The following is a 57,671-nucleotide window of genomic DNA, read 5'->3' as shown; positions in this document are numbered from 1 at the left end:
CCGGGTACAAGGTCTACTTCTGCGGACGCGGCGGCACCGGGTTCGTCTCCGCCAACGGCAGCACCGGCAACTACATTGAGGCCCTCCGCGACGGTGACTGGCTGCTTCCTTCCGGGACACCTGCCCTGATCGTCATCCAAGGTGGCGGCAATGACGCCGCCAGCGGCGCCACCGACCGGCAGATCACCACCAATGCGGAAAGCCTGATCGGGGAACTGCAGGCCCGCTATCCCGGCACCCGGATGGCAATGATCGGTACGCTGGCGCGCAGCAAGGACGACGGCGGAGGGCGCCGCACGGACGTGGACACCCTGCTGGGGTCGGTGGCGGCAGAGCGCGGGCTGCCGTTTGTGTCGGTGGGCGACTGGCTGACCCGGTACGGCCTGGCCAAGGACCTCGCGGACGCCGTCCACATGAACCCGTCCGGGCGCAGGGCGCTGGGCTCCCTGCTGGAGCAGCGGCTGCGCGACCTGGGGCTCGAAAGGACGCAGGCCCCGGATACGGGCGCAGTACTGGCCGCCGGAGCCCCAGGCGAATCACAGGACTGACAGCTCAAGGCATGCAAAACGGCTGGAGCCGGCGCCTGGAAGGCACCGGCTCCAACCGTTGTAGGTGATGCCGCGGCTACGCCGCTTCAGGCGGCAGCATCAGCTTCGCGCCCGGGATGGCATTGAGGAGGGCCTTGGTGTAGTCCTCCCGCGGCGATTCGAAGACCTCATCTGTGGAGCCGGTTTCCACCAGGCGTCCCTTTTCCATGACGCACACGTGGTCCGCGATCTGGCGGACCACGGCGAGGTCATGGGTGATGAACAGGTAGGTCAGCCCCAGGTTCGACTGCAGGTCCGCCAGCAGGTTCAGGACCTGCGCCTGGACCAGCACGTCCAGGGCGGACACCGCTTCGTCACAGATGATGACTTCGGGGTCCAGCGCCAGGGCACGGGCAATGGCAACACGCTGCCGCTGCCCGCCAGAGAGCTCGTTCGGGTACCGCTGCATGGCGGACTGTGGCAGTGCCACCTGGTCCAGCAGCTCCCGGACCTTCTTCTCCCGGCTCGCACTGTTGCCAATCTTGTGGACCCGCAACGGCTCCTCGATGGTGCGGAAGATGTTGTACATCGGGTCCAGGGAGCCATAGGGGTCCTGGAAGATCGGCTGAACCCGGCGACGGAACTTGAACAGCTCTGCTGCCTTAAGCTTCGAGGTGTCCACGCCGTCGAACAGGATCCGGCCGTCCGTGGGCTTTTCCAGCTGCAACACCATCTTCGCCACCGTGGACTTCCCCGACCCGGACTCCCCCACGATCGCCGTCGTGGTTCCGCGCTGGACGTTGAAGCTGACGCCGTCAACGGCCGCGAAGTCCGTTGACTTCCCCAGCCCCTGCCGGAGCTTATAGACCTTCCGCAGGTCCTGGATCTCCAGAACGTTGTCCGCAGCCGCCGGTTCTGCAGCCGGAGCCAGCAGGTCCGCCGTCTCCACGCCCTGTTCCTTGGCCGCCTGGATGCGGCGGCTGGCCAGCGACGGAGCGGACTCCACCAGCCTCTTGGTGTAGGGGTGCCGCGGGTTGCGCAGCAGCTCCAGCGACGGACCTGCCTCCACCACCCGGCCCTGGTACATCACCACGACCTTGTCGGCCCGTTCGGCTGCCAACCCCAGGTCATGGGTGATGAGCAGCACCGAGGTGCCCAGTTCGCTGGTCATGGTTTCAAGGTGGTCCAGGATCTGGCGCTGCACGGTGACGTCCAGGGCGGACGTCGGCTCGTCGGCGATCAGCAGGCGCGGCTGGCACGAGAGTCCGATGGCAATCAGGGCGCGCTGCCGCATGCCGCCGGAGAACTCGTGCGGGTACTGGTTCGCACGCCGCTTGGCGTCCGGCAGGCCGGCCTCGGCCAGCACCTTGGCGATGTCATCAGGTCCGCTGGGCCGTCCGTTCGCACGGAGCGTCTCGCGGACCTGGTAGCCGATCTTCCATACGGGGTTCAGGTTGGACATGGGGTCCTGCGGAACCATGCCGATGGTGTTGCCGCGCAACTCGATCATGCGCTGCTCGCTGGCATGGGCAATGTCCTCGCCGTCGAGCAGGATCTGGCCGCCGGAGACCCGCCCGTTGTTGGGCAGCAGTCCAATCGCCGCCAGCGCGGTGGTCGACTTGCCGGAGCCGGACTCCCCCACGATTGCCACCGTCTCGCCCGGCATGATGGTCAGGTGCGCGTCGCGGACAGCCTGGACTTCACCGCCGCTGGTCTTGAACGTGATGGCGAGGTCGCGGATTTCCAGCAGCGGCCTGGTGCCCGTGGTCCCGGCTTCTTCGATGCGGACGTCTGGAGTTGTCATCTCTTTATCTCTCATCGCTGGCGGCTCTTGGGATCGAGGGCGTCACGGACGGCGTCACCGAGCATGATGAAGCTGAGTACCGTGATGGACAGGGCCGCAGCCGGATACAGCATGATCTCCGGGCTGGTCCGGATGGACGCCTGCGCCCCGGCGATGTCATTACCCCAGGACATGATGCTCTGCGGCAGGCCGATGCCCAGGAAGGACAGGGTTGCCTCGGCCACGATAAAGACACCCAGCTCAAGCGTTGCCAGCACGATGATGGGAGCGAGTGCGTTGGGCAGCACGTGCCGCACCAGCGCCCCGAACTTGGAGACCCCCAAGGCCTGGGCGGCCGTGACGAAGTCGGCGTTGCGCACCTCGATGACGGCGCCCCGGGTGATGCGGGCCATCTGCGGCCACGCCAGGAGGGAGATGACGAACACCACCGTCCAGACGCTCTTGTTCTCGCGGAAGAAGGGCAGCTGGGTGATCACCAGCGCGCCCAGAATCAGGGGCAACGCAAAGAAGATGTCACCCAGGCGGGCAAGGACAGAATCCAGCCAGCCGCCGTAGTAGCCGGCCAGCGCACCGATGGTGACCCCGATGACCAGCACGCACAGCACCGAGAGGATGCCAACGGACAGCGATGCCTGGGTTCCGTGGATGACGCGCGAGTAGACGTCGCAGCCCTGGAAGGTAAATCCGAACGGGTGCCCGGCAGTGGGACCGCCTTCCGAGTTGGCCAGCTCGCAGCCCTCGTTTGGCGGCACTGAAGTGAACAGGCCGGGGAACAGGGCCACCACGGTCAGTGCCAAAATGAGCAGCGCCGAAATGATGAAGAGCGGACGACGGCGGAGCTTGCGCCACGCATCCGACCATAGGCTGAGCGGTGCCTGGTCAGTCTTGACGGCGTCCGTTGCCAGCAGCGGCGTTTCATCGATGGGAGCCACGAAGTGGCTGTTGTTACTGGTCATAGCGGATCCTCGGGTCAAGCCAGGCGTACAGGAGGTCGACGAGCAGGTTGGCCACCACGAACACCAGCACCAGCACGCTGACAATGGAGACGATGGTGGGCCCTTCACTGCGCAGGACTGCCTGGTACAGCTTGTTGCCGACGCCCGGAACGTTGAAGATGCCTTCGGTGACAATGGCGCCGCCCATCAGGCCGCCGAGGTTGGCGCCGAGGTAGGTGACGACAGGGATCAGCGAGTTGCGCAGGATGTGGGCCATGACCACCCGCGGCCGGGAAAGGCCTTTGGCGGTCGCGGTCCGGACATAGTCCGCGTTCATGTTTTCGCTGACGGAGGCGCGGGTCAGGCGGAGGACGTACGCAAAGGACACGAGGCCCAGGACGACGGCGGGCAGCAGCAGGCTGCCCCAGTCCGCATTCGCCCCGACTGTTGGTTTGGCCCAGCCCAACTGGACGCCGAATACCAACTGGAAGACGAAGCCCAGCACGAAGGTGGGAACTGCAATGACCACCAGGGACGCCACAAGGACCGTGGAATCAAACCAGCCGCCGCGGCGCAGGCCTGCGAAAACGCCAAAGGCTACGCCGAAGATCGCCTGGATCGCCAGGGCCTCGATGGCGAGCATCGCCGTCACAGGGAAGACCCTGGCGAGACTTGCCGCGATGGGCTGGCCGGTGAAGTCGTTGCCCAGGTTGAACGTGAAGAGGTTCTTCAGGAAGAGGCCGTACTGGACCCAGAACGGTTCGTCCAGGTGGTACTGGCTGCGCAGGGTATCAATGACTGCCTGCGGCGGCTGGCGGTCGCCGAAGAGCGCCGCGATGGGGTCGCCGGGCAGTGCGAACACCATGTAGTAAACGAGAAGCGTGGTGCCGAGGAAGACCGGGATCACCTGGAGCAGTCGGCGCAGGATAAAGCGGACCACTGGATCACCAGCCTTCCGGCAGGGAAGTAAACAGGTTCATGGGTGCCTTCCTGCCGTGCAAGCCAATGGGGGCCCGGCTGTGACCGGACCCCCATCTGCCTGGCGGCAAGTGAGTTCTGGAACTACTTAGCCGTGATATCGAAGTAGCGGATGCCGCCGTTCCAGCCTGTCTCGGCCTTCACAACGTTGTTACTCCATACGATCGGCCGTGCCTGGTCCCAGAGCGGCAGGCCCGGAAGATCTTCAAAGAGGATCTCCTGTGCCTGTTGAACTTGGCGTTTGCCTCTTCCGTGGTCTTGGCGGCGAGGCCCTCCTTGAGCAGCTTGTCGAACTCGGGGGTTCGTGTACTTCTCGTAGTTGGAGGAGGCGTTCGTTGCCCAGACGGGTCCCAGGAAGTTGTAGAGCGAGGGGTAGTCGCCCTGCCAGCCGGCGCGGGTCAGGCCCGGAAGCTGCTGGGACTTGCGCAGGTTCAGCACCTCTGCGAACTTCGCGAAGGGCTGGATTTCAGCCTGGATGCCCAGGTTGTTCTTGAAGCCGTTGGCTACAGCGTCGATCCATTCCTTGTTGCCGCCATCGGTGTTGGAGGCAATCTGGAGCGGCTTGGAATCGTCGTACGGCTGGATCTTCTCCGCCTGTGCCCACAGGTCCTTGGCCTTGGCGGCGTCGAACTTCAGAACTTCGCTGCCCTTGATTCCTTCTTCAAAACCTTCGATCACCGGCGGAACAAAGGCCTTGGCCGGGGTACGGGTGCCGTTGAAGATGACCTTGGCAATTTCCTCGCGGTTGATGGCGTAGGACAGTGCCTGGCGGCGGAGCTTGCCGGCTTCACCCTGGAAGTTCGGGTTGTACGGCGGGATGTTCAGCGTGGAGTTGGTTGCCACCGGCTTGGTGGCGTTGCGGTCCGGGAAGTCGGTGACGTAGGTCTTCAGCGCGTTGGACGGAAGCACGTCGGTGACATCCAGGTTGTCGGACTGCAGGTCCGTGTAAGCCGGGCCCGGATCCGTGTAGAACTTGAAGGTGACGCCGCCGTTCTTGGCTTCGCGGGGACCGCTGTAGTCAGGGTTCTTCACGAGCGAGATGGACTGGTCGTGAACCCAGGCGCCTTCCTTTTCCATCTTGTACGGACCGTTGCCCACCGGGTTTTCACCGAAGGCCTTCGGGTCGGCCAGGGCGGCAGAGGGAAGCGGGAAGAATGCCGAGTAACCAAGCCGCAACGACCAGTCAGCCTCCGGCTGGGCCAGCTTCACAGTGATGGTGGAGTCGTCCTTGGCCACCAGCCCGGACATGGTCTCCGCGGTGGGAGCCGGGGTGGTTTTGGTCTTGCCGTCCGCGCTGGTTTCCTGGGTGACGGCGGAAACTTCCTCGTAGCCCTCGATGGACTCGAAGAAGAAGCCGTTGTTCTGCAGGTTCTTCGAGTTGGCGGCGTAGTTCCAGGAGTCCACGAACGTCTTGGCGGTGATTTCCTCGCCGTTGGTGAACTTCGTGCCCTGCTTGACCTTGATGGTCCAGTTCTGGGCGTCATCGGATTCAATGGATTCCGCGAGGGCATTGACCGGCTTGCCGTCGGCGTCGTAGGTCCGCAGGCCTTCGAAGAGCAGCTCGACAACGCGGCCGCCATACACTTCGTTGGTGTTTGCCGGCAGCAACGGGTTCTGTGGTTCGTTGCTGTAGGCGCTGATGACCTTGTTGGGGTCGCCGGTTGATTCGCCGCCCCCTTCAGTGGTGCCGCCTCCAGCGCCGCACCCGGTCAGGGCAAGCGCGGCGATTGCCACGATGCCCAGTGCTTTGGAAGTGCGCGTGAAACGCATTCCGCCTCCTATGAGTTGTGGGAGATATCGAGGGAATTCTTGTGCTTCCCCGCAGGCCGGACGCAGCTTTCACACTGTGACGCAGCCTACATATGACGATTAGCCTAACCGCACGGAGTCCAAATACTGGTACTCCGTTGCCAAACCGTGACCGAGATGCTCCAGTGCGATACCCGGTGAACGGAAGTTGTGCAAGTCACATGCTACTCGCGAGTAGCCCGCGCCGCTAATCGGATGCGTGAGCGCTCACAAGGATGCGCCGCTGGAAGGAGGTCCCGCTGGAAGCGAAGGGTTAGGCCAGGCGCCAGTCCCACACATTCCACCAGACGCCCAGGGGCCCGGAGCTTGATTTCACGCCGGTGATCCGCGGGCCGAAGGCGGTGGTGCCGATGGTCTGGTAGAGCGGGAGCCCGTAGGCGTTTTCCCAGATCTGTTTGTCGATTTCCGCGAGCAGCTCGTCCTGTTTGCCCAGGTCCGTGGTCCGTGCGAGCTCTTCCATGGCTTTATCCGCGTCGGTGTCCGAGAAGCCGTTGAAGTTGCTGCCAGCGCCCGTCCGGAAAATCTGCGGCACGCGGCTCACCCCGGCGCTGCTGCCAATCCAGCCCAGCAGCGCAGCGTCGTGGCCTTCCTCGCCTAGTGACCTGGCCCAGTCGGCGCTGCTTTGCCCGCCGTCCTCCACCCGGAATCCCGCAAGTGCCGCCGAGTCCCGGATCAGGGCGAAGGCCTCTGCACGGTTGGGGTTGTCCCGGTTGTAGAGGATCCTGACCGTGGGTGTCTCCCCGTCAAGGAGCTCTTTTGCAGCTTCGATATCCACCTCGGCGAATTCTGTTGAGCCGTTGTTCCTGGCGGTGTCCGCATACTTGGGCTGTGCCGGCAGGAAGACGTGGGAGTCCAGCGGTTTTGCGTCCGGTTGCAAGTCCCCTACCACGGCGTCGACGATGGCCTGGCGCGGGACGGTCTTGAGGAATGCCTCTCGGACATCCCGGCTGGCGAACGGGCCGGAGAAGTTGAGGTCCAGGTGGTCATAGCCGGACTGGTTGTACCGTTCGAGGGTATTGCCCTGCTCCGCCAGGCCCGCGAACACGTCTTCGGTTCCGGCCGAGGGCTGGGGGGCGATGATGTCCGCCTGCCCGTTCCGCAGGGCGTCGACGGCCCCCGAAAGGGCCCCCGTGAACCGGACGTTGATTTCATCCAGCCACGGTTCGGACCCCCAGACGTAATCCCGGTTCCGGACAAGCCTCATCGAGACTTCGGGAACGATGTCCACCACGATGTACGGGCCGCTGGAAAGGTACAGGGCGGGGTCGTCCGGGAGGGCCTTCGTATCGAAGCCCGAGTTCCAGAAATCGCTGACCGCCTTCAGCTCCGTGTTGACCGCGGGCTTCTCTGGGTCGCCCCGCGGTGAGTCGCGAAGCAGTTCAACCAGGTCCTCTTCATCGTTCAGCCCGCTCTTGGCCGCGACGACGTGCGCCGGGAGGCCGACGTCGAAGGCTACTTCCCAGTCAGCGTACGGAGTGGCGTATTCGAGGGTGATCGAACGCCCGTCTCCCCCCACTTCGGGAAAGACCGTGCCGGCCAGCCCGCTGGTGTCCGATGCCGTGGAAAAGTATCTGGTGCCGGTTCCCGCCATGGGGTCGGCGTCGTCGAAGTAGCCTGACCCTGCCGCCCAGCTGAGGAGGAGGTCGCCGGCGTCGATGGCCTCGCCGTCGGACCATTTGACGCCTTCGTTGACGGTGTACTTCACCTTGAGGGGCTCGTCGGACACCTTCTCGAACCGGCCGAACTTGTCATTGCGGACCACCGCCGCCTTGTCGTCCAGGTAGTAGAACCCGGAGTGGGTGATGTAACCGATCTTGGAATTGATGTCCGTGTTGCCGTCGGCGCTGTACGGATTGAAGGATGAGAACGCGTTGACTTCGGCGACCGTGGCAGTCCCGCCCCGCTTCGCCTCCCCTACGATCACAGGCGCGGTGCCGCCGCCGGAGCAGCCCGAAAGCACCACCACAGCCGCAAGGGCCGCGGTGACATAACGCATCAGACGCCCGACCGGCATGCCGCCTCCTTGTGTTTTCCCTTCGGGGAAAGGGGACCTGGAGCTGCCAGGATCACGCCCTACATAGTCAGGATAAGGTGTCCGCGCAGGCAGACGCTGGACCGGCTCAGACGTTGAAGCGGAACTCCACCACATCGCCGTCGGCCATGACATATTCCTTGCCTTCGATCCGCACCTTGCCGCGGGACTTGGCTTCCGCCATGGAGCCCGCATCGACGAGGTCGTCGAAGGAGACCACTTCGGCCTTGATGAACCCGCGCTGGAAGTCCGAATGGATGACGCCCGCCGCCTGTGGCGCGGTGTCCCCCTGCTTGATGGTCCAGGCGCGTGCTTCCTTGGGGCCTGCCGTGAGGTAGGTCTGCAGGCCCAGGGTGTGGAAGCCGACCCGCGCCAGCTGGTCGAGGCCGGACTCGTCCTGTCCGTTCATTTCCAGCATTTCGCGGGCTTCTTCCTCGTCCAGTTCCACGAGGTCGGCCTCAAGCTTGGCATCCAGGAAGATGCAGTCTGCGGGGGCAACCAGGGCGCGGAGCTCCTCCTGCTTTTCCGGGCTGCCCAGGATTGCCTCGTCCGCGTTGAAGACGTAGATGAAGGGCTTGGCCGTCAGCAGGCCGAGCTCCTTGAGGTGTTCCATCTCCAGCTTGTCGCTCTTGATCGAGGAGTAGATGGTGTCGCCGCGTTCAAGGACCGCCTGCGCTGCCTTGATGGCTGCCAGCTCTGCGGCCTCGCGCTTCTTGATCTTGACCTCTTTTTCGATCCGGGGGATGGCCTTCTCGATGGTCTGCAGGTCGGCGAGGATGAGCTCGGTGTTGATGGTTTCCATGTCCGAGCGCGGATCCACCTTGCCGTCGACGTGGACGACGTCGGGATCGTCGAAGACGCGGACCACTTCGGCGATGGCTTCGGCTTCACGGATGTTGGCAAGGAACTGGTTGCCGAGCCCTTCGCCTTCGGATGCGCCCTTGACGATGCCGGCGATGTCCACGAAGGAGACCGCTGCGGCAGGATGCGCTGCGAACCGAAGATCCCGGCCAGCTTGTCGAGGCGGGGGTCGGGCAGGTTCACGACGCCGACGTTCGGTTCGATGGTGGCGAACGGATAGTTCGCGGCCAGGACCTGGTTGCGGGTAAGCGCGTTGAAGAGGGTTGATTTGCCGACGTTGGGCAGTCCGACGATGCCAATAGTAAGAGCCACGAGCATTGATTCTACCCGCAGGGCGTCCCCCGCCTGTACCCGTGGATGTCACTGCCCCCGATTGTCCGCCCCCCATGCAACAGTGAGGGCATGGATGTTTTTGCGTTGATTCTGGCCTTGTTCATGCTGCTGCTCGGCGCCCTTGCCGGTGCAGCTGCCACCTACTTTGTGCTGCGGAAGAACTCGCATGCCCTGGAGGCGGACTTCGACGCTGTCTCGTCCCGGCTTTCAGAGGTCAGCGCACAGTTCGCAGCGGCCGACGCCGAGCGGCGGCTTTTGGCGGCACAGAACCGGGAACTTGGCGAGGCACGGACGCAGGACGGCAGCGTGCTGCGCGCGCTTGCCCCGGTGGCGGAGAAGCTCTCGGCGGTGCAGCAGCAGGTGGCCCTGCTGGAGCGCGACCGGGTGGAGCAGTATGGCCAGCTCGCGCAGCAGCTGCAGGAGGCCCGGCACTCGGATGAGCAGCTGATCCGGTCCACCCACGCACTGGAATCGGCATTGCGCTCAAACAGCGCCCGCGGACAGTGGGGCGAGGTGCAGCTGCGGCGGGTGGTGGAGGCCTCGGGGATGCTCCGCCATGTGGACTTCGTGGAGCAGCTTCACAGCGCCGGCAGTGATTCGTCTGTCCGCCCTGACCTTGTGGTCCAGCTTCCGGGCGAAAAGCAGCTGGTGGTGGACGCCAAGGTTCCGTTGTCGTCCTACCTGGAGGCCCAGCAGCTTGGCGCAGCGGACTCCCGGCCCGGGCAGCAGGGGCGGACTGTCCAGGCGGACGGCCGGTCGCAGCAGGCGCTGCTGGCCGCCCACGCGAAGGCCCTCCGTGCGCACGTGGATGCCCTCAGCAACAAGAAGTACTGGGACATCCCGGGCAACTCACCCGAACTGGTGATCTGCTTTATCCCGGCGGAATCCATCCTGGCAGCTGCCCTCTCGGCGGACGCGGAACTCCTGGACCATGCCTTGTCCCGCAACGTGGTCCTGGCCTCCCCCAGCACCCTGCTGGCTGTCCTGAAGTCAGTGGCCTTCACGTGGCGGCAGGATGTGCTCACGGACAGCGCCCGGGAACTGTTCGACCTTGCCCGGCAGCTCTACGACCGGATGGGAACACTCGGCGAGAACGTCAGCAAGCTGGGCTCATCGCTGAAGTCGTCCGTGGACCGCTACAACGCGATGGTGGGCACACTCGAGGCGCGGGTGCTGCCTACGGCACGGAAGCTGAACTCCCTGGAGGAATCGGGCCTGGCGGCGCCACCGGCAGTGGAGGCCACACCCCGCGCCCTTTCGGCTCCTGAGCTCCAGCACGATGAGGCTGCGGCCTAGGAAGGGCAAAGCAGCCCGGGCCAGGGCAAAAGAAACGGGGCGGGCCCTGCAGCTGCTAACTGCGGGCCCGCCCCGTTTGTTGAAGCGTTGTTTCAGCTGCGCGGCCTGCGCCCGCCCAGTGCACGGCTGACGTCGCCAGCCTGCTTGAGTGTTGCGCGGAGTTCCTTGGGCAGCGAGAACAGGAGGTCCTCTTCAGCGGTGACTACTTCCTCCACGGTGCCGTAGCCGTACTCGGCTAGCAGCCGCAGCACATCCTGCACCAGGACTTCGGGAACGGAAGCACCGGACGTCACGCCCACGGTGGCCACACCCTCGAACAGGCTCGTCCACCTCGTTGGCGAAATCCACCCGGTAGGAAGCCTTGGCACCGTATTCGAGGGCCACCTCCACGAGGCGGACAGAGTTGGAGGAGTTGGCCGAGCCGACCACGATCACCAAGTCCGCCTGCGGCGAGATCTTCTTGATGGCCACCTGCCGGTTGGTGGTGGCGTAGCAGATGTCGTCGCTGGGCGGGTCCTGGAGCGTGGGGAAGCGTTCCTTCAGCAGCCGGACCGTTTCCATGGTCTCGTCGACACTGAGGGTGGTCTGCGAGAGCCAGATGACTTTTTCCGGGTCCCGCACGGTGACCTTGTCCACCTCGTGCGGGCCATTGATGATCTGGATGTGCTCGGGCGCTTCGCCCGCCGTGCCTTCGACTTCCTCGTGGCCGTCGTGGCCGATCAGGAGGATGTCGAAATCATCCTTGGCGAACCGGACGGCTTCCTTATGCACCTTGGTCACCAAGGGGCAGGTTGCATCGATGGTGCGCAGCCCGCGTTCCTCGGCTGATTCGACCACCGCGGGAGAGACACCGTGCGCAGAGAAGATGACCAGGGCGCCCTCGGGCACCTCATCGGTTTCATCCACGAAGATGGCGCCCTTTTCCTCCAGGGAGCTGACCACGTGGACGTTGTGCACAATCTGCTTACGCACGTAGACCGGCGGGCCGTAGTGTTCCAGGGCCTTTTCGACGGCGATGACCGCGCGGTCCACGCCGGCACAGTAACCGCGGGGCGCGGCCAGCAGCACCTTCTTCGTTCCCAGGACGGGGGCTGCAGCTGCTACTTCCTCCGGGGAGCGGCGCCGACGCGGGATGGTGGGCATCGAAAGGGAAACAGAGGAGGTCATTTCTCCATGCTACCGGGTTGCCCCGGCCGCCTCCGCGATGCGATCCCGGCCACAGTGCCCAACACCACCAGCACGCCACCGGCGATGGCTGCAGCAACGGTCCAGCGCGTGAAGTCGGCGGTGGCCGCGGCCACGAATTCGTTCCGGAACAAGTTGGCCACCTCGTTGCCGGTGTCCGTGGCCAGCGCCCGCGCCGAACCTATCTGCGCACCGAGGGCCCACAGCCCGGCGAGGGCCAACCCGCCCAGCCCGGCGGCCATCAGTACCGTCCAGCGCCGGCGGGCCGCAACAAGGGCCAGGAGGAAGGCGATGCCGGACCCTGCAGCAAGCATGTAGCCCATGGGGGCGTAGGTCGCCAGCCGCTCCGTCCACTCCCGCTGTTCGGGCTGGCCGACGTTGATCAGAGTCTCCCCCGGCGGATCCAGCGGAAGCCTGGTGGCCCGCGAGATCTCCTCAACACCCATTGCCACCAGCGGCGCCACGTCCAGGGTGAGGGAGGACACGGATCCGGTGGCGCCCGGATCTGCTGGGGCCTGCGGGAAACTCAGCCGGTGGCTCTTGCGGAGGGTCTCTTCCCAGGCCGCCGGATACCCCGGCAGGCCGGCCAGTGACGTGGCGGCGTCCTCCAGCACCGGTTGGACAAGGTCCTCGAGGAAGCCGGGGACTGCGCTGGTGTCAATGGTTCCTACAGCCGCCGTGGCGAGCTGCTGCTGGAACTCCGGGTTCTTTCCCAGCGGGGCCGCCAGTTCCACGAACCCGTCCTCCTGGACGAGGTTGCGGTCGAGCCAGATGGCCGGGACGGCCACGGCTGCCAGCAGGACACCCAGCACGGTGGCCACGGCGGAAACAAAAGTGCGCACAGCAGGTCCTTCGTCGTTGTTGGCGGTAGACCCATCCTAGGCAAAGGATCCTGGCGGGATTCTGTCAGTCCCGCATGCTACAGCTTATGGATAAGGTTGAATGGCCGCCGTACAACAGACGAAGGACCCCATGCCCGCAGCTCCAGTCCCGCAAGGGCGTTTGCATGTCTGACCAGGCTTCCCTTCCCGGCACCGCACCCTCCACGCTGCCTGCGACGGCCGCTGAAACCACCCCGGACAACCCCTGGCCGCTGCAGTTGCTCTCGCAGAAGCTCAAGGCCCACATCGACAGGACGCCCTCCGCGTGGGTTGAAGGCCAGGTCATCGAGCTGAACCGGCGCGGAAGCAACGCCTACCTGACGCTGCGGGATGTTGATGCCGAAGTTTCCCTGCCCGCCTCGGTCTGGACCAAGGTACTGGAGCGGCAGAACCTGCCCCTTGAACGCGGATCGCGCGTGGTGGCCCTGCTGAAACCCGAATTCTGGATGAAGACAGGCCGGCTCAATATGCTGGTCCGCGACATCCGGCCGGTGGGCCTGGGTGATTTGCTGGCGCGGATTGAACGGCTCCGGCAGGCCCTCTCCGCTGAAGGGCTCTTCGCCGATTCACGCAAGAAACCGCTCCCCCTGCTGCCGCACCGGATCGGCCTGATCACCGGCCGGGACTCGGACGCCAAGAAGGACGTCCTGCGGAACGCCGCGCTGCGGTGGCCAGCGGTGGAGTTTGAAATCAGGGAAGTGGCCGTCCAGGGCAACGCTGCGGTGTCGCAGGTAGTCCGGGCCCTCCGCGAGCTGGATGCCCACCCCGTGGTGGACGTCATTGTGATCGCCCGCGGCGGCGGCGCACTCGAGGACCTGCTCCCGTTCAACAGCGAGGAACTGATCCGGGCCGTGGCGGCGGCGGCCACCCCGGTGGTAAGTGCCATCGGGCACGAGGCGGACCGGCCGCTGCTGGACGACGTCGCCGACCTGCGGGCGTCCACGCCCACGGATGCAGCCAAACGGATTGTCCCGGAGGTGTCCGAGGAACTGGCCGGCGTCCGGCAGGCGCGGGAACAGCTACGCCGCTGCATAGACCGCCTGGTGGACCGGGAAGCGGACAGGCTTGCCTCGTTGCGCTCCCGCCCCGTCCTGGCGTCTCCGGAAGGGCTGGTCACTGTCAGGGCGGAGGAGATCGAGCGGCTGCTGAGGCGGTCGTCGGCGGCCGTGAACTCCACCGTGGTCCGGGCTGCGGACCAGCTGGAACACCTCAAGGCGCAGGTGCGGGCATTGTCGCCGCAGAAGACACTCGACCGCGGGTACGCCGTCGTCGAACTCTCAGGTGGACAGGCGGCGCCCACTGCGGTTGCCGGCCACGCTGTGGTCCGCCGCCCGGCGGATGCACCGGCAGGCTCACCGCTTTCCATCCGGGTGGCGGAAGGGCGCTTCGGCGCCACCTCCACCGGAACGGGCAGCCCTGCTGCGGACACGGACGAACTTCAGGAAGGAGACGCTCATGAGTGAGCAGACAACAGACGCCGGGATCGCGGGCCTGAGCTACGAGGAGGCACGCGAGCAGCTCATCGCCGTCGTGGGCCGGCTCGAGGCCGGAGGCGCCAGCCTCGAAGAGTCGCTGGCGCTGTGGGAGCGGGGCGAAGCCCTGGCCACCCGATGCGAGGAATGGCTGGAAGGGGCAAGGAAGCGGCTGGCCGCTGCCCGCGACCAGCCGCTCTAACAGGCACGCTCAGGAGCGGAGGATCAGTTCCCGCTCGGTGGGAACGTCGAACTCGGCTTTGGGCCACTCAAGGTGCAGGTCTTCCAGGGCGCCCAGGAGCAGTTGTTGCACGGCGATCCGGGCGTACCACTTCTTGTTGGCCGGAACCACGTGCCAGGGAGCGTCCGGAGTGCTTGTCTCCTCGATGGCCGACTGGTACGCGTTCATGTAGTCCTCCCAGAACGCGCGTTCGTCGAGGTCCCCCCGGTTGTATTTCCAGTGCTTTTCCGGGTTGTCCAGCCGGGCCAGCAGCCTCTCTTTCTGCTCCTTGCCGCTGATGTGGAGCATCACCTTCACCACCTTGGTACCGGAGTCGGTCAGCCGGTCCTCGAATTCCCTGATCGCCGCGTAGCGGCGTTTGATCTCGTCGGGGCTGGCCCAGCCGTGCACCCGGTGGATCAGGACGTCCTCGTAGTGGGACCGGTCGAAGACGCCCACCATGCCGGCGGCCGGCACTTCCTTCTCGATCCGCCAGAGGAAATCGTAGGACTTCTCCTCGTCAGTGGGTGCCTTGAAGGCCTTGAACTGGACACCCTGGGGATCCATGGCCGCCATGACGTGCTTGACGATCCCGCCCTTGCCGGCGGTGTCCATGGCCTGGAGGATCAGCAGGATCCGCTTCCGGCCGCCGAAACGGGACTCGGCGAACAGCTTTTCCTGCAACTCGGTGAGCTCGTCGTCCATGTCTGCCAGCAGGAGCCGGCCGTCCTCCTTGGTGCCGCTGTAGCCGGGAGTGGAGTCCGGATCGACGTCGGAGAGGGAAAACCCGTCCCCTACCCGAAGGGTTTCAGAAGGATGCTGATCGAAGCGAATGACGCCGGCCATGGGGGGATCCTTTCCGCGAGGTGCCACGGGACTCAAAGCCCGTGTGCACAGGCTAGTTCCCCTGGTACCTGCTCAGGAAGTCCCCCATCCGGCCAACAGCTTCCTCGATGTCCTTGACGTTGGGGAGCGTGACCATGCGGAAATGGTCCGGACGCACCCAGTTGAACGCGCGGCCGTGGGACACCAGGATCTTCTGCTCCTTGAGGAGGTCCAGGACAAACTTCTCGTCGTCCCGGATGTGGTAGACCTCGGGGTCAAGCTTCGGGAAGAGGTACAGGGCGCCGCGGGCCTGCTGCGTGCTCACGCCGGGGATGGCGTTCAGCATGTCGTAGGCCTTGTTGCGCTGCTCCAGCAGGCGGCCGCCGGGCAGGATCAGGTCGTTGATGCTCTGGTATCCGCCCAGCGCCGTCTGGATGGCGTGCTGCGCCGGGACGTTGGCGCACAGCCGCATGTTGGCCAGCAGGCTGATGCCTTCAAGGTAGTCGGCGGCGTCCTTCTTGGGGCCGGAGATGGCCATCCAGCCCGCGCGGTAGCCGCACACCCGGTACGCCTTGGACAGCCCGCTGAAGGTCAGGCACAGGACGTGGTCGCCGGTGAGGCCGGCGAGGTTGATGTGGACGGCGTCCTCGTACAGGATCTTTTCGTAGATCTCGTCGGCGAAGATCACCAACCCGTGCTTCTCAGCCAGGGCAACGATGCGCTTGAGCGTCTCCTCCGGGTACACGGCGCCGGTGGGGTTGTTCGGGTTGATCACCACGATGCCCTTGGTCCGGGGCGTGATCTTGGCTTCCAGGTCCTCCAGGTCGGGCTGCCAGCCGGATTCCTCGTCGCAGAGGTAGTGCACGGGTTTTCCGCTGGCCAGCGCGACGGAGGCGGTCCAGAGCGGGTAGTCCGGGGTGGGGATGAGGACTTCGTCGCCGTCGTCCAGCAGCGCCATCAGGGACATGGTGATGAGTTCGCTGACGCCGTTGCCCAGGTAGATGTCGTCCACGTGGATGTTCTGGATGCCGCGGGTCTGGTAGTACTGCGAGACGGCCGTCCGTGCGGAGAAGATGCCGCGGGAGTCGCTGTAGCCCTGGGCGTGGGGCAGGTGGCGGATCATGTCCACCAGGATGGCGTCGGGGGCCTCGAAGCCGAACGGTGCGGGGTTGCCGATGTTCAGCTTGAGGATCCGGTGGCCCTCCGCTTCCATCTGCTGGGCGGCTTGCAGGATCGGTCCACGGATGTCGTAAAGGACGTTGTTGAGCTTCGTGGACTGCCTGAATTCTGCCATCCCTCAAATATGCCACAGGAAGGATGCACGGCTGTTGAGACCTCGCCCACACGCACGACGGCGGCTGCCGGACTTCGGAAAGTCCGGCAGCCGCCGTCGTTATGACCGTGCGGAAGGCCCGGCGGGCGCGTGAAAGGCCCCTACTTGAGGATGCCCTTATCCTTCAGCCAGGCTTCGGCTGCTTCCTTGGCACCCTGCTTCTGGCTGCCGCTGACAGCACGGTTGAGGTTGATCAGGTCCTCGGTGGTCAGCTGGCTGGACACGTTGTTCAGCGCTTCCTTGGCCTTGTCCGTCATCTTGGCCTCGTTGTACAGCGGGATGACCTGCTGGGCGATGAAGTTGTTCTTCGGGTCCTCCAGGACCACCAGGTCGTTGTCGGCGATGGACGGGGTGGTGGTGTAGATGTCGGCCACCTGGACCTGGTCCTCCAGCAGCGCCTTCAGGGTCAGCGGCCCGCCGCCGTCGCTGAAGGGCTCCAGCTTCTTCGGCTCGCAGTTGTAGTTCTCCTTCAGGCCGGGCAGCCCGTAGGCACGCTCGGCGAAAGTGGCCGGGGCCCCGACAGTGATCTCGCTGCAGACCTTTGCGAGGTCCTCGATGGACTTCAGCTGGTACTTCTCGGCCGTTGCCTTGGTGACCACCATGGCGTCCTTGTTTTCCGCCTTGGACGCGTCCAGCACGGCCAGGCCGTCCGGCAGCTTGTCCGGAAGGGCCTTGGCGATGTCCTCGGCCGACTCCTCCGTGGCTGCCTTGTCGACGTGCAGCAGCAGGTTGCCGGTGTAGTCCGGGACAACGTCAACGGAACCGTCCTGGACGGCCTTGAAGTAGACCTCACGGGAGCCGATGTTCGGCTTGGTGGTGGCGGTGACGCCGGCGGCGTTCAGTGCCCCCGCGTACAGTTCGGCGATGATCTGGCTCTCCGGGAAGTCAGCGGAGCCGACCACCAGGGAGGTTGCTTCGCCGGATGCTCCGCCCGTGGTTTCCGGAGCCTCGCTCAGGGGGTCTGACGAACCGCCGCATGCGGACAGCGCCATTGCCAGGCCGAGTCCTGCGGCCAGCCCGCCAAATGTCCGCCTGCCCAGGCGTGGGTGACGGCTTTGTTTCATGGTTTACCTCCTTGGACAACAGGCTCCGTGGCTACGGGGTCTGTGAGATCGGCCGCAGCCTGCTGGCTGCGGCGGGACTGCCCTGCTGCCCCTGGTGTCAGGAACAGCCGCTGGAACAGGGACAAAACAAGGTCGACGGCGATGGCCAGCGCTGCGATGAGCAGTGACCCTCCCAGCATCTGCGGGAAGTCGCTGAGGACCAGCCCGTCGAAGAGGTACCGGCCCAGGCCGCCGAGGTTGATGTATGCAACCACAGAGACGGTGGCGATCACCTGCAGCACACCGGTCCGGAAACCTCCGAACATTACCGTCAGGGCGTTGGGGAGCTCCGCGCGGAACAGGACCTGGAGCTCGGTCATCCCCATGGCGCGGGCGGCGTCCACCACGTTCCGGTCCACGCTGGAAATCCCTGCATAGGTCCCGGCCAGGAGCGGCGGCACGGTCAGGATCACCAGCGCCCAGACCGGCGGCATGAGGCCGATCCCGGCGAGCAGGACGAAGAGCGTCAGCAGGCCGAGTGTGGGCAGGGCCCGCAAGGCCCCTGCCAGCGCCACGATCGCCACCCGGCCCCTGCCGGTATGTCCGACATACATGCCCACGGGGACCGCGATGGCCACGGCAATCAGCATGACCAGGCCCGTGTACTGGAGGTGCTCACCCAGCCTCGCCGGGATGCCGGCGGCGCCGGTCCAGTTTTCCGGGTCGGCCAGCCAGGCAAAGGTATCGCTGAAGACGCTCACGCGTTTCCACCTCCGGTCCTCGGAGCGGCGAGCCTTGCCTCCGCGGATGCAGGCTCGAGCCTGCCTGCGGCCAGGGGCTGCGGGCCACGTCCCTTCCCGGCGCGCTCCCACGGGGTCAGGATGCGCTCCAGCAGGACCAGCAGCGCGTCCATGACCAGCGCCAGCACCAGGATGGCGATGATTCCCACCACCACCTCGGTCACGAAGTCCCGCTGCAGGCCTGAGGTGAACAGCATGCCCAGGTTTCCGATGCCCAGCAGGGCGGCGACGCTGACCAGGGAGATGTTGCTGACGGAGACCACCCGCAGGCCGGCGAACAGGACCGGAAGGGACAGCGGCAGGTCAACCTGAAGGAACCGTGCCAGCGGCTTGTAGCCCATGGCCACGGCGGCCTGGCTGATCTCGGCGTCCACGGAATCGAAGGCGTCCAGGGCGGCGCGGACCAGCAGCGCAATGGCGTAGATGGTCAGGGCCACCACCACGTTGAGCGGATCCAGGATCCGCGTGCCCAGGATGGTGGGCAGGATGATGAAAAGGGCCAGCGACGGAATGGTGTAAAGCAGCGAGGATGCGGTCAGCACCACGGAGCGGAGTGCGCGGTGCTGCCGGGCGAGCTGGGCCAGCGGGATGGAAATCAGCAGGCCCAGGACCATGGGCACAATAGCCAGCACCATGTGCTGGCCTGCGCGTTCAAAGACCATGCCGCTGTTGGCGAGGAACCACTCCATCAGAGTGCGGCCTGCCGCAGCTGGCGTGCTTCCTCGATCAGCGCCAGGACTTCGCCGCCCCGGACGGCGCCCAGCACCTTGCCTTCCGAATCCACTGCCACACCCAGGCCCGACGGCGACGACAGGGCCGCGTCGAGCGCCTTCCGCAGGCTTTCGCCGGGCCGGAACAGGGAACCGCCGGGAATCAGTCCGGTATCGGTGCCGGGGGTCGACCAGCCGAGCGGGCGCATGTCCTGGTCCACCACCAGCTGCCAGCCGCCGGCTGCTGCCGGGTCGGACTCCGGGCCGGACGGGCCGCTGACGATGGTGGGCACCGGGTGGAGCGTGACGCCGTCGGACGAGGTAAAGCCCAAGTGCCGGAAGCCCCGGTCCCGGCCCACGAAGGAGGCCACGAAATCGTTGGCCGGCGCCCGCAGGATCTCCTCCGGCGTGGCGTACTGGGCGAGCCTGCCGCCCACGGCGAAGACCGCCACCCTGTCCCCCAGCGTGGTGGCCTCGTCAATATCGTGGGTGACGAAGACGATGGTCTTGGCCAGGTCCTTCTGCAGCCGCAGCAGCTCCTGCTGCAGTTCGTCGCGGACCACCGGGTCCACGGCGCTGAAGGGTTCATCCATGAGCAGGACCGGCGGATCCGCGGCGAGGGCGCGGGCCACGCCGACGCGCTGCTGCTGGCCGCCGGAAAGCTGGGAGGGGTACCGCTTGGCCAGGGGGCGGGCCAGGCCCACCACGTCCAGGAGTTCCTCGGCGCGCCTGCGGGCGTCCGCCTTGGGCACCCCGTTCAGCCGGGGCACGGTGGCGATGTTGTCCAGCACCGTGCGGTGCGGCAGCAGGCCGGCGGACTGCATGACGTACCCCATGGAGCGCCGCAGCTCGGCGGCCGGCACGGAGGTGACATCCCGGCCGCCCACCGTGATGGTGCCGCTGGTGGGTTCCACCATCCGGTTGATCAAGCGCAGCGAGGTGGTCTTGCCGCAGCCTGATGGGCCGACGAAGACCGTGATGGTGCCTTTGGCGATGGACAGCGAAAGGTTGTCGACGGCCGGCTGCCCGCCCTGGTACTGCTTGGTAACGCTCTGGAACTCGATCATCGCCTGGTCCATGGTGCGGACTTACCTGTTCTGTTGGACGGCATCTGAATGCACGCGACATTGTCATCAGCACGCTGATAGTTACGGTAACCCAATCCGGGGCCGGCATCACCGGTGGCGGCACCTAATCCGCGCAAAGGATTCCCTACTGTGACCATTCGGAGCCGCACGTGTTGCGGACTGGCGCAGATCCCGATCACGCGGCGTTGGGGAAGCACTGAACGGCCCGCCTGCACCGGCCTAGAGTTGGAGGGTGACCAACTTGGAGATTTCACCCCAGCAGGAAGTCTGTCCGCCCGCGAGCGCCGAGGGGAGTCCAGGACCCTGCCTGCAGCTGTGGCCGGAGCGTGAAGTCCCGCTGGGCGGGGTGCGCGCCATGAATGTCCAGCGGACCCTGCCCCAGCGCGGCCTTCCCACCATCGGGGCGTGGTGCTTCCTGGACAGTTTCGGCCCTGACCGGACGGCGATGTCCGTCCTGCCGCATCCGCACATCGGGCTGCAGACGGTCACCTGGCCGCTGGCCGGGCATATCCGGCACCGGGACAGCGTGGGCAGCGATGTTGTGGTCCGGCCCGGCGAGTTGAACATCATGACGGCAGGGCACGGTGTCTCGCACTCGGAGTTTGCCGTGCTCCCGCCTGCCGGCGGGGAATTGCCGCCGCAGCGCGGCCTCCAGCTCTGGGTGGCGCTGCCCGACGGCGAGCGCCACCGCGGGCCTGCGTTCGAGCAGCACCGGGAACTGCCCAAGGCCAGCGGCGCCGGCTTTACCGCAACGGTCATGGTGGGAGAACTGGCCGGCGTGGCCTCCCCCGCCACCATGTACTCGCCCATCGTGGGAGCCGACGTGTCCTGTGAAGGTGCCGCGGTGCTCCCGCTGAATACGGACTTTGAGCATGGCATCCTGGTGCTCGACGGCGGGCTGACGCTGGACGGGCAGGAACTTCGTCCCGGGCCGCTGGGCTACCTGGGCACTGGCCGGGAGGAACTGCGGCTGCAGGCTCTGCCGGGCACCCGCTTCCTGCTCATCGGCGGCGAGCCGTTCGAGGAGGAACTGCTGATGTGGTGGAACTTCGTGGGCCGGACACACGACGAGGTGGAACAGGCACGTGAGGACTGGGAAGCCCAGGCCGAATTGTCCGTAGCTGACGCGCAGTCCGCCAGGTACGGCCTGGTGCCCGGCCACGGACCCGGTGCGGGCGCCGAAGCGGGGCGCATCCCCGCACCCCCGCTGCCGGCGGTGCGGCTCACTCCCCGGAAGCGGGCCGTCTGATTCGGCCGAGCCGCCTCAGACCGGCTCCGCCAGCAGCTGCAGCACCCCGAATACGGGTTCCTGGTCCAGGACCCGTACATCTGTGGCGCCGGCACTGGAAAGGTGCCGGCGGAAGGAATCCTGCAGTGGTTCCACGTTCATTCCCAGCCCGCCGCCCAGGATGACCGGGCCGTCGAGTCCTATCTGACGGAGCACCTGCAGGGCCAGGTCCGCGAGGTCCCGGCCGGCCTGGTCCAGCATGGCCTGGCTGCCCGGGTGCCCGGCGGCTGCTGCCGCCACCACGTGCCCTGCCTGCTGGGCCCAAAAGCGGCGTCCGGTGTCCGGGGAGTGGAACAGCGCGATGAGCCGGTTGGGATGATCCACTCCGCAGGACTGCAGCAGGGCGGTGGTGAGTTCGTCCGCGGGGAGTCCCTGGTTCATCCGCCGGAGGCTGTGCCGCACGGCTTCGCGGCCCAGCCAGTACCCGCTGCCTTCATCACCCAGCAGGTAGCCCCAGCCTCCTGCCCGGGCCTCGCCGCCGTCGGCGTTCCTTCCCCAGGCTGCCGAACCGGTCCCGGCGATCACTGCCACCCCGGTGCTGGCATGGCCTGCTGCGAGCAGGAGCCGCGAGTCGTGCACCACTGTGACCAGGGCATCCGGGACGTGCGGCTGGATCAGCGATGCCAGGGCAGCCGCATCCTCTTCCGTGTCGATCCCGCCTGATCCGGCATACACCCGCGAGACGGTTCCGCCGCCAATCCGGCCGAAGAGGTCTGCGATGTTGCGGGCGGCCTCCTCCCGGCTGACGTTCTGCACGTTCGAGCTGCCTGCAGACTCGTCCGCAACAGGCACCCCGTCCTCGAACCGGATGCCGTGGGTCTTGGTTCCACCGATATCCAGGCCAATCACGACGCCGGCGAGCGGGTTGGGTGCGGACGCCACAGTCTTGTCGGTGGGCAGTGCGGAGGGGTTTTCGGTGTTGGTCACGTCACAAGGTTACTGGCCGGCGCGGCTGCCAACCTGCCGGGACTGGCCCGGGCGTCGTGGTGCGTGCCCGCTCCCTCCGGCTCAGCCGGTGCGCTGCCTGACCAGTCCTGCCAGCAGCTGGGGTCCCTCGCCGACCACCATGTCCCGGAAAAGCCGCACCGGCACCGGTTCGGCGCCGGTCTTCCTGCGGCGCCAGCTCAAGCCCACTTCCCGGAAGGCCAGGGGTGAATCGAGGGGAACCTCCGCCCAGCCAAGGTTTCCGGTCTCCCGGCTGACGGTCCTGCCCGGCGCATCCCCTCCGGGCGGCAGGATGCTCACGCCGAGCCCGGCGGACACGAGGCCACGGACCGTGTGCGAATCCTGGCTTTCAAAGGCAATGCGCGGCCGGTACCCCGCCTCCCGGAACAGTGCATCCGTCAGCGACCGCAAGCCGTAACCGGGCTCGAGTGCCACAAAGGGTTCCGTCCTGATATCCGCCAACGCCGCCGACTGCCGGCCCGTGAGCGGATGGCTGTGATGCACCACGAGGCGCAGCGGTTCCCGATACAGCGGCGCGGACTCCAGGTGCGTGCCGTCGGCACCCACCGGGGCCGTGAGGGCCAGGTCTGCCTCCCCGGCCGCCAGCTCCTCAAGGCAAGCGTTCCGTGAACCCTGGCTCAAGGTGAACACAGCGCCGGGATGCCGGCTCCGGAAGGCGCTGATAAGCAGCGGCAGCGTGGCCTCGCCGAAAGTGTGCTGGAACGCTACGGAGATCCTGCCCCGGACTACCGACGATTCCTCACGCACCAGATCCAGTCCCGTCTGGAATTCGGTGAGTGCCTGTTCGATATAAGGCAGGAGCGTCCGGGCAGCAGGGGTGAGCCGGACTCCCCTGCCGTCCCGCACCAACAGTTCCGTGCCGACGGCGGCGCTGGCCCGTGCCAGTGCCCTGCTCACCGTGGACTGGGGCACTCCGAGAAGTTCAGCCGTTTCAGTCACGTGCTCCGTCCGGCCCAGCTCGGCGAGCACGGGCAGGAGGGGAAGCAGCTGCGCCAGCTGCCTGTGGTCTGCCTGCATGTCCCCTGCTCCCTCGCTGCGTATCGTATTTCAATCCGCTTCTGCTATCAGTTTTCCACGACTTATGCATTGGAGGCATGTGTGGGGCCGGGCCTAGGCTTAGGAAATGGCCTGTGAAGCACGCGTGAGCGGCAACCCACCACTCCCCTGCTGGGACGGGCACGCCAAGGGGTCCCGGGCCTACGGCCGGATCCTGGCCGGATTGTCCTTCGCCGGAGTGGCGACCTTCGCACAGCTCTACTCCACCCAGGCCGTCCTTCCCCTGCTGGCGGCCGACCTGCGCATCACCGCGGCCGAGGCCGCGCTCACCATCTCGCTGGCCACCGTGGGCCTCGCCGTCACCGTGATCCCCTGGTCCTTCCTCGCCGACCGGATCGGACGGGTCAAGGCCATGACCTGGGGCATCTCGATCGCCACGGTTCTTGGCCTGCTGGTGCCGCTGTCCACGAGCTTCGGAATGCTCCTTGCACTGCGGCTGCTGGAAGGAATGGCCTTGGGCGGGATCCCTGCCATCGCCATCGCCTACCTCAACGAGGAAGTGACCAAGGCACACGCCGCCCTGGCTGCGGGCAGCTACGTCGCCGGCACCACCCTCGGCGGCCTCGCCGGCCGCCTGGTGGCGGGACCGGCCGGTGAGCTGTGGGGCTGGCGTGCCGCGGCGCTGGCCGTTTCCATCCTGGCCACCCTTGCCGCCGTTGCCTTCCTGATCCTGGTGCCAAGGGCCCGGGGCTTCGTCTCGTCACCGGCGGCAGGACTGGGCAGTGCGTTCAGGACCCTCGGCGGGCACCTTGGCAACATCAGGCTGCTAGCCCTGTACGTCCAGGCGTTCCTGATGATGGGCGGTTTCGTGGCCGTCTACAACTACCTCGGCTTCCGGCTGTCCGGTGCCCCCTTCAGCCTGCCAGCCACACTGATCAGCCTCATCTTCCTGGCCTACCTGTCTGGAACCGTGTCTTCACGCTGGGTCGCCGGGCTGACCACACGCTTTGGGCGGCGGAACGTCCTGCTGGCCGGGCTGGCCCTTTCGACGGCGGGACTCGCCCTGACGCTTGTTCCCTACCTTCCGCTCATCCTCGCCGGGCTGGTGGTGTTCACGGGCGGCTTCTTCGCCGCGCACAGCATCGGGGCCGGCTGGACCGGAGCCATCGCCAGCAGCGGCCGTGCGCAGGCGGCGTCCCTGTACAACCTGGCCTATTACCTGGGGTCAAGCGTCATCGGGTGGGCCGGCGGGCTCGTTTTCCAGTCCTTGGGCTGGCAGGCCCTCGCGGCAGGGGTCATGGTCCTTGCCTGCCTGACCGCGGCCGCCGTCGCCGTCGTACATCCCCGCGCGCAAGGTGCAGGCGGCTGACCGGCCGGGATGCGCGGCGCCCGGTTCAAGGGGCAGCGAATTAACCGCTCGGGACGGCCGTGCTACGGATGCTGATATTCGGCGGGACCCGCAGGAAAGGGCATCTTGGCGCAGATTCAGCGGTCTAGGATGAATGCAGGACCGTTGGAAGGAACAGCAGTGACCACCAATCCCAGGAACATCAGGCCGGGAGCGCACCTGGAGCCGCTGGATGCCATTGACGAGCGGCTGCTCGAAGCCCTGGTGAACGACGCCAGGATCTCCAACAAGCAGCTCGCCGAACTGGTGGGGATCGCCCCATCCACCGCCCTGATGCGGACCCGCGCCTTGTCCGAACGGGGCATCGTGCAGGGCTACGAGGCGAAGCTCAACCTGTCCGCCATCGGCCGGTCAGTCCAGGCACTTGTTGCGGTGCGGCTCCGCGCCCACGACCGTGACCAGATCGACCGGTTCACTTCCCGCGTTCCGCACCTGCCGGCGGTGCTGTCCACGTTCCACACCTCGGGTTCCGTGGACTACCTGCTGCATATCGCCGTCGGAAGCACGGAGGACCTACGGGACTGGGTGCTGGACAACCTCGCCACGGACCCGGTGGTGGGGCACACCGAAACCACCCTCGTATTCGAACACATCCAGGGCAACCACGGGCCGCTCCCGGAGTAAGGCGGCGTACCGGATTTATCAAGACCGGCCGTGCCGGCGCACCGCCCGGACCAGCGTCAGGACGGACAGTGCGAGCGCGGCGGTACCGCAGGCAAGGACAAAGCCGGCCACCGCAGCCTCCTGTCCGGCCAGCCCGGCCAGCCAGCCGAGGCCAAGGACCGGGACGGCGCTGCCCAGATAGGTGATGACGTAGACCGTGCTGACAGTCTGGGCGTGGCGGAGGGGTTCCACCACGGCGGCGACCTCGTTGAACGTGGTCCTGAAGGCCAGCCCCTGCCCGGCACCGGCAGCGACGGCGGCCACCACGAGCAGCAGTGGACTGTGCCAGGCGCCGGCGGCCCCCAGCAGGATGACGGACCCGCCCAGCACTGCCAGCCCAGCGGGGACCGTGTAGCGCCCGCGGAGGGTCACCAGCTGGCTCAGTGCGGAGGCTCCGAGCGGCAGGGCGGCCAGCAGGCCGATCAACGGCCGGGATTGCGTCTCCAGGACCTGGGCAAAGTCGCCGGGCGCCAGGGACAGGCAGAAGCCGAACACAGCGAAACTGAGGAAACCCACGGCCGATGCCAGCCAAAAAGCGCCCCTGGCGTTCCCCGGCACGGCGAGGGGCCGCGGCGCCAGCACCTGCAGCGGCCGGGACACGGCCGGAAGCATGATGGCCGGCCGCGCCCGGATCAGGTAGAGCGGCACCAGGAGCGCCGCGAGGACCACGGAGTACACGGTGTAGGGGGCGCTGGTGGCGCCCGGCAGCAGGGACAGCAGCCCGCCCAGAACAGGGCCGGCCGCTACTCCGCCGGCGGAGGCCAGCAGCGTGAACCGTGATGCCCACTCCGGCCGCGAGGGCAGCAGTTCCCGCAGGGCGGCAGCACTGGCACCCGTGGCGAGTGCCACGGCAACGCCCTGCAGCGCCCGCCCAGTGCAGAGCGCGGCGAGAGAGTCCGCACCGGCGAACACCCAGCCGCCCGCCAGTCCGGTCAGCACGGCAAGCAGCAGCGCGGCGCGGCGTCCGATGTGGTCCGACCAGTGCCCGGCCAGCATCAGGGTGGCAACCAGCGAGAGGACGTAGCTGGCAAACGCGGCGGACACATCCAGCGGCGTGAGTCCCAGCTCCGCCTGCAGGAGCGGATACAGCGGCGTAGCGAGATTGGCCCCTACCAGCAGGACGAAAATGACTGCGCCGGCCATCACAAGCCGCGCCGTGGTGGATGCGTCCCACCCGGCAGATGATGCAGGGGCCGGGCGCATCCGGAGCTCGCTGAAGACCGTCATGGTGCCGCCTTTGGTTCTGCCACGGCAGGTGGTCCTTGTGGGAGCCCGGCGCGGCGTGGATGTGCGATGGTTCCAGAGTGGGGCATGGCTGATCGTTTGATGCGAAATCAGTGAAAGAATTGAGCAGGATCATCAAAAGTTTCCTGCCCATGTGATGGAGAGTGCTCATTTGAATAATCTGGACCCTACCGACCTCAAGATCCTCCTGGCGCTGATCCGCGACCCCCGGATCCAGATCGGCGATCTCAGCGATGCGGTTGGCGTGGCCCGCAATACCGCCCAGTCCCGGGTCCGGCGGCTCATCCGGGCGGGGGTGTTGCGCCCGGGCGGCCGGGAAGTGGACCTTGAGGCCGTGGGTTACGACGTGGTGGCGTTTGTGACCATCGAGGTCACGCACCGGGAACTGGACGGTGTGATCGCCGCGCTGCGGCTGATCCCCCAGGTCCTGGAAGTCCATGAAATTTCGGGACGCGGCGATGTCTGGTGCCGGGTGGTGGCCACAGACACCCACAACCTGCAGGCATCGCTCCGGCAGGTCCTCCGCATCAAGGGCGTCATCCGGACCGAAACAGTGCTGGCGCTGCACACCCACATTCCCTACCGGACCGAGCCCCTCATCAGCGGCCTCACGAAGGCGACCGCCGGCTGACCCCGGATTTCCTCCCGGAGTCCCGGGGCCGGCCTCCCCTGCCTGCCGGGCCCGGACGGCTAGGATTTCTTGAATGGATTGGCTCTCTTACGTCTCACAGATCAACTGGCTCGCGGTCCTGCTGGCTTTCGTGGCCAGCATGGCCATCGGCTTCGTGTGGTACATGCCGGCAGTGCTTGGCAACCGGTGGATGGCCGCCATCGGCAAGACCGAGGAGGACCTGAAGAACATCGGAGGCGGAGCGGGGATCTGGCTTCCCATGATGCTGGCCTCTGCCCTGACCGCCATCCTCCTGGCCGTCCTCATCAGCAAGCTGGGGCTTGACAATGCCCTCGCAGGAGCCTGGTTCGCGCTGGTGCTGGGACTTGTCTTCCGTGCCGGAGGCCACGTGATCCACAACGGCTTTGCAGGCCGTCCGGCTGCGGTGACAGTGATCGACGCCGGTCACGACCTGGTGGCAATGGCCGTGTCCGGCGCCATTATTGGAGCGATGTCCTGACCATCGTGAGCACGTACAGCGAAGGCGCCCGCCCATGACCATCATCGACAATGCCGTCTACGTTGACGGTGTCCGCCATGCCGAGCCGGAAAACCTGGAGCAGACCTTCGAGACGCTGGCGCACCACGGCGGGATGGCGTGGATCGGGCTGTACCGTCCCACCGCGGAGGAGATGGCCGCAGTGGCCGCGGAGTTCGGGCTCCACGCCCTCGCGGTTGAGGATGCCATCTCTGCCCACCAACGCCCCAAGCTGGAGCGCTACGAGGACAACCTCTTTACCGTCCTCCGGCCGGCACGCTACCTGGACGCCAGTGAGACAGTGGAGTTCGGGGAACTCCATATCTTCACCGGAAAGAACTTCGTGGTCACCGTGCGGCATGCCGAGACGGCCGGTGTGGCCCGCGTCAGGAAACGGCTTGAAGGCAGGCCCGACCTTCTCAGGCACGGCCCGGAGGCGGTGCTGTACGCCCTCCTGGACGCAGTGGTGGACGACTACGCACCCGTGGTGGCGGGGCTCGAGAACGACATCGACGAGATTGAGGACCAGCTCTTCAGCGGCGATTCCACCGTCTCGCGCCGGATCTACGAACTGGCCCGGGAAGTGATCCAGTTCCAGCGCGCCATCCACCCCCTGCCGGACATGATGCACCAGCTCAAGCGGGGCTTCGCGAAGTACGGCGTGGAAAGCGAGCTCCAGCACAGCCTGCGCGACGTGGAGGACCATGTTGAACGGGTGATCTCCCGGGCAGACTCCTTCCGGGACCTGCTCCAGAATGCCCTGACGCTTGACGGCACGCTGACCGCAAACCGGCAGAATGAGGCCAGCGCCGCACAGAACGAGCAGGTCAAGAAGATCTCGTCGTGGGCAGCAATCTTGTTTGCGCCCTCATTCGTGGCCGGGATCTACGGCATGAACTTTGACCACATGCCCGAACTGCACTGGGCCTTTGGCTACCCGATGGCGATCGGCCTCATGGCGGCAGTGGGCGCAGGGATGTACGGCATTTTCAAGAAGAAGGGCTGGCTGTAGGCCTGGCTTCCCGGAAAGAACAACACCCCGGTCCGAAGACCGGGGTGTTGACGATGACCTGAATCATTCACGAATCTAAACTCGCCACAATTGTGGAGCTAAGGGGATTTGAACCCCTGACCTCTTCGATGCGAACGAAGCGCTCTACCATCTGAGCTATAGCCCCGGAACGGCCGCCTGGTGCAGGTGCTGGACCGGTGACCCTAGGCTACAAATTTTCCCGCCCCAATGCCAATCGGCACCCTGGTGAGGGTCCTCAGCAGGCGGGCGCCGCCGTCGTACGCCGGTAAGGCTTTATGCGCGGCGGCGCTGCAGGACGTCGTCGAGGTTGCTCAGCGCGCTCTGTGCCTTGCTGAGCTGCTGGGCTTCCGCAGCCGGTGCGGCCGCGGGCGCCCCTGCTGCACCCTGCTTCAGCGAGGGCTTGCCCACTGCTTTCGGGGCAGCCGGCAGCTCAAGCGGCTCAGGCTCGGGGCGTTCGGCCTTGGCGGCGTCAACGTAGACAGGCTTGGGAACCTCTACAGGCTCCCAAGGGGTGCCGGCGGGAGTTCCCTGCGCCGCCGCTGCTGCGCTCGGATCGCCCGCGGCCACCGCCACGGCCAGGGCTGCCTCGCGAAGTTCCTGGGCTGTCAGCTGCTGGACTTTCGGCTGGTGGGCCTCGGCGTCAAAGAGCGGGCTTTCCCGTCGGGCGGGGGCGGATTCCGGCTTCGGCGGAATCCGCTCGGACACCTGCTTAACCGGCGGTGCACTCATGGCCGAGCGAAAGGCCGCGTCCACCTTGGCCTTGCGGTCGCGGACGGCCAGCCAGCGCAGGATGGCGACGGACACCGCCGTCAGGGCCGCGCAGGCCGGCGGCAGGAAGGGCGAGCCGAGGCCAAAGGGCAGCAGAAGTGCGGAAACCAGCGCCGTCATTAAGACAGGAGTCCGGCAAGCGCCAGTGCGGTACGTCCGTAACGGATCCGGAGGCGGCCTGCGGGGGCCGGGCCGGCAGACATTGCGGAGGGTCCGGCGCTCTTCCTGGCTTCCATGGGCTTCTCCTGCTGGGCGGCGACGTTCAGTAGCAGACCGGCTGGCTGATCCGGTTTTTCCTCGGCTGGGCCGTCCGACCGAAAATCGCCGGCGGGCTGGAACTGGTGCCGGCGGTTCCGGAGGACGTAGGGGGCAACCCACACAATCCAGAGCACGACGGCAACCACAAGGATCACTGAGCTGCTAAGGGGGAAGTCCACACTCAAAACCGTATGAGCATCACGCCTCCTGCCGCCGCATTAGCCGCGGTGTGTCGCAGCCCGGACAGCAAATGAGTGGATTTATGACGGCCTGGCGGCAAGCCAGCGCGTCAGCAGGCCTTCCGGAACCTCTTCCGACGTGAGGGCGAACGACCGGTGGTCCGCCCATTCTCCGTTGATGTGCAGGTAACGGGGCCGGTAGCCCTCGTCCCGGAAGCCCAGCTTCTCCACCACCCGCAGGCTCGGCCCGTTTTCAGGCCGGATGTTGATTTCCATCCGGTGCAGCCCGAGGGTCTGGAAGCAATGGTCCGTCACCAGGGCCACCGCAGTGGGGGCGATCCCCCGCCCTGCCCTGGCCTGGTCCACCCAATACCCCAACGTGGCCATCATGGCCGAACCCCACACGATCGAGGAGACCGTCAACTGGCCGATGATCGGCGGATTCCGCAGGCCCGCAGTGCGCTCCGTGATGACGAAGGGCAGGGCGGTAGCCTGCGCAGCCTGCGCGTTCAGCGAACGGACCATCTGCCGGTAGTCGGGAAGCCCTCCGCGAGGGTCCGGGTTGGACGCCTCCCACGGCGCAAGCCACTCGCTGTTGCGGGACCTGACCTCCGTCCACTCCTTTTTGTCCCGGTACCGGATGGGCCGCAGGACAAGGTCACCGCACTCCAGGGTTACGGGCCAGATGGGGCCGAATCGCACGGCCGCTACTTGGACAGGCCGCTGGTGAACCCTGGCAGCCACTCCCGAAGGCCCGGGCCGAGGTCCTCGCTGTCGATGGCCAGCTGGACGCATGCCTTGAGGTAGCTGAGCTTGTCGCCGGTATCGTAGCGGCGTCCCCGGAACACGACGCCATAAACGCCGTAGCCTTCGCCTTCCCCCGTGGCGAGCTCCTGCAGGGCGTCCGTCAGCTGGATCTCGCCGCCGCGGCCGGGGGCGGTGCGCTCCAGGACCTCGAAGACGGCCGGGTGCAGCACGTAGCGGCCGATGATGGCCAGGTTTGACGGTGCTTCATCCGCGGACGGCTTCTCCACCAGGCCGTTGACGCGCACGTACCCTTCGCCGTCGATCTCCTGGATGTCCGCGCAGCCGTAGGCGCTGATCTGGGACGGTTCCACCTCGATGAGGGCGACCACTGACCCGCCGGTCTTGGCCTGGACATCGATCATGGTGCTGAGCAGTTCGTCGCGGGCATCAATGAGGTCGTCTCCCAGCAGCACGGCGAAAGCTTCATCGCCCACATGCTGCTTGGCCCGGAGGACGGCGTGGCCCAGCCCGTAGGGGTCGCCCTGGCGCACGTAGTGGATGTCCCCGAGGTTGCTGGCCGCCTGGATGGATTCCAGCTTCTCGGTGTCCCCCTTGTCCGCGAGCATGGACTCCAGCGCCGGGACCCGGTCAAAGTGGTCCTCAAGAGCCCGCTTGTTCCGTCCCGTGATCATCAGGAGATCGTTTAGGCCCACCTGCACGGCCTCCTCCACCACATACTGGATGGCAGGCTTGTCCACCACGGGCAGCATTTCCTTGGGCATAGCCTTGGTGGCAGGAAGGAACCTGGTGCCCAGTCCGGCAGCGGGGATGACGGCTTTGCGAACTCTCGGGTTACTGGTACTCACCGGACTAATCTAACGTCAGCGTCAAGCATTCAGTAATCAACGGACCGGCGGGAAGCCGCCCGGAACCGGCCCATCAACCGCCACAACGCGGGTAACAAGGAGACACAATGGCCCAGCAGCAAGCCACCGTGAAGGACGACATCCGGACTGCCCACCGCCGGCGGCGGGCCGCCCTGACCCCTGCCGAACTGGAAGCCGCCGGCGCCGCCCTGGCGATGCACGGTGCGGCCTGGGCCGAATCCATGTCCGGTGGAAGGCAGGCCACGTTCTGCGTGTATCTCGGTACCGGCGTGGAGCCGCCCACGCTGCCCCTCATCGCGGCCCTCCACGGCAACGGCCACAAAGTCCTGCTCCCCGTCTGCGAGCCGGGCCGCGAGCTGAGCTGGGTTTTCTGGAGTCCGGACAGCCCGCTTGAACGCAGCAGGTTCGCACCCATCATGGAACCGGCAGGGACCCGCCATGGACCCGATGTCGCGGGGGAAGCCACCGCACTGTTCATCCCGGCCACCGCCGTGGATCTCGACGGCAACAGGGTGGGCCAGGGTGGCGGCTACTACGACAAGTTCCTGGGCCACCTCGCCACCGCCGGGAAGGAAATTCCGCTGGCCGCTGTTATCTACGACGATGAACTTCTCCCGGCGGGCCGGATTCCTGCCGAGGAGTTCGACCGTCCCGTTCCCGCCGTCCTTGTTCCCTCCGGGCTAAGGCCGCTGGGCAAGATCGCCTAGGGTCAGGCGGGGTGGCCGCAGCGGGATGATAGAATTAGCACTCAGGCCCTGCGACTGCTAATGGATTACCAGGTGGCAGCACGGGACCTCTCGTTTGCCCAAGAGGAGGAGCACCAGTGCCAACATATGCTTACGCCTGCAAGGATTGCGGCCACGCCTTCGACATCGTCCAGTCGTTCTCGGACAGCCCACTGACGTCGTGCCCTGAATGCCAGGGCGCGCTGCGCAAGAAGTTCAACAGCGTGGGTGTCGTGTTCAAGGGTTCCGGCTTCTACCGGACCGATTCCCGGGACTCCAAGGGCAGCACCGTCTCCGCAGCGCCGGCGTCCTCCACGCCCGCTCCGGCGGCGCCTTCCGCTCCCGCTCCGGCAGCTGCGGCCGCCGCCAGCTGATTTCCGGCGTTCGCCGTTACGACGGCGGCCCTGCAGCCGATGGGACGTTGTCCACATAGGCGCGGGGCCGCTGTCTTTTGCATATCCGGGGCGCTTAGCGTGGCGGCATGCCTGCTCATTCCTTCCGTGCCCGCCGGGAAGCTTCCGGATTCTTTCGACGTCCCCGCCCTCCGGTTCCCGCCGGCCGTTCGGCAGCGGCACGTCCCGGTGCCAGGCTCGGCGCCTGGCTGATCCGAAACAGGCGGCTTGCCGTTGCCCTGTTGCTGTGCGCGGCGGCGGCACTCACCGTCCACCAGCTCACGCCGGCACCGGTCCACACCGTCACAGCGCTTGCAGCCGCCCGGGACCTTCCTGCCGGGTCTGCCCTCGGAGCCACAGACATATCCCCCATCCAGGTTCCGCCCGGCATGCTCGCACACGGGGTCCTGCGCGAACCCGGCGAAGCGTCAGGCAGGCAGCTCGCGGCCCCGCTGCGCAAAGGCCAGCTGCTGGCGGACGCCCAGCTGCTGGGGCCCGGCCTCCTCACGGGCAGTCCCGCCGGCTCGGCTGCTGTGCCCCTTCGGATGGCGGACCCCTCGTCCGTCCAGCTGGTCTCCCCCGGGCAGCTGGTCAACGTGGTGCTGACGGCGGCGAACGGATTCGACCAGCACGCTCCGTCCGAAGTCCTGGCCACGGCGGTGCCCGTGCTGTGGACCTCCGCAACCGGCGGCCAGGGCGGGCAATGGCTTGGCACGCAGGAGACTGACGGCCTGATCGTCGTAGCCGCCACTCCGGAACAGGCGGCCCGGCTGGCCGGGGCATCCACGCAGGGCAAACTGTTCTTTGTCCTGGTGGGGACGCCGTGACCAGCTGCCTTCCTCAGGCGGCGCCGGTGCCCGCCAGGATGTCAGCCCCAGTGCGGCGGCTTCTGTTCCTTAAGCCATGCATCATGGTCGTCCTCGCGGTCGCCCCACGCCCGCGGATCATCCTCGGCGGCCCGGGCGGGAAGGATGCCCTCCGCCGGTTTCTGGCCTGCACGCGTGGCAGGAGCAGGCGCTTCCGCCGCCTCGCCACCGTCCGTGGGCCGCGCTTCGCTGTTGGTGCTGTTGGTCTTTTCGTCGCTGCCCACCTGGGCCGCCTCCTTGCTGTCCTGCCGGTCCGCGGCGGGTACTGCCTGCTGACCGGCCCGGGCTCCGGCGATGCCGGCCCGGCGTCCGGAGGCCGGGCCCGGGAAATGCGTAACGTTCGATGCCGGGGCGGAGTCCGCGGCGGCGTCGATATCATTCAGCGCCTGATCGACGTCGTCGTCAAGGAATCCGGGGGAAGCCACCCGTCCCGGAAGGACAACCTTTTCCAGTCCGAGGTACTTGGCGATCCGGTCTGCGCAGGCAGACGGGTCGGTGAAAACCTCGATGGTCCACAGCGGCATGTACCGCCACCCGAGGCGCTCAAGCAGCTGGGGACGCAGCCTGCTCCGTTCCCGGACGCTCATCGTCCGGTACTGTTCAGTGCCGTCGGATTCGATAGCCACAGGCCACGGAAGATCGGCGTCGTCCTGGCCCATGGTGTTCAGTGGATCGGCGGCGGCCACGACGTCGATGGCACCGTCGTACTGGTGCCACACCCGTGCCCCGCGCGCCCGCAGCCGGTCGCCCAGGTCGGCGACGAGCGGGTCGGCGCCGAGCGCCTGTTCGCTGGCGGCAGCGCGGGACGCCGGCGTACCGAGATCCGTGTTGCCCGAAATTTCCCGGTCCAGAAGGGCATACAGGTCCACTGCCCCGTGCGTCAGCCGCGTGTGGTCCAGGTCCTCGGGCCGGAAGCACGTCAGCACGTGCATCGAGCGCCGGGCGCGGGTCATGGCGAGGGCGGACTTTTCCCGCCCGCCTTCTGCCGAAAGCGGCCCGAAGCTGTGCAGGGCGCGCCCATGCGGGGTGCGGCCGAAGCCCGGCGAGAAAATGACATGGTCGCGTACCAGGCCCTGGGCCCGTTCCAGGTCCACCACCCGGAACGATTCCGGGCCCGCACCGAAGAACCCGGCGAGTCCGGGATGGTTGGGCAGCTGGAGCCTGATGGCCTCCCCGATCCGGGCAGCGTGACGCAGGCTTGCCGTGACCACGGCAAGGGAGGTGCGCGGGCGGAGGCGGGCGTGTTCGAAGACAAGTTCCACCACCCGGTTGACCTCGGCCACCACGGATTCAACGCCTTCGTGGTCGGCGCTGGGCAGCCCGGTTCCATCCGGCAGGTACTCCACCAGCAGGGACCGGTCCAGCCCCGTGGCCGACTGGCCTTCCGGCAGGCGTTGGAGCCCGCCGTCGTAAAAGTTCTTGCTCAGTTGCAGGACCAGGTCTTCGTCCACGGCGCGGTAGACGAAGTTCAGCCGCCACACCGGCAGCACGGCGGACAGGGCGGTGAAGGCACTCTCCACCCGCTGGTGTGCCGACTCACCGGGCGCCAGCCGCTCCACCCCCACGGTGAAGGTGCGCGGGCTGGCGATGCGGGCGTCACCGAAGGCAATGACCTGCCGCGCCCGCGCGATGGAGGGCAGTACTGCCTGCAGCGAGGTGGCTTCGGCGTCGAGGACGACCACGGCGTCGAAGTGCTGCTCCGCGGGCAGCAGCCCGGTCATCAGGTAGGGGCTCACGGACCACACCGGCACCAGGGTCCCGATCAGGTCCGGGGCCTGGGCGGTCAGCGCCGGCAGGGACACACGGCCGTCCTTGAGCAGGCTGCGGAGGAGGTCGGCCTGGCGCGGCTGGTCAGCGATCGCGGCGCGCCAGCGTTCGGCAAGGTCCCAGCGGAGCCGGGCCGCGCCGCTGGCGATGTGCGCGTTGTCCGCGAGCCGGTACTCGGCTTCGAGCTGCCGCAGGGCGTCGCCGTCGGACATTGCCAGATAGTCGTCGCCGCTGATCATCGCCTCAAGCGCCGACTGCCACCAGGCGAGTTCCAGCTCGGCGGCCACGGAGGCGGCGGGTACTTCCCGCTCGGCCAGGTCCGCCAGAAGCTCCCCCAGCCCGTGCTCGCGCATGTTCTCCACCAGCAGCGTCCGTTCCGGCAGGGTCTTCAGCGTGTCCGTATCCGCCACCAGCCGCTCAAGGCGCTCCATGAGCTCCTCGTACCGGACGGTGGAGAGCGCGCCGCCCGCCGCGGTATGCCTCAGGGCCTCGCCCAGCTGGGTGAGCTCACGGTCCAGTTCCCGGTACATGGCGTTCATCTCGGCAAGCCCGGACGGAACAGCAGGGTGCCGCTGGGTGGTGGCGTAGCCGGCCCACAAGGCCCGCTGTTCCTGGACCAGTACCAGCGAGCTGTGCAGGTCGGCGATGTGGACGCCGGGCCGGACGTATTCCTTGGCCACCCTGCGCAGCCGGGACCGCTGCATGGAGGTCATCTCGATGCCGCGTTCCCGCCGCCAGGAGGAAGGGGCGGTGGCGGAAATGAGGTCGGTGACCGGCCGGTCGAAGATGTCCGGGTGAACTGTCCAGGCTGCCGCGCACAGCCACCAGCAGTTCCAGCTGCTCGCCCCATTCGGCGAAGGATGCACCGAGGCGGATCTCCGCGTGCTCGGCCACGGCGTTCATGCGCTCCCGCAGGGCAGGCAGGCTCTTCGCCACGGAGCGGACCAGTTCCTGGGCTTCCTCGGTTTCCTTCCGGGTGAGGAGCCGCGCGCCGTGCCAGGGGCTGGTGGTGGCGGCCTTGCTGAAGCTGCCCAGCTCGGCCGCACGGCGGAGCCTTCCGGCCAGTTCATCGCGGTCGCGGATGCTGTCCAGGACGCTCCGCTTGAGCCGCACGGTGGTGGCCGGAGCGGGGTGGATGGAGGTCAGTTCCGCCAGCGACTGCATGGCCTGGTAGGGCGAGCATCCCCACCGCTGCCGGACGTTGTGCAGCGAGGCCACGTGGTCCATCAGCGCGTGGCGGTGTTCGGTCAGGGTGGTGTAGAGGTTGCCGAGCTGCGGTTCCAGCGACTTCTCGTTGCGGACGATGGCCCGGACCAGCTGGCCTTTGAGCTGCTGGGCCGTCACGTTCCCGGAGAGCTGGAACAGGATGGATTCAAGGCCCAGGGACTCCAGCTGGCCGGACACCTCGTTGAGGCTGGCGCGGCGGTCCCCCACCACCAGGACGGTCTTGCCGGCATCCACCAGGGCGCCGATGGTGTTGATGGCCGTCTGCGTCTGTCCGGTGCCGGGCGGGCTGCTGACCACCAGGGAATCGCCGGCGCGCGCAGCATCGATGACGTACTGCTGGTCCGTGTCCGCATCCAGCAGGAGCAGTTCGTCCTTGGGGTGCCGGCTGTCCAGCGGCGGGAAACGGGACGGATCCGGCTCCTCCACGTCCACCACTTCTCCCCCGGCCGCGGTAGCCAGGGCAGAGACGATGGGATTGGAATCGTTGATCCAGGGGTCGTCCAGGTTTCCGGACAGGTCAGCGAAGGTGGACACCAACAGGTTGTGCTGGGCCTCGGCGCCATGGATGGGCCGGATCAGGGTGCCCAGCCGGTCCAGTACAGGCTGCGGGTCGAAGCGGGCGGTGCTGTAGGCCAGCCGGGTGACGGCATTGACGTCGAACACAATGCCGTGGATGTTTTTCAGGTGCCGGACCAGCGCCGGGTTGATGTGCGCCTGCTCGGTCAGCTGAAGCTCGTAGTCGTCTTCGCCAGGCCGCACGGTCAGGGAAATCGCGGTGAGCATGACTGGCGCAGAGATGCGCTGCGGCTTGCCCCCGACGGCGGATGTCCACACCACGGTGCCGGCCGAGAGGTAGCCGGCGTCGATCCCGCGGTCGTTAGCGAGCTCGAAGATCTTGGAGCGGATGTTGCGCGAGGCCCGTGCCGCCACGAGGTACTGCTGCCGGTCCCGGATCAGGGTGGAGAGGCGCGTGCGGCGCCCGGCCATGAGCTGGGCAAGGCCGGACGGATGCGCGTGGGTCAGGTCGATGGAGCCTTCAGGGGTCTTGGTGAAGCGCAGCATCGTGTCTGCACCCGTGACGGGTTTGAGCCCGGACAGCCATTTGCGAAGCTCTTCCGAGCCTTCCGGGTGGCCTTGACCAACTGACACTACTGCCTTCTTTTCTGCGCTTGCGCGTGACGCCCTGGACCATACCGGCATACGTTCGAGCGTAGCCGCTCCGGCGCCGGACTCGAGAGACCGCAACACTGGAGAGCCCGAATTTGCGGAGATTTGATCCGGAAACAGGAGTGGCCGGCCTCCGTTGACGGAGGCCGGCCACTCAGGATGCTATTCCCACTCGATGGTTCCTGGCGGCTTGCTGGTGACGTCCAGCACCACGCGGTTAACGCCGTCCACCTCGTTGGTGATCCGGTTGGAAATCCTGGCCAGGAGGTCGTACGGAAGCCGCGACCAGTCGGCGGTCATGGCGTCCTCGGACGAGACCGGGCGGAGCACGATGGGGTGGCCGTAGGTGCGGCCGTCACCCATGACGCCCACGCTGCGGACATCGGCCAGCAGCACCACGGGCATCTGCCATACGTCGTTGTCCAGCCCGGCGGCGGTCAGCTCGGCGCGGGCGATGGCGTCGGCCTTGCGCAGCAGGTCCAGGCGTTCCCTGGTGACTTCGCCGACGATCCGGATGCCCAGGCCGGGCCCGGGGAACGGCTGGCGGCCCACGATCTCCTGCGGCAGCCCCAGCTGGGCGCCGACGGCGCGGACCTCGTCCTTGAACAGTGCACGCAGCGGTTCGACGAGTTCGAACTGCAGGTCCTCGGGGAGCCCGCCCACGTTGTGGTGGCTCTTGATGTTCGCTGCGCCTTCGCCGCCGCCGGATTCGACGACGTCCGGGTACAGGGTGCCCTGGACCAGGAACTTGATCTTCTCGCCGTGCGCGGCGGCCTCGGCGATGATGGCCAGCTCGGCCTCTTCGAAAGCACGGATGAACTCGCGGCCAATGATCTTGCGCTTGGTCTCGGGATCGCTGACGCCGGCGAGGGCGGACAGGAAGCGCTCCTGCTCGTTGGCGACGTAGAGCTTCACGCCGGTGGCCGCCACAAAGTCCCGCTCCACCTGTTCGGCTTCGCCTTCACGCAGCAGGCCGTGGTCCACGAAGACACAGGTAAGCTGGTCGCCCACCGCGCGCTGGACCAGGGCAGCGGCGACGGCTGAGTCCACGCCGCCGGAGAGGCCGCAGATCACGCGTGCGTCCCCCACCTGCTGGCGGATGCGCTCCACCTGCTCTTCCAGGATGTTGCCGGTGGTCCAGTTGGGCTCGATCTTGGCGCAGTTGAACAGGAAGTTCTCCAGCACCTGCTGGCCGTAGGCGGAGTGCTTGACTTCGGGGTGCCACTGCACGCCGAAGAGGCCCTTTTCCTCGTTGGCGAAGGCAGCCACTTCGGCGCCCGCCGTCGTCGCCAGGACCTCGAAGCCCTCCGGGGCCCGGTGGACGGAGTCGCCGTGGCTCATCCAGGTCTTCTGGTGCTGGGGCATGCCCTCCAGGACGGAGCGCCCTTCGCCCAGGATGGTGGTTTCCGTGGAGCCGTACTCCCGCAGCCCGGTCTTGTCCACCTTGCCGCCCAGGGCGTTCGCCATGGCCTGGAAGCCGTAGCAAATGCCGAAGACCGGAACACCGGCCTCGAAGAGGTCGGCACCGACGGTCGGGGCACCGTCCGCGTAGACGCTGGAGGGTCCGCCGGACAGGATGATGGCGGCCGGATTTTTGGCGAGGAGCTGCTCGGTGGAGTAGGTATGCGGAACCACTTCCGAATACACATTCGCTTCCCGGACGCGGCGGGCAATCAGCTGCGCGTACTGGGCACCGTAGTCAACTACCAGCACCGGCTTCTGGGAAGTCTGGGATGCAGTGGGAGTAGTCACCGTAATAGCCTACTTTGCGCCGTTGCACCGGCGCACCTTGAGAAGGGGTGCTGTGACGGAGCAGACGTCCGACGGCGGGCGGCGGCCGGGTGCCGCCCGCCGTCGAACATGGACGTCAGTACCGCTGCGGCGCCTGCGGGTTGGCGGCCAGCTCGGCCTCCACCTCGGCGTGGAACTTCTTCTCCACAATGAAGGACAGGAACGGGATGACGCCGCCGAGGGCGAGCAGGATCAGCTTGAGGAACGGCCAGCGCATGAGCGACCAGAGCCGGAAGTTGGACATCAGGTACACCACGTACATCCAGCCGTGCACGATCAGGACGGTGACGGACAGGTTGACCCCGTCCAGCACTCCCGGAGGCTCGGCGTCGGCGAACCCGAAGCCGAACGGCTGCCCCGTGACGGCATTGGTGCCGCCGGCGAACAGGTACTGCCCGAAGCCGTACCGGGCGATCAGTTCGGCGCAGAGCAGCAGCAGCATGGCGCCGGTGAGGTAGGCCAGCACCTTGTAGAACTTCAGGGCCGAGCGGATCTGCGCCTCGGTGCCGCCGAAGCGCCGCTTCTTGCCTGCGGCCTTGCCGGCTGTGTTGCCGCCTGCTGCGGAGGTGGCGGGTTTCGGTTCAATCATGGCTGTACCTTTTGCTGGTTCGGTTCCGGGTGCTGGTTCTGGTCGGGCCGCTGTCCGGGTCCGGAGCGGCCTCGTGGTGTTCGTCGTCTAGGGCCTCTTCCAGGTCGCGGTGGTAGTCGTCCTTCACCAGCCGCCACCAGATGAACAGGGCGAACCCGGCGAAGACCACCCATTCGAGCGAGTAGAAGAGGTTGAGCCAGTTGATCTGCTGACCGGGCGGCTGCGGCCCGATTTCCAGGGGCAGCAGGTCGCCGGGCACGGCCGCACGGCTGACATCAGCTCCCCCTGCCACTTCGGCGGTGGCAGCCACGAAGCCGGGGTAGCTGCTGACTTCCCAGTAGTTGATGAGCTCGGCCACGGAAACGGCGGTGGCCTGGCCGGTTGCGGTGCAGTTTTGGGGAGCGGGGCTTCGGACGGCAGCAGCCGCCCGGTCAGTTCAACAGCGCCAGACGGCGGCGCCGGCGCGTCTTCGGGGTTGGCAACCCATCCGCGGGCCACGGGGATCCAGGTTTGCGGCGAGGCCGCGGCGCCGGCCAGCGCCGGGGCGCCGTCGACGGCGAAGGCGGAAACCACCCAGTAGCCGGGTTTGCCGTCATGCAGGCGGTCCGGGACCAGGACCTGCTTCTCCGGATCATAGGTGCCCCGGGCACTGACCATCTGGTCGGCGTCGGTACCGTGGAAGAACTCGCCCGGCTGGAGGGTGCCGGTCAGCGGCTGGACCTTTTCGGTGGCGGGGTTGACCGGTGCTTCGGGCTGCGTGGAGCGCCCGAACTGCCACTGGCTGAGCAGCACGAAGACCCCGGAAATGGCGATCGCAAAAACAAATCCAGCGATCCAGCGGGGTTTAAGGGCAGTTTTCCAGCACGTCTTAACCGTACTTCGTACCTTTGTAGAACAACTAAACGCGGACGCCGGCGGCCTCTGCGGAGTGCGCCGGATCAGTGGTCGAAGAAGACCAGGCTGGAGTTGATCAGTTCGGCAATGATGTCGGCGTCGTAGGCGCGCCGCAGCGATTCGCGGAACGATTCCTTGGACAGAGACCTGGCCAGGGTCGCCAGGACTTCAAGGTGGTCGGAGAAGGAACTGGCGGGGGTGGCGATCAGAAGGATCAGCGTGGCGGGCCCGTCGGCGGCGCCGAAGTCCAGGGCGTGGCCGTACTTGGCGACGCCCACCGCGATGGACGTGCGGGTCACGTACTCGCTGCGCGCGTGCGGCAGCCCGATTCCGCCCGGAAGCCCGGTGGCCAGCTGGTGCTCGCGGGCGTTGACGTGCTGCAGGAACCCTTCAAGGTTCGAGACGCGTCCGGCGGCGTAGAGCCGTTCCGCAAGCTGGGTTGCGGCGTCGGCCTTGTCCGATGCCTCCATTTCGAGGATGACCATCTCTGGGGTGGTGAGGTCGGCATCATACGGGTCAAGTGCTTCCGCCAAGGCATTTCCCTTCAGTCGGCAGTACGGGGCATCCGGCCCCTCAGCGCAAGGGCACGATGTCTTCCACGCCCAGGCGGGCGGCGTCTGCGGATTTGTCGTCCGGCTGTTGCTGGCTGAGGCGTTCGGCCTCCACGCGCGCAATGTAGTGCCGCACCTCATTTTCGCGCTGCGCGTCGCTCCAGCCGAGGACGTCACCCATCAGTTTAGCGACAACCGGGACCGCGGACACACCGCGGTCCCACGCTTCGATCGAGATCCGCGTCCGCCGGGTGAGTACATCGTGCACGTGCCGCGCCCCCTCATGTGTTGCCGCATAGACGGCTTCGGCCTGGAGGTAGTCGTCGGCGCCGGGGATCGGCTCGGCCAGCGCCGGGTTCTCTTCAATGAGCGCCAGCACCTCCGGGGTCAGGGACCCGTACCGGTTGAGCAGGTGTTCGATCCGGGCCACGTGCACGCCGGATTCCTCGGCGGTCCGGTTCCTCCGGTTCCAGGCCGCACGGAAACCGTTGGCCCCGAGCAGCGGGATGGTTTCCGTGCAGCTGGGCGGGACCCGCTCGTCCATGGTCCGGGTGGCCTCGTCCACGGCGTCCTTGGCCATCACCCGGTAGGTGGTCCATTTTCCACCCGCGACGACGACAAGGCCGGGAACCGGGTGCGCCACCACGTGTTCGCGGGACAGCTTGGCCGTGGAGTCGTTTTCGCCGGCAAGGAGGGGCCGCAGCCCGGCGTATACGCCTTCAACGTCTTCGCGGGTCAACGGCCGCTTGAGGACCCTGTTGACCTGCTCAAGGATGTAGTCGATGTCCTTGCTGGAGGCCGCCGGATGGGCCTTGTCCAGGTTCCATTCAGTGTCAGTGGTGCCGATGATCCAGTGCCGGCCCCACGGGATGACGAACAGCACAGATTTCTCGGTGCGCAGGATCAGTCCCACGGTGGACTGGAAGCGGTCCCGGGGCACCACCAGATGGATCCCCTTCGAGGCGCGCACCTTCAGCTGGCCGCGTTCGGTCACCATCGCCTGGGTTTCGTCGGTCCAGACACCAGTGGCGTTGATGACCTGCTTGGCGCGGACGTTGAACTGCGTGCCGTCCTCACGGTTGACCACCTTGGCGCCCACCACGCGTTCGCCTTCGCGGAGGAAGTCCACCACAGCCATCTGGTTGACGGCATGGGCGCCGTAGTAGGCGGCGGTGCGGACAAGGTTGGCGACGTATTTGGCGTCATCCACCTGCCCGTCGTAGTACCTGATGGAACCGACGAACGCGTCATTCTTGAGGCTCGGGGCGGCCCGCAGGGTGCCCCGCTTCGACAGGTGCTTGTGGAACGGGACACCGCGGCTGTGTCCGCTGGAGATGGACATGGCATCGTACAGTGCGATGCCGGCGCCCACATAGGGGCGCTCGATGAAGGGTTTGGTGAGCGGGTAGAGGAAGGGCACCGGCCGGGCCAGGTGCGGGGCCAGCTCGGAGAGCAACAGCCCGCGTTCCTGCAGGGCTTCCTTTACCAGCGCGAAGTCGAGCATCTCGAGATACCGCAGGCCGCCGTGGATGAGCTTGGAGGACCGGGACGAGGTCCCGGCCGCCCAGTCACTGGCTTCGACGATGCCGACGCTCAATCCCCGGGTGACGGCGTCGAGGGCTGCTCCGGTGCCGACGATGCCGCCGCCAACAATGAGGATGTCCAGTTCCTGGCCTGGCCGTGAGGTGTCACGAAGCCGCTGGATGGCTGCTTCCCTGGCTGCCGGACCGAGTGCCCCGCCATGAGCAGGAACAGTCTTCATCGAACGCCTCCAGTGCCGCTAGTGCCGGTAGTAGAACCACCCTACTTGCTGGACGCCCACTTGGCAGGAAGGCCAGGGGCGGACGCCGCCCCCGGCCTTCCCCGATGGGTCAGTTCCCTTCGTAGGGTGAAACGACGACGTCGACGCGCTGGAATTCCTTGAGGTCCGAGTAGCCCGTGGTTGCCATCGAACGGCGGAGGGCCCCGATAAGGTTGGACGTCCCGTTGGTGTGGTGGCCCGGTCCGAAGAGGACTTCCTCCAGGGGGCCGACCGTTCCCACGTTGACCCGGTCGCCGCGCGGGAGCTCCAGGTGGTGCGCTTCCTGCCCCAGTGCCAGCCCTTGCCGGGTGCCTCCTCGGCACGTGCCAGCGCGCTGCCCAGCATGACGGCGTCGGCGCCCATGGCAATGGCCTTGACGATGTCGCCGGAGGTTCCCATGCCGCCGTCGGCGATCACGTGCACGTACCGGCCGCCGGACTCATCCATGTAGTCGCGGCGGGCTGCGGCGACGTCGGAGATGGCGGAGGCCATGGGCGAGTGGATGCCCAGTGCGCGGCGCGTGGTGGTGGTGGCGCCGCCGCCGAAGCCGACCAGGACGCCGGCCGCGCCGGTGCGCATGAGGTGCAGGGCGGGGGTATAGCCGGCCGCACCGCCCACGATGACGGGGACGTCAAGCTCGTAGATGAACTGCTTCAGGTTCAGCGGCTCGTGGTCCTTGGACACGTGCTCTGCCGATACGGTGGTTCCGCGGATGACGAAGATGTCGACGCCCGCGGCCACCACGGTCTTGTAGTGTTCCTGCGTGCGCTGCGGGGTCAGGGAGCCGGCAACAGTGACGCCGGCGTCGCGCATTTCGGCCAGGCGGGTGGTGATGAGTTCGGGCTGGATAGGTGCCTGGTACAGCTCCTGCATCCGCCGCGTCACGGCGGGGCTGTTGGTCTCGTCCTGCAGGGCGCCGATCTCGTCCAGGATGGCCTGCGGGTCCTCGTAGCGGGTCCAGAGGCCTTCAAGGTCGAGCACGCCAAGGCCGCCGAGCTGGCCCAGGGTGATGGCCGTTGCCGGGGACATGGCCGAATCCATGGGCGCTGCGATGACGGGCATGCTGAACTGGTAGGCATCGATCTGCCAGGAGACGGAGACGTCCTTGGGGTCGCGGGTGCGACGGTTGGGGACGATTGCTATGTCATCCAGGGAGTAGGCACGACGCCCACGCTTGCCACGGCCGATCTCGATCTCATAAGTCACTGCTCTAGGTTATCCCAGCCCGCGTGCCGCCCTTGGCTAGAGTGGCCTTATGGGCAGGCGGTGGATTTTTGACGGGCATATTGCCGGTATTGGCACCGCCTCCGGCCTGCGGGCAGTCGTGGGGGTCTGGCAGCACTCCCCTTTCGGGCCATTTGCGGATGTCATGGTCCAGCAAAAGTCCGGCCACCGGCTGCTGCTCGCTCCCAGTGACGAGGTGGCCGGCTTCATCTCCGACACCTACAGCTTTGACGAGGTCCGCGTCCAGGACGTGTCCGTTGTGCTTGCCCGCCGGGCCCTGGCCGTTGACGCCGGGCCCCTCCACCTGCGCGCCCGTATCGGTGCCCGGACACTGCTTGGGAAGGGGCTGCGGGCCGTTCCCCGGCCGCTTGCGGTGCATCCCCGCTGGCTGAGTGCGGTGAGCCCGCTGGCGTCCTTCGCCGCGCCGGGCGCCCGGACGTTCGGCACGGCGGGCAACGGCCGCCTTGAGTACTACGGGGTGAGCGACCTGCACCACGTCACCTCCGCCGTCGTGCGCTGGGAAGGGCACGACGCCGGGGCGCTGGCTGACATCAAGCCGCCGGTGACGTTCGGGTTCAGCAGCGTACCGCCGCGGCCCAGCCTGGCGCGGTGCGGACCACGGTGGTGGAGTCCTAGATTCCGCCTGCCTCCTCAACGGAGAGTTGGGATTCGAACATGCGGAAGTAGCGGCCGCGGAGAGCCACCAGTTCGCGGTGGGTGCCCTGCTCCACGATCCGGCCGTCCTCGAGCATGTAGACGATGTCCGCATTCTCGATGGTGGCCAGCCGGTGGCTGATGGCAATGATTGTGCTGCTGCGGTCCGCAAAAAGCCGGGTGAAAATCCGGTGTTCGGCGAGCGCGTCGATGGCTGACGTGGGTTCGTCCATGACCATGAACGAGGCGTCGCGGTAGAAGTTGCGTGCCATCGCGAGGCGCTGCCACTGGCCGCCGGACAGTCCGCTGCCTTTGCGGCCTCGGGGGTCCTCCATCCAGTTGCTGACGTGGTTGTCCAGGCCGTTGGGCAGCTTGTTGATGAAGTCGAGCGCCTCAGCGTCGGCAGCGGCCCGGCGGATCCTGGCGTCGTCCCTGGGTGAGTCGACGTCGCCGAACCAGATGTTCTCGGCGGCAGTGGCGAACTCGTACTTGAGGAACTCCTGGCTCAGCACCGCCAGGTGCCGGTGCCAGGAGGTGACGTCGACGGCGGCGAGGTCCACGCCGTCGAGCATTACCTGCCCGGAGTCCGGCCGGTAGAGGCCGGCAAGGATCCGGATCAGGGTGGACTTTCCGGCCCCGTTCTCCCCCACAATGGCGATGTGCTGGCCCTCACGGATGGTCATGCTGATCCCGCGGATGACTTCGATGTCGCTGCCGGTGTAGGTGAAGCGGATGTCCCTGAGCTCCACTTCGCGGGGCGCGGCCAGCAGCGGCGGCGCGTGCTCGGAGTGCACGGGAAGGGCCATGAACAGCTCGTAGTCCTTGAGGTTTGCCAGGTCCTCATCGATGGAACTGAGGGAGGAGACCAGGTTGTTCGCGGTGGACAGGGCCCGGCTGACGATCTGCTGGACGTAGAGGAACTGGCCGACGGGCTGGGCGCGGGCGATGATTTGCCCCACCACCCAGATCAGCGATACCACCTCGGCGCCGTACTGGAGGGCGTCGGCAGCCAGTTGCTTGGGGATGTACCGCCGCTGGAAATCGAGCCGGCGGCGCTCGTCCGCGTCCCGTAGCCTCGACCGGAGATCCATTAGGAAACCGACGATTCCGTACAGCCGCATTTCCGCGATGTGCTGGGGCCGCAGGAGGTTGGTCTCGATCATCCGGCGCTGCCGCCGGGAGTCCACCTGCGTGTTCCAGTGCGCGATCTGTTCGCGGGAGAGCTTGAACTGCAAATAAACGCTGGGCACGATCGCCACCAGAACGATGACCGCGATCCACCAGCTGACCAGCAGCAGGGCTCCTACGGCCAGGATCACCGAGACGAGCTGGGTGAAGATGCCGGCGATGCGGTCAAGGACCCGGGCATGGGAATCGGAGAACCGCTTGGCACGGTCATAGAGGTCAACGGTCTCTTTGTCGTCGTACCGCCAGAACTCAAGGGCCAGGAAGCGTTCGTACATCTGGTCGCCCACGATGGCGCCTACTTTGAAGCTCATGAGCTGCTGGATGTAGCGGTCGACGCTGGTGAAGGCGCCCCAGAAGAGGCCCAGCGCGGCGGTGATGATGACGTAGACGATGGCCATCTGGCCGGCACCGGCGTCACCCGTGTAGGCGGCCGCGAGAGCGGTGGTCGTCAGGGCCGCGAAGTACGTGGTGACCAGGGGCAGCACCGCTGAGATCAGCGAGCCGAGCACCTTCATGATGACCGCGCCCGGAGAGGCGCGGAAGCTGACCCGCAGGACCTGGGCTACAGCCCGGGCGTAGGGGCGCAGGGCCAGCCGGCGCTGCGGATCGCGTTTGGGTTGCAGTTCGGCCGGATGGCCAGTCGGAGGCATGCCCCCAGCCTATTACCGCCCGGCGGAAGGGGCGGAGCTAGTATTCCTCACCGTACTCGTACTCGGGGAAATCAAAGCAAGCACTGTACCCGGCTACCCGGAGGGTCTCCGAACCCGACTGGAAAGACACCAGCAGGTGGGTGCCGTCGCCGTGCAGCAGATCCACTCTCCGCTCGCCGCCCGCAGCCGTGCCGTCTTTAATCTGCCAACCATCCTTGGACTGCATGGACTTCACCACGGCATCCAGGAAGGCATCACGGTCAACGCCCGGCTCCAGTTCAGCTTCGGCGTCACCGGTCCATTTCCGCTGCTCGCCGGAGCAGAGCATCAGCGGAGAGGTGTCATGGGCGAAACGGGAGACTATTTTGTCTGCAGGCAGCAGCCCAATGATCTCCTGCTCTATGGACATGACCTTGTCCTTGGCTGATTCCAGGCTGCCGTCCATATGCGTTCCTTCTCCGGCCTGCCCGCAGGCGGCCACCATTGCCGTAAGTGCTGCTATCGCCGCTAAGCGCAGGGCCTGCGGATGCCTGGGTTTATCGTTCAAGAATTTCCGATTGGATGTCTTCAAGAGCTCTCTCGTTCTCCGGGGTCGTGGTGGCAATCAATGTGTGGTTGTCGATGCTGTACAGGTCCGGAAGTGAGATTCCGCCGGGCGGTTCATAGACATGCCTGTCAAACGCAGGTTCCCGCATGGGATAGTTCTCCCCACCAGCCCGTTGGCCTCGGCCGTCAGCAGGATATCCGGATAGGTGTAGCTCGTGTAGTCAGTCGCCGGCGAGGGCTGCCATCCCGGCGGCATGGCAGCACCCGAGAGTGCGATCAGCTTGTTGAACCGGGCACCTTCTATTTCGGCTCCGGTCAGATTTCGCAGTCCCCAGCTGTGGCCGATTCCAACTGACTGGGTATCGCGGGACCGTTCGAGATCGACCGCAGCCTGGAATCCGGCCAGAACAGGGGCCGAGCCGGCTACGAATTCATCGCTCTTGGCTTCGACAAGGAACGCCTCCACGAAGTCGCCATCCGGGAACTCCGAACCCTTGTAGACGAAAGCAGCTGTGCTTCCCGATGTGTCCGCCTGGACAAGGCGGCTCGCCACAGCCTGCGGACCGCCTTGATAGAACGATGCCTCATTAGTGGTGGTTCCGGGAACGTAGGTGATGACAGTTGCGGTGTTCACGTCATAGGTTCCAAGAAGCTCCACGATGGAATGTCCGGCGGGGTCGTAGGCTGCCAACTGCACCCTCCCCTCAACAACCTTCTGAAGGTATTTCAGCCCGTCCTGACGCGTTCGCCATGCCTCATGCTCGGCGGCGTGGCGGGCGGGATAACCCGAATCCAGGATCCACGGATTCAACTGGGGTTCCGGGTCGCTGGTGCGCAGCCAGTCAATCCGGGCCTGGGCGTTGATCCGGTTTGCCTCGATCCGCGCGCCGAAAGGAATCCCGTTGGTATTTCCGGCAAATCCCGGATGCTCGCGGATGAAGTCTTGCTGCTGGGCGCCGGTAAGGCCCAGCCACCAGGTCCGGATCTCTTCCGGGGTCCTTCCGGCAACGTCAGCCGGGTGCGGCCTCCCGCCGCGGGAGGGAGGGTGCTGCCTGGATAGTGAACCGGGGGTGGCGGCGGCCGAACTCGCAGCCTCCTGTTCCTCTGCATGGCGGAGGATGGCTTTGGCAGCAACATCAAGGAACGACACAGCGGCGGACAGTGAGCGGCTGTGGTTCGCGTCCCACGCCTGGCGAAACCTTTGGGCGTCCGGCCCGGGCCAACGGGTACCCGCAACGCCTGCGCTCAAGGCCTGCCGCTGCCCGTCAAGATTCCGTCCTGCTGACCGCAGACTCGAGGCAAGCTGCCGAAGCTGGGCCACGTCCGCACCATAGAAATCGCCCAACGTCATGGCCCCCATAAAGCGTGGAAAACTAATTTGTAAAACAAGTGTACTTATGGGAGCAAAAAGCCGGGATGGGCAGATGTGCCCATCCCGGCTTTATGTGCCTTAGCGGGAACCGTAGTTCGGTGCCTCGACCGTCATCTGGATGTCGTGCGGGTGCGATTCCTTCAGCCCGGCCGGGGTGATGCGGACGAACTTGCCGCGGGCCTTGAGCTCGGGGATGGTCGGCGCTCCGGTGTAGAACATGGTCTGGCGCAGGCCGCCCACCAGCTGGTAGGCCACGGAGGCCAGCGGGCCGCGGTAGGCCACCCGGCCCTCAATGCCCTCCGGAATCAGCTTGTCGTCACCGGAGACGTCAGCCTGGAAGTAGCGGTCCTTCGAGTAGGACGTGTTCTTGCCGCGGGACTGCATGGCACCGAGGGAACCCATGCCGCGGTAGGACTTGAACTGCTTGCCGTTGACGAAGATCAGCTCACCTGGGGACTCGTCACAGCCGGCCAGCAGCGAGCCCAGCATCACGGTGTCGGCACCGGCAACCAGTGCCTTGCCGATGTCGCCGGAGTACTGCAGGCCGCCGTCGGCGATCAGCGGCACGCCGGCCGGGATCGCAGCCTTCGCCGATTCGTAGATCGCGGTGATCTGCGGGACACCCACGCCTGCCACCACGCGGGTGGTGCAGATGGAGCCGGGACCCACGCCCACCTTGATGCCGTCGGCGCCGGCGTCGATGAGGGCCTGGGCACCTTCGCGGGTGGCAGCCTGGCCGCCAATGACATCCACATGCGCAGCAACCGGATCGGACTTGAGCCGGCGGATCATGTCCAGCACGCCCTGGGAGTGGCCGTTGGCGGTGTCCACGAACAGGGCGTCGACGCCGGCATCAATGAGTGCCATGGCCCGCTCCCAGCCGTCCCCGAAGAAGCCGATGGCGGCGCCAACGCGCAGGCGGCCTTCGTCATCCTTGGTGGCCAACGGGTACTGCTCCGCCTTGGTGAAGTCCTTGGTGGTGATGAGGCCCTTGAGGCGGCCCTGCTCGTCCACGAGGGGAAGCTTTTCGATCTTGTTGGTGGCCAGCTTGTGCGAGGCCTCCTCGCGGCTGATGCCCACGTGCCCGGTGACCAGCGGCATCTTGGTCATGACGTCGCTGACCAGCCGGATGGGGTAATCGGACTCCGGCACGAAGCGGGTGTCGCGGTTGGTGACGATGCCCAGGAGGCGGTTTTCCTCGTCCACCACGGGCAGGCCGGAGACCCTGTACTGGGCGCACAGGTTGTCCAGCTCAAGCAGCGTCGCTTCCGGCCGGATGGTCAGCGGGTTGGTGATCATGCCGGATTCGCTGCGCTTCACCCGGTCCACCTGGTCAGCCTGGTCGGCGATGGACAGGTTGCGGTGGATGACACCCAGGCCGCCCTGGCGCGCCATCGCAATGGCCATCCGGGATTCGGTGACCGTGTCCATCGCTGCGGACAGCAGCGGCGTGTGGACGGTGATCCGCTTGGAGATCCGGGAGGAGGTGTCGGCGTCGGACGGGATGACGTCGGTGTGTCCGGGCAGGAGCAGGACGTCGTCGTAGGTCAGGCCGATGAAGCCAAAGGGGTTGTGTTCGGGCTCGGTCATGAGTGCGCCTCTTACCTTGGTTGCTGGGCGGGTAGGGGTTGCAGCCGATGACCAGCCCGTCATTACGGGTCTGGCCTGTGCAGGGGATCAGGACCGCCGCATGCGGCGTTCCGGGGGCAGGAAGTATTGAGTAAATATTAGAACCTCTGCGCCGATCCCCCTATTCCACGCGTGCAATGTGAGCAACTGCACGAACTGCCCCCGGCCCGAGTCAGCGCCAGCCGGTGGCGGCCAGCAGCCGTTGTTCGAACATGGGGATCATGCTCCCCACATAGGTCCTGGTCAGGTGGTTGTCGTCCTTGTACACGTAGACGTTGCCCACCACGGCGGGGCAGACCCCGCGGGCACAGATGAAATCGCTCATGTCCATCAGGTGCAGCCCGTCCAGCTTGCCCCGGTAACCCTCCAGGGGTGAGGGATCAACGAGTGATTCGCTGAGCGACGGGTTGCATTCCGGGGCCTCGGCGCCGTGCCGCTGCACGCACTCGGGCATGTTGAACGTGAAGCGCGGGTTGTCCCGGATGCCCACCACTTCGATGCCGGCCTCGGTAAACGGGCGCACGCCGTCCAGGTAGCCCGGCACTTCGGTCTCGAAGGGGGCCTCCTCGTGCGTCAGTGATGCGACAGTGAAGACGGCGTCCGGGCGGTGCTCCAGGACGTAGGCGGAGGCTGCGCTGTTGTACGCATTGCATTCCGCGTTGCGGGTGTCCGACGCGGCGCCGAACCGGCAGGCCGGCATCAGCAGGGTGACCAGTTCCCAGCCTCTCGCCTCGGCGATCGGTGCCAGCGCCCCGAGGTACTGCTGGGAGTGCGAGTCGCCCAGCACCACGATCCGCTTGCTGGCACCCTCGGCGGGAACGGCCTGCCGGCACCCTTCCAGGATGGGGTCCTCCGTGGCGTTTGCTCCGGTGCAGGGGGCGTGGATGCCAGCCCAGTCCTGGTCCAGGGCGGAAGGGCCGGGAATGAATTTGGCCTCGGGTGCCGGCACCCCGGCATTTTCCGGGCTGAGCGCCGCGGCCCCGGGTGTAAGTTCCCGCGGCTGCGCCGCCGTCGCGGCTTCCTCGGCTGTGAGCGTGGTCTGCCAGATGGCCACCGGACCGGCAAGCACCGCACCGCAGGCGGCAATCACGACGGCGGTGCGCCAGGCCCGCAGCTTCGGCCAGTGCCAGTCGCGCAGCGGTTTTTCCACGAAGCGGGTGGTGAGGACGGCGAGCACGATCGAGGCGCCCACAATGGCAAGGCCCTGGACAAGGTTGGGCTCCTCCACGCCGGTGGCGGCGAGCGCCAGCACCAGCACGGGCCAGTGCCACAGGTAGAGGGCGTAGGAATTGTCACCCAGGGCCACGGCGGGCTTGCTGCTCAGGAAACGGTCCACCCCGAACCGGCTCCCGGTCTGCCCGGCCACGATGATGGCTGCGGCGGAAAGCGTGGGCCACAGGGCGACGAAGCCGGGAAAGGACCGGTCCACCGTCAGCAGCAGGCCTACGGAAACCATGCCCGCCAGGCCTGCCCAGCCCAGCACCAGGCGCAGGGCCCGGCGGGGTTTGAGGTAGGGCAGGGCAAGGGCGAGCAGGGACCCCAGGGCGAATTCCCAGAGCCGGGCCCTGGTGTCGAAGTAGGCGTACGCCTGGTTGGTGGCGGTCTGTTCCACCGAGAACGCCAGCGAGATGGCGAACACCGCACCGAACACCAGGGCAAGCAGTCCGCGGTAGGTCAATCCATGGAGCGCGGTGATGCGGTGCAGCAGCGCCAGCAGTGCCGCGCTTCCGGCAAAGATGAGGGGCCACAGGATGAAGACCTGCCCCTGGATGGACAGGGACCAGAAGTGCTGGAGGGGGCTGGCGCCAGCGTGGTCCTGCGCGTAGTAGTCCACGGCGGTGTCGGCGAGCAGCCAGTTCTGGCTGTAGAGCAGTGATGCCCACGCCTGGTCCAGCACCTGTGGCCACCGGCCCTGCGGGAGGATGAGCCAGGTGCCGGCCAGGACGCCGAGGATGACCACGACGGCGGCAGGCAGCAGCCGCTTGAACAGGTGCAGCCAGTGCCCCAACAGCCCGAAGGGCCTGCCCGATTCGGCCTTCCGTACGAAGGAGAGCGTCAGCAGGAACGCGGAGATCAGCAGGAAGATGTCCACGCCGCCGGACACCCGGCCAAGCCACACGTGGTAGGCCACCACCATCAGGACGGCCAGTGCGCGCAGGCCCTGGACTTCGGGACGGAACGTCGGTTTCCGGCTCCTGGCGGCTGCTTTCGGCTCCGGGCCGGAGGCAGCCGCAGTTCTCGCTATCGACACAAAAAGACCTTCCGGCGGCGGACAAAGCATCAATTCTACCGAGGCGCGGGGGATTTTCCGGGAAAGGTAACAGGCATCACGGCCCTCTCGGCGAAGCGTTGGGTCAGTTCAGGCCGCAGCCACAGCGGATCCGAGAACGGCGGGAGCCGGAATTTTGGCGGCCAGGTAGCGCGCGTCGCGGCTGAGGCCCGGAAGGGTGTCCGAAGCTTCCGCGTACAGGAACCGTTGCCCCAGGAAGAACAGCCCGCGGCAATCCAAAGCCACACCGCGCCACTGCCTGGGCATAGCACCGCCGTCGAGCAGGGCCGGATCGATCCAGCTGAAATCCTCCCGGAAACCGGTGCACCAGATCACGCTCGAGACCTCAAGGCGCGTTCCGTCCGCCAGTACAGGCATCCCGTCAACCACTCCGGCGACCCTCGGCACGACGCGCACGCCGGCTGCGGCGAGGTCCTTCGTCTTCGTCCGGATCAGAGGTTCGGCGTGCGCCTTAAGCGCCGGCGCCACTTTGCGGCCTATCGGTGTGCCAAGCGTGAGTACGTGCAGGCCAAGGAAGCGCACAATCGGGAAAGCGTAGCGTGCCGCGGTTTTGCCATGCTTCACCGGCATCTCGCCTGTCGGCTTGCCCGCCACCAGGGACGGCCGGGTCCTGGAAACTTCGAGGCCGATCTCCGCCCCCGAGTTCCCCAGCCCCACAACCAGGACCGGTCCCGCCTGGAGCTGTTGCGGGTTCCGGTACTGGCTGGAATGCAGTTGCTTCACGGAAGGTGCCAGTCCCGCTGCGAAGGCCGGCACCTCGGGTGTCTGCGTGGAGCCTGTGGCCACCACCACGTTGCGTGCTTCCCATCGGTGGCCGTTGGCGGTGGCGACGTAGCGGTCCGCTTCCCGCCAGAGGCGCTCCACGCGGACGCCGTGGTTCACGGGCAGTTCAAATTCCGCGGCATACCATTCGAGGTAGTCCGCCAGTTCGTCTTTGGTGGGGAAGGACAGCCGGTCCGCCGGGAACGGTGCGCCGGGCAGCCCGTCATATTTGGCAGGGGTGAACACCCGGAGTGAGTCCCATCGTTGCCGCCAGGCCTCGCCGGTCCTCTGGCTTGCATCCAGAATCAGGAACTTCCGCTTCTGCGCTTTCAAGAAATAGCCCATCGCGAGGCCTGCCTGCCCTCCCCCGATCACCAGCGTGTCCAGCACTGTGCCGGTCCCGTTCGTGCTGCTGTCTTCGTTGTTCATGGCTGTTTCACTCCCTGCTTGGTTGCGGTTTCCTGGACTGAACCTCCCCCAGCTCCGCCCATGTGCGCCTGTCCTGTCACCGGACCGCCGTGGCCGTAGCGGATCCACCAGACGAGCATCAGCGCTGACGCGAGGACGTAGGCCAGGTGGAGTACCCAGATGGGACCGGCGGGAAGGTTGAAGACGTAGACGGAATGGACGGCATTCGCCACGTTGCTCAGCACCAGGTTGCCCGGGCTGTCAGGACGCCAGGTCCCGGGTGCGGGCAGCCTTGACCAGCATTGGCAGCATGCCAACGGCAAACAGCACCGTGGAGAGGGTGCCGGCAAGCATGGGAAGGTTCATGTCCTGAGGCTATTGGCGCGCCCGGGGGCTGCGCGTCGGCCAAATCATGCAACCTTCACGCCCGCCGGCATGGGTCTTTTTGCCCATACCGGGGTGCGGGCTTATCCCGCCAGGCCGTGTTCGTAGGCGTAGCTGGTGGCCGCCGCCCTGGAGGTCACGCCGAGCTTGAGGAAGATATTGCTCAGGTGCCGGGCTACCGTCTTCTCGCTCAGGTACAGCTCGGCGGCAATGGCACGGTTTCCCTTTCCGGACGCCACGAGCCGGAGCACCTCGCGCTCCCGCGCCGTCAGGGGACCCTCCTGAGTACTGGCCGGGTGCTGCATTAAGGACGCTGCCCAGGCCGCTGCGGGGGCTGCGCCAAGTTCAAGGAATTCGGCGTGGGCGGCCTCCAAGTCCATCGCGGCGGACGACTCATCCCCCAGTTCGCGGCAGGCGCACGCGATCAGCACCCGGCAGCGCGCGGCCTCGTGCGGCACCCCGAGTTCGAACCAGAGGCGCCAGGCCTGCCGCAGCAACCGTGACGCCGCCGCCGCTTCGCCCTCTGCCAGATTGACGGTCCCCCTTGCCTGGCGGGCCACGGCTGTGACCATGGGCATGGGGCATTCACCGGCGAAGGCGTCCAACTCATCGGCTCCCCCGCGTGCCGCTGCCAGGTCCCCGGCGGCCAGCTCGATTTCCACCAGGGCAGGCAGCAGGTGCCGCCGGGTGGCAGTGTCGGCAACACCTGCTGCCCTGCGGATCATCGACTGCGCCTGGACAGCGTCTCCGCGTGCCAGTGTCAGCAGCGCCAGACCGGGCTGGGGTTCATAGCCGCTTTCTGCCGCTTTCCGGTAGGACTCCTCCGCGGCGGCGATGTTGCCCGCCTGACGGTGCACTTCGCCCTGCTCGTACCAGCCGCCGAACAGCGCCTGGGGATCACCCCTGGTTGACCTGTCCTGGGCAGCGGCGGCCGCTTTCAGAGCCTCCGCCCAGGCGCCGTGCAGCCGGAAGAGCTCTGCCCGGTGGGACTGGCACTGCCCGCTGAACGCCACCATGTCGGGCCTGGCCTGGCACCAGCGGTCCAGCGCGATAGTCCATTCCATGGCCCTCGCCAGGTCATAGGCCAGATGGCAGTTGCCGATGACGGCGCAGTAGCCGATGCCGGAGGGTATCGGCGACAGCTCGCCCGAGGTGACAGCCACCATGACCTCGTCGAGGATCTTCAGGCCCTCGTTTGGCCGGCCGAGCATGAGGTTGGCTTGCCCGGTGCCAAGGAGTGCCAGGGCTGCCACGTCCCTGTCCTGCGCCAGGCGGGCAATCTCGGCGGCCCGGGTAAATACCTCCAGGGCTCCCGCGGGGTCACCGCCATAGAGCTTTCCCAGCCCCTGGGGCATGAGCAGGAGCCCTTGTACCGCATGGAGTTCGTCAAGCTCCGTCGCCAGCCGCTGCCCGCGCGCCAGCCAGCCGCCCGCACGCGCCATCTCACCGAGGTTGCTCAGCTGGATGCCCATCCAGCCGGCGCAGCGGGCTGCGCCGGCCACGTCTCCAACTTCCAGGAACTCCTCGTGCGCCCTGGTGAGCGTCTCAAGGCCTGCGGTGGTGTTGCCCGTGAGGATCTCCGCGGTGGCAAGCCTTTCCAGGTCCGCGGCCGGAAGTCCGCCCCGCCGGTCGGCATCGAGGAAGTTCTCAAAGGCATCTGTCCAGCGGTGCTCGCGGAAGGCAGCCCGGCCCTGGTCAATACCTGCTTCAGTGGACACCTGGCCTCCTTTCGGATACCCCGCCCAGCCGGCCCGCCGTCGTCGTGCTTCTGCAGTGGCGGTCCCTAAGCGTCACCGTACGCCCGCCGGGGCACGGGCACAAGCGGCCTTCGTCAGGAACGCAGCAGGGCGCGCAGCGTCTGGATGGTGTCGGCTTCGGCGGGCGTTTTGTCGTCCCGGTAGCGCTTGACGCGGGCGAACCGGAGGGCGATGCCGCCGGGATAGCGCGAAGACTGCTGCACGCCGTCGATCGCAATTTCCACGACCGTGACAGGCTCCACCCAGACCGTGTTTGCCGTCCGCCGCACTTCGATCTCCTGGAACCGCTCCGTCTGCCAGCGCAGAAGTTCGTCCGTGAGGCCCTTGAAAGTCTTCCCGACCATCACGTAGTTGCCGGGTTCGCCGAACTCGCCGGCCGGGTCCCGGGCTCCGAGGTGCAGGTTCGACAACATCCCCGTCCGCCGCCCGGACCCCCATTCGCACGCGAGCACCACCAGGTCGTACGTCAGCACCGGCTTGACCTTGATCCAGTTGGACCCGCGCCGGCCGGCAGCGTAGAGCGAGCCCACCGCCTTCACCACCACACCCTCATGCCCGGCGGCGAGCGCCTGCCGCGAGACGTTCTCGGCAACCGCCGGATCCGCGGTGATCTCGCCGGGGATTCGGTGGTCGGGCGCGATGCGTTCGAGCACGCCGAGGCGCGTGGCCAGCGGCTCATCCAGCAGGTCGCGGCCGTCAAGGTGCAGCACGTCAAAGAACCACGGATGCAGCAGCGTGGAGCGCGCCTGGTCGGCCCCGAACCGTGACATGGTCTCCTGGAACGGCCGCGGGGCGCCGTCCTCGCCCAGGGCGAGGGTCTCGCCGTCGAGGATCACGTCGCGTACCGGGAGGGTGCGCACCAGATCCACCACCTCGGGGAGCCGGTGTGTCACCTCGGCCAGCGTCCGCGTGTAGATGCGCACCTGCTCGCCGGAGCGGTGCACCTGGATGCGGGCGCCGTCGAGCTTGTATTCCACTGAGGCCTCCCCCGTGGTCTCCAGCGCCGCACTAACACTGGACGCCGTTGCCGCGAGCATGGGCTGCACGGGGCGGCCGACGACGAGGCCCACCGCGTCCAACTCTTCCTCCGTCCCGGTGATCGCCACCAGGGCGGTGCCGCCGAGGTCGCCGGAGAGCATCGCCGCCCGCCGGACGGACTCCACCGGCCGCCCGCCGGCGCGGGCGACGGCGTCAGTCAGGACGCCTTCCAGGGCGCCGGTGCGCAACTCACCCAGGAGGACTCCGGCGATGAACGCCTGCTCCCGTTCGGTGGCGGTGGACAGAAGTGTGCGGAGGGTGGCGGCACGCTCCGCTGCGGA

Annotated in this window: 43 protein-coding genes, 1 tRNA gene and 9 pseudogenes (2 of these 53 cut by a window edge); 14 read left to right on the top strand and 39 right to left on the bottom strand. The window is 66.7% G+C overall.

Features of this window, described 5'->3' with window-relative positions; genetic code table 11:
• Positions 1-548, top strand: partial view of an SGNH/GDSL hydrolase family protein gene (locus tag ACPEE0_RS05955; RefSeq protein WP_338058377.1) — the 3' portion only. The gene continues 217 nt to the left of window position 1, outside the view; the window shows 548 of its 765 coding nt (coding positions 218-765); its start codon lies off the left edge, out of view; its stop codon occupies positions 546-548.
• Between the two features lie 76 nt (positions 549-624).
• Here the strand turns inward: ACPEE0_RS05955 and ACPEE0_RS05950 are convergent, their stop codons facing one another.
• The 6 genes and pseudogenes from ACPEE0_RS05950 to ychF form a co-directional block, all read right to left on the bottom strand.
• Positions 625-2,331, bottom strand: a complete 1,707-nt coding sequence (locus tag ACPEE0_RS05950; protein ID WP_424574145.1) for a dipeptide ABC transporter ATP-binding protein — start codon at positions 2,329-2,331, stop codon at positions 625-627.
• Between the two features lie 11 nt (positions 2,332-2,342).
• On the bottom strand, positions 2,343-3,287 hold the full coding sequence (locus ACPEE0_RS05945; protein ID WP_009356979.1) for an ABC transporter permease: 945 nt from the start codon (positions 3,285-3,287) through the stop codon (positions 2,343-2,345).
• On the bottom strand, positions 3,277-4,206 hold the full coding sequence (locus tag ACPEE0_RS05940) for an ABC transporter permease (RefSeq protein WP_354175254.1): 930 nt from the start codon (positions 4,204-4,206) through the stop codon (positions 3,277-3,279). The genes ACPEE0_RS05945 and ACPEE0_RS05940 overlap by 11 nt, the downstream gene beginning before the upstream one ends.
• 122 nt (positions 4,207-4,328) lie before the next feature.
• A pseudogene (locus ACPEE0_RS05935) lies at positions 4,329-6,014 on the bottom strand (peptide ABC transporter substrate-binding protein).
• A gap of 292 nt (positions 6,015-6,306) precedes the next feature.
• A complete protein-coding gene (locus ACPEE0_RS05930) occupies positions 6,307-8,067 on the bottom strand; it encodes an ABC transporter family substrate-binding protein (protein WP_354175252.1) in 1,761 nt (586 codons plus the stop codon).
• A 106-nt stretch (positions 8,068-8,173) separates the two neighbouring features.
• Positions 8,174-9,258, bottom strand: a pseudogene (gene ychF, locus ACPEE0_RS05925) (redox-regulated ATPase YchF).
• Positions 9,259-9,348: 90 nt separating this feature from the next.
• Here ychF and ACPEE0_RS05920 point away from each other — a divergent pair.
• Positions 9,349-10,575, top strand: coding sequence for a DNA recombination protein RmuC (locus tag ACPEE0_RS05920; protein ID WP_354175249.1), 1,227 nt, complete (start codon positions 9,349-9,351; stop codon positions 10,573-10,575).
• A 92-nt stretch (positions 10,576-10,667) separates the two neighbouring features.
• On the opposite strand, the pseudogene ACPEE0_RS05915 reads toward ACPEE0_RS05920, so the two are convergent.
• A pseudogene (locus ACPEE0_RS05915) lies at positions 10,668-11,742 on the bottom strand (4-hydroxy-3-methylbut-2-enyl diphosphate reductase).
• Complete coding sequence (locus ACPEE0_RS05910; RefSeq protein ID WP_424574144.1) at positions 11,739-12,602, bottom strand: hypothetical protein; 864 nt, start codon at positions 12,600-12,602, stop codon at positions 11,739-11,741. Before ACPEE0_RS05910 ends, ACPEE0_RS05915 begins: the two are co-directional and overlap by 4 nt.
• A 164-nt stretch (positions 12,603-12,766) precedes the next feature.
• Between ACPEE0_RS05910 and xseA the strand changes: the two genes are divergently transcribed.
• Positions 12,767-14,104: an exodeoxyribonuclease VII large subunit gene (gene xseA, locus ACPEE0_RS05905; RefSeq protein WP_009356986.1), complete on the top strand. Its 1,338-nt coding sequence runs from the start codon at positions 12,767-12,769 to the stop codon at positions 14,102-14,104.
• Positions 14,097-14,315 (top strand): exodeoxyribonuclease VII small subunit, encoded by a 219-nt coding sequence (locus ACPEE0_RS05900; RefSeq protein WP_133345965.1) that lies wholly within the window; start codon positions 14,097-14,099, stop codon positions 14,313-14,315. The genes xseA and ACPEE0_RS05900 overlap by 8 nt, the downstream gene beginning before the upstream one ends.
• Positions 14,316-14,324: 9 nt before the next feature.
• Here the strand turns inward: ACPEE0_RS05900 and ACPEE0_RS05895 are convergent, their stop codons facing one another.
• From ACPEE0_RS05895 to ACPEE0_RS05870, 6 genes are all read right to left on the bottom strand, one after another.
• Positions 14,325-15,179, bottom strand: a complete 855-nt coding sequence (locus ACPEE0_RS05895; protein ID WP_009356987.1) for a polyphosphate kinase 2 family protein — start codon at positions 15,177-15,179, stop codon at positions 14,325-14,327.
• Positions 15,180-15,231: 52 nt separating this feature from the next.
• The gene (locus ACPEE0_RS05890; protein ID WP_354175244.1) at positions 15,232-16,452 is read right to left on the bottom strand and encodes a pyridoxal phosphate-dependent aminotransferase; all 1,221 of its coding nucleotides are present in this window, start codon (positions 16,450-16,452) and stop codon (positions 15,232-15,234) included.
• 140 nt (positions 16,453-16,592) lie between these two features.
• Positions 16,593-17,555 carry an ABC transporter substrate-binding protein gene (locus tag ACPEE0_RS05885; RefSeq protein WP_009356988.1) on the bottom strand — a complete coding sequence of 321 codons (963 nt, stop codon included), beginning with the start codon at positions 17,553-17,555 and terminating at the stop codon, positions 16,593-16,595.
• On the bottom strand, positions 17,552-18,295 hold the full coding sequence (locus ACPEE0_RS05880) for an ABC transporter permease (RefSeq protein ID WP_009356989.1): 744 nt from the start codon (positions 18,293-18,295) through the stop codon (positions 17,552-17,554). The genes ACPEE0_RS05885 and ACPEE0_RS05880 overlap by 4 nt, the downstream gene beginning before the upstream one ends.
• The gene (locus ACPEE0_RS05875) at positions 18,292-19,023 is read right to left on the bottom strand and encodes an ABC transporter permease (protein ID WP_424574143.1); all 732 of its coding nucleotides are present in this window, start codon (positions 19,021-19,023) and stop codon (positions 18,292-18,294) included. Before ACPEE0_RS05875 ends, ACPEE0_RS05880 begins: the two co-directional genes overlap by 4 nt.
• The gene (locus ACPEE0_RS05870; RefSeq protein WP_424574142.1) at positions 19,023-20,123 is read right to left on the bottom strand and encodes an ABC transporter ATP-binding protein; all 1,101 of its coding nucleotides are present in this window, start codon (positions 20,121-20,123) and stop codon (positions 19,023-19,025) included. Before ACPEE0_RS05870 ends, ACPEE0_RS05875 begins: the two co-directional genes overlap by 1 nt.
• A 241-nt stretch (positions 20,124-20,364) precedes the next feature.
• On the opposite strand from ACPEE0_RS05870, the gene ACPEE0_RS05865 reads away from it, so the two are divergent.
• Positions 20,365-21,381 (top strand): pirin family protein, encoded by a 1,017-nt coding sequence (locus ACPEE0_RS05865; RefSeq protein WP_424574141.1) that lies wholly within the window; start codon positions 20,365-20,367, stop codon positions 21,379-21,381.
• 15 nt (positions 21,382-21,396) lie between these two features.
• On the opposite strand, the gene ACPEE0_RS05860 is transcribed toward ACPEE0_RS05865, so the two are convergent.
• Together ACPEE0_RS05860 and ACPEE0_RS05855 are read right to left on the bottom strand one after the other, a co-directional pair.
• Positions 21,397-22,347 carry an N-acetylglucosamine kinase gene (locus tag ACPEE0_RS05860; RefSeq protein ID WP_424574140.1) on the bottom strand — a complete coding sequence of 317 codons (951 nt, stop codon included), beginning with the start codon at positions 22,345-22,347 and terminating at the stop codon, positions 21,397-21,399.
• A gap of 81 nt (positions 22,348-22,428) precedes the next feature.
• Positions 22,429-23,403 (bottom strand): LysR family transcriptional regulator, encoded by a 975-nt coding sequence (locus ACPEE0_RS05855; RefSeq protein ID WP_424574139.1) that lies wholly within the window; start codon positions 23,401-23,403, stop codon positions 22,429-22,431.
• A 106-nt stretch (positions 23,404-23,509) separates the two neighbouring features.
• On the opposite strand from ACPEE0_RS05855, the gene ACPEE0_RS05850 reads away from it, so the two are divergent.
• Positions 23,510-24,751 carry an MFS transporter gene (locus ACPEE0_RS05850; protein ID WP_424574138.1) on the top strand — a complete coding sequence of 414 codons (1,242 nt, stop codon included), beginning with the start codon at positions 23,510-23,512 and terminating at the stop codon, positions 24,749-24,751.
• Between the two features lie 159 nt (positions 24,752-24,910).
• Entirely contained in the window at positions 24,911-25,414 is a 504-nt protein-coding gene (locus tag ACPEE0_RS05845; protein ID WP_009356995.1) for an Lrp/AsnC family transcriptional regulator, read from the top strand.
• An 18-nt stretch (positions 25,415-25,432) separates the two neighbouring features.
• Here the strand turns inward: ACPEE0_RS05845 and ACPEE0_RS05840 are convergent, their stop codons facing one another.
• Positions 25,433-26,680 (bottom strand): MFS transporter, encoded by a 1,248-nt coding sequence (locus ACPEE0_RS05840; protein ID WP_424574137.1) that lies wholly within the window; start codon positions 26,678-26,680, stop codon positions 25,433-25,435.
• Between the two features lie 169 nt (positions 26,681-26,849).
• On the opposite strand from ACPEE0_RS05840, the gene ACPEE0_RS05835 reads away from it, so the two are divergent.
• The 3 genes from ACPEE0_RS05835 to corA all read left to right on the top strand — a co-directional run bounded on the left by ACPEE0_RS05835 (position 26,850) and on the right by corA (position 28,858).
• A complete protein-coding gene (locus tag ACPEE0_RS05835; protein ID WP_424574136.1) occupies positions 26,850-27,329 on the top strand; it encodes an Lrp/AsnC family transcriptional regulator in 480 nt (159 codons plus the stop codon).
• 73 nt (positions 27,330-27,402) lie between these two features.
• Complete coding sequence (locus ACPEE0_RS05830) at positions 27,403-27,828, top strand: DUF1761 domain-containing protein (protein ID WP_407709746.1); 426 nt, start codon at positions 27,403-27,405, stop codon at positions 27,826-27,828.
• A 34-nt stretch (positions 27,829-27,862) separates the two neighbouring features.
• Positions 27,863-28,858, top strand: coding sequence for a magnesium/cobalt transporter CorA (gene corA, locus ACPEE0_RS05825; protein WP_424574135.1), 996 nt, complete (start codon positions 27,863-27,865; stop codon positions 28,856-28,858).
• 93 nt (positions 28,859-28,951) lie between these two features.
• Here the strand turns inward: corA and ACPEE0_RS05820 are convergent.
• The 4 genes and pseudogenes from ACPEE0_RS05820 to galU all read right to left on the bottom strand — a co-directional run bounded on the left by ACPEE0_RS05820 (position 28,952) and on the right by galU (position 31,697).
• A tRNA-Ala gene (locus ACPEE0_RS05820) sits at positions 28,952-29,024 on the bottom strand.
• 128 nt (positions 29,025-29,152) lie between these two features.
• Positions 29,153-30,060 (bottom strand): annotated as a pseudogene (locus ACPEE0_RS05815) (hypothetical protein).
• A gap of 105 nt (positions 30,061-30,165) precedes the next feature.
• Entirely contained in the window at positions 30,166-30,786 is a 621-nt protein-coding gene (locus tag ACPEE0_RS05810; protein WP_009357002.1) for a GNAT family N-acetyltransferase, read from the bottom strand.
• A gap of 5 nt (positions 30,787-30,791) precedes the next feature.
• Complete coding sequence (galU, locus tag ACPEE0_RS05805) at positions 30,792-31,697, bottom strand: UTP--glucose-1-phosphate uridylyltransferase GalU (RefSeq protein ID WP_424574134.1); 906 nt, start codon at positions 31,695-31,697, stop codon at positions 30,792-30,794.
• A gap of 107 nt (positions 31,698-31,804) precedes the next feature.
• Here galU and ACPEE0_RS05800 point away from each other — a divergent pair, with 107 nt between their 5' ends.
• The 3 genes from ACPEE0_RS05800 (at position 31,805) to ACPEE0_RS05790 (ending at position 33,662) form a co-directional block, all read left to right on the top strand.
• On the top strand, positions 31,805-32,425 hold the full coding sequence (locus ACPEE0_RS05800; protein ID WP_009357004.1) for a 5-formyltetrahydrofolate cyclo-ligase: 621 nt from the start codon (positions 31,805-31,807) through the stop codon (positions 32,423-32,425).
• Positions 32,426-32,541: 116 nt separating this feature from the next.
• Positions 32,542-32,817, top strand: coding sequence for an FmdB family zinc ribbon protein (locus ACPEE0_RS05795; RefSeq protein ID WP_424574133.1), 276 nt, complete (start codon positions 32,542-32,544; stop codon positions 32,815-32,817).
• Positions 32,818-32,924: 107 nt separating this feature from the next.
• The gene (locus ACPEE0_RS05790; protein WP_424574132.1) at positions 32,925-33,662 is read left to right on the top strand and encodes an RcpC/CpaB family pilus assembly protein; all 738 of its coding nucleotides are present in this window, start codon (positions 32,925-32,927) and stop codon (positions 33,660-33,662) included.
• A gap of 41 nt (positions 33,663-33,703) precedes the next feature.
• Here the strand turns inward: ACPEE0_RS05790 and ACPEE0_RS05785 are convergent, their stop codons facing one another.
• The 9 genes and pseudogenes from ACPEE0_RS05785 to ACPEE0_RS05745 all read right to left on the bottom strand — a co-directional run bounded on the left by ACPEE0_RS05785 (position 33,704) and on the right by ACPEE0_RS05745 (position 44,694).
• Positions 33,704-36,181 carry a hypothetical protein gene (locus ACPEE0_RS05785; protein ID WP_424574131.1) on the bottom strand — a complete coding sequence of 826 codons (2,478 nt, stop codon included), beginning with the start codon at positions 36,179-36,181 and terminating at the stop codon, positions 33,704-33,706.
• Positions 36,182-37,436: 1,255 nt separating this feature from the next.
• Positions 37,437-37,682, bottom strand: a pseudogene (locus tag ACPEE0_RS05780) (hypothetical protein); the annotation flags it as partial.
• 342 nt (positions 37,683-38,024) lie between these two features.
• Positions 38,025-39,614, bottom strand: a complete 1,590-nt coding sequence (gene guaA / locus ACPEE0_RS05775; protein ID WP_424574130.1) for a glutamine-hydrolyzing GMP synthase — start codon at positions 39,612-39,614, stop codon at positions 38,025-38,027.
• Between the two features lie 115 nt (positions 39,615-39,729).
• Positions 39,730-40,242: a DUF3817 domain-containing protein gene (locus ACPEE0_RS05770; RefSeq protein WP_009357009.1), complete on the bottom strand. Its 513-nt coding sequence runs from the start codon at positions 40,240-40,242 to the stop codon at positions 39,730-39,732.
• A complete protein-coding gene (locus ACPEE0_RS05765; protein ID WP_424575331.1) occupies positions 40,235-40,600 on the bottom strand; it encodes a hypothetical protein in 366 nt (121 codons plus the stop codon). The genes ACPEE0_RS05770 and ACPEE0_RS05765 overlap by 8 nt, the downstream gene beginning before the upstream one ends.
• Positions 40,601-40,683: 83 nt before the next feature.
• Positions 40,684-41,034, bottom strand: a pseudogene (locus ACPEE0_RS05760) (SURF1 family cytochrome oxidase biogenesis protein); the annotation flags it as partial.
• A 146-nt stretch (positions 41,035-41,180) separates the two neighbouring features.
• On the bottom strand, positions 41,181-41,669 hold the full coding sequence (locus tag ACPEE0_RS05755) for a PTS sugar transporter subunit IIA (protein ID WP_009357011.1): 489 nt from the start codon (positions 41,667-41,669) through the stop codon (positions 41,181-41,183).
• 40 nt (positions 41,670-41,709) lie between these two features.
• Positions 41,710-43,449, bottom strand: coding sequence for a glycerol-3-phosphate dehydrogenase/oxidase (locus ACPEE0_RS05750; RefSeq protein ID WP_407709753.1), 1,740 nt, complete (start codon positions 43,447-43,449; stop codon positions 41,710-41,712).
• A gap of 109 nt (positions 43,450-43,558) precedes the next feature.
• A pseudogene (locus ACPEE0_RS05745) lies at positions 43,559-44,694 on the bottom strand (GuaB3 family IMP dehydrogenase-related protein).
• 49 nt (positions 44,695-44,743) lie between these two features.
• Between ACPEE0_RS05745 and ACPEE0_RS05740 the strand changes: the two are divergent.
• Positions 44,744-45,348: pseudogene (locus tag ACPEE0_RS05740) on the top strand (hypothetical protein).
• Here the strand turns inward: ACPEE0_RS05740 and ACPEE0_RS05735 are convergent.
• The 9 genes and pseudogenes from ACPEE0_RS05735 to ACPEE0_RS05695 form a co-directional block, all read right to left on the bottom strand.
• Positions 45,345-47,204, bottom strand: a complete 1,860-nt coding sequence (locus ACPEE0_RS05735; RefSeq protein ID WP_424574129.1) for an ABC transporter ATP-binding protein — start codon at positions 47,202-47,204, stop codon at positions 45,345-45,347. The pseudogene ACPEE0_RS05740 and the gene ACPEE0_RS05735 sit on opposite strands and share 4 nt — an antisense overlap.
• A 37-nt stretch (positions 47,205-47,241) precedes the next feature.
• On the bottom strand, positions 47,242-47,649 hold the full coding sequence (locus ACPEE0_RS05730; RefSeq protein ID WP_407709756.1) for a hypothetical protein: 408 nt from the start codon (positions 47,647-47,649) through the stop codon (positions 47,242-47,244).
• 159 nt (positions 47,650-47,808) lie between these two features.
• The gene (locus ACPEE0_RS05725; protein WP_424574128.1) at positions 47,809-49,101 is read right to left on the bottom strand and encodes a hypothetical protein; all 1,293 of its coding nucleotides are present in this window, start codon (positions 49,099-49,101) and stop codon (positions 47,809-47,811) included.
• Between the two features lie 99 nt (positions 49,102-49,200).
• Positions 49,201-50,712, bottom strand: a complete 1,512-nt coding sequence (gene guaB, locus ACPEE0_RS05720) for an IMP dehydrogenase (protein WP_133345911.1) — start codon at positions 50,710-50,712, stop codon at positions 49,201-49,203.
• A gap of 211 nt (positions 50,713-50,923) precedes the next feature.
• Positions 50,924-53,032, bottom strand: a complete 2,109-nt coding sequence (locus tag ACPEE0_RS05715) for an acyltransferase family protein (RefSeq protein ID WP_424574127.1) — start codon at positions 53,030-53,032, stop codon at positions 50,924-50,926.
• 78 nt (positions 53,033-53,110) lie between these two features.
• A complete protein-coding gene (locus tag ACPEE0_RS05710) occupies positions 53,111-54,232 on the bottom strand; it encodes a flavin-containing monooxygenase (RefSeq protein WP_424574126.1) in 1,122 nt (373 codons plus the stop codon).
• Positions 54,229-54,577 (bottom strand): annotated as a pseudogene (locus ACPEE0_RS05705) (hypothetical protein). Before ACPEE0_RS05705 ends, ACPEE0_RS05710 begins: the two are co-directional and overlap by 4 nt.
• A gap of 101 nt (positions 54,578-54,678) precedes the next feature.
• Positions 54,679-56,313, bottom strand: coding sequence for a LuxR C-terminal-related transcriptional regulator (locus tag ACPEE0_RS05700; protein WP_424574125.1), 1,635 nt, complete (start codon positions 56,311-56,313; stop codon positions 54,679-54,681).
• A gap of 113 nt (positions 56,314-56,426) precedes the next feature.
• Positions 56,427-57,671: the 3' portion of an ATP-dependent DNA ligase gene (locus tag ACPEE0_RS05695; RefSeq protein ID WP_424574124.1), read on the bottom strand. Its footprint extends 279 nt past the window's final position; the window shows 1,245 of its 1,524 coding nt (coding positions 280-1,524); its start codon lies beyond the right edge, outside the window; its stop codon occupies positions 56,427-56,429.

The sequence above is a fragment of the Arthrobacter sp. SD76 genome, from assembly GCF_049726125.1.
GTDB lineage: Bacteria > Actinomycetota > Actinomycetes > Actinomycetales > Micrococcaceae > Arthrobacter > Arthrobacter nitrophenolicus.
This window is presented reverse-complemented; position numbering and strand designations above follow the sequence as displayed.

Bases quoted from the DNA above. Each gene is read 5' to 3' on its own strand.
- ACPEE0_RS05950 (WP_424574145.1), bottom strand. From the start codon at position 2,331: ATGACAACTCCAGACGTCCGCATCGAAGAAGCCGGGACCACGGGCACC.
- ACPEE0_RS05945 (WP_009356979.1), bottom strand. From the start codon at position 3,287: ATGACCAGTAACAACAGCCACTTCGTGGCTCCCATCGATGAAACGCCG.
- ACPEE0_RS05930 (WP_354175252.1), bottom strand. From the start codon at position 8,067: ATGCCGGTCGGGCGTCTGATGCGTTATGTCACCGCGGCCCTTGCGGCT.
- ACPEE0_RS05920 (WP_354175249.1), top strand. From the start codon at position 9,349: ATGGATGTTTTTGCGTTGATTCTGGCCTTGTTCATGCTGCTGCTCGGC.
- xseA (WP_009356986.1), top strand. From the start codon at position 12,767: ATGTCTGACCAGGCTTCCCTTCCCGGCACCGCACCCTCCACGCTGCCT.
- ACPEE0_RS05900 (WP_133345965.1), top strand. From the start codon at position 14,097: ATGAGTGAGCAGACAACAGACGCCGGGATCGCGGGCCTGAGCTACGAG.
- ACPEE0_RS05895 (WP_009356987.1), bottom strand. From the start codon at position 15,179: ATGGCCGGCGTCATTCGCTTCGATCAGCATCCTTCTGAAACCCTTCGG.
- ACPEE0_RS05890 (WP_354175244.1), bottom strand. From the start codon at position 16,452: ATGGCAGAATTCAGGCAGTCCACGAAGCTCAACAACGTCCTTTACGAC.
- ACPEE0_RS05885 (WP_009356988.1), bottom strand. From the start codon at position 17,555: ATGAAACAAAGCCGTCACCCACGCCTGGGCAGGCGGACATTTGGCGGG.
- ACPEE0_RS05875 (WP_424574143.1), bottom strand. From the start codon at position 19,023: ATGGAGTGGTTCCTCGCCAACAGCGGCATGGTCTTTGAACGCGCAGGC.
- ACPEE0_RS05870 (WP_424574142.1), bottom strand. From the start codon at position 20,123: ATGGACCAGGCGATGATCGAGTTCCAGAGCGTTACCAAGCAGTACCAG.
- ACPEE0_RS05855 (WP_424574139.1), bottom strand. From the start codon at position 23,403: ATGCAGGCAGACCACAGGCAGCTGGCGCAGCTGCTTCCCCTCCTGCCC.
- ACPEE0_RS05850 (WP_424574138.1), top strand. From the start codon at position 23,510: ATGGCCTGTGAAGCACGCGTGAGCGGCAACCCACCACTCCCCTGCTGG.
- ACPEE0_RS05840 (WP_424574137.1), bottom strand. From the start codon at position 26,680: ATGACGGTCTTCAGCGAGCTCCGGATGCGCCCGGCCCCTGCATCATCT.
- ACPEE0_RS05830 (WP_407709746.1), top strand. From the start codon at position 27,403: ATGGATTGGCTCTCTTACGTCTCACAGATCAACTGGCTCGCGGTCCTG.
- corA (WP_424574135.1), top strand. From the start codon at position 27,863: ATGACCATCATCGACAATGCCGTCTACGTTGACGGTGTCCGCCATGCC.
- ACPEE0_RS05800 (WP_009357004.1), top strand. From the start codon at position 31,805: ATGGCCCAGCAGCAAGCCACCGTGAAGGACGACATCCGGACTGCCCAC.
- ACPEE0_RS05790 (WP_424574132.1), top strand. From the start codon at position 32,925: ATGCCTGCTCATTCCTTCCGTGCCCGCCGGGAAGCTTCCGGATTCTTT.
- ACPEE0_RS05785 (WP_424574131.1), bottom strand. From the start codon at position 36,181: ATGACCTCCATGCAGCGGTCCCGGCTGCGCAGGGTGGCCAAGGAATAC.
- ACPEE0_RS05770 (WP_009357009.1), bottom strand. From the start codon at position 40,242: ATGATTGAACCGAAACCCGCCACCTCCGCAGCAGGCGGCAACACAGCC.
- ACPEE0_RS05750 (WP_407709753.1), bottom strand. From the start codon at position 43,449: ATGAAGACTGTTCCTGCTCATGGCGGGGCACTCGGTCCGGCAGCCAGG.
- ACPEE0_RS05735 (WP_424574129.1), bottom strand. From the start codon at position 47,204: ATGCCTCCGACTGGCCATCCGGCCGAACTGCAACCCAAACGCGATCCG.
- ACPEE0_RS05730 (WP_407709756.1), bottom strand. From the start codon at position 47,649: ATGGACGGCAGCCTGGAATCAGCCAAGGACAAGGTCATGTCCATAGAG.
- ACPEE0_RS05725 (WP_424574128.1), bottom strand. From the start codon at position 49,101: ATGACGTTGGGCGATTTCTATGGTGCGGACGTGGCCCAGCTTCGGCAG.
- guaB (WP_133345911.1), bottom strand. From the start codon at position 50,712: ATGACCGAGCCCGAACACAACCCCTTTGGCTTCATCGGCCTGACCTAC.
- ACPEE0_RS05715 (WP_424574127.1), bottom strand. From the start codon at position 53,032: ATGCTTTGTCCGCCGCCGGAAGGTCTTTTTGTGTCGATAGCGAGAACT.
- ACPEE0_RS05710 (WP_424574126.1), bottom strand. From the start codon at position 54,232: ATGAACAACGAAGACAGCAGCACGAACGGGACCGGCACAGTGCTGGAC.